This window comes from Marinobacter sp. B-21 (assembly GCF_056857895.1).
Genome location: NZ_JBSXNZ010000088.1, coordinates 113,575 through 171,245, shown reverse-complemented (window position 1 = coordinate 171,245; position 57,671 = coordinate 113,575). Strand labels below are relative to the sequence as shown.

Sequence of the window (57,671 nt, the reverse complement as noted above, 5' to 3'; positions counted from 1 at the left end):
GACCGCCGGCCTCCAGTCTGTGTGCTACCAGACCAAGGACCTGCAAAAAGCCATGGAAAAGGATGGTATACGACCAGTCACGCTGCGTGTGGATGGCGGCATGGTGGCGAACAACTGGGTTTTGCAGTTCCTGGCGGATATTCTCGGCGCGCGGGTTGACCGCCCTTCACTGGTCGAGACCACGGCGCTGGGTGCTGCCTATCTGGCGGGCCTCGAGGCGGGAATCTACGGCTCTCTGGAGGAGTTGGCGGGGTTGTGGCGCTGTGACCGGAGCTTTGAGCCGGTGATGACAAAAGGGGATCGGGACCAGCTTTACGATGGCTGGATGACGGCGGTGCTGAAACTTTGACAGTAACTTTATAAAAAATCTGAGGGGGTCACCGGACCCCGAGTTCCCGCAGGCGCTTGTAGAGGGTATTCCGGCTGATGGCCAGCTCTCTGGCCGCCCGCGAAATGTTCCCCGTGTACTTGTGATAGACCTGCAGTGTTCTGGCAAACGTGTCGGTTACCTCCGTATCTGAATTGGTGGGTTCTGCCGGCGCCAGACCCTCCATGCTGGCCTCGTTGTTCACTGCCAAATCAAATTCCGCCAGGAAGTCCCCGGGCAAATGCCAAATCTGTATGTCTTCACCATCGGCGATAGCGATGGCCACTCTCAGCACGTTCACCAGCTGCCGGATATTGCCCGGCCATGGATGGTTTTCAAGGGCAGACAGCACTTTCGGCGATAGCTCTTCAGCCTGGCCCTGGTCTCTGTGCCGGCCATAGATATTTTGTATCAGAAGCCGTCGATCGGCCCGATTTCGGAGCGACGGGAGCTCTACACACAGTCCGTTGATACGGTAGTAGAGATCTGGCCGGAAATGGCCGCTGTCGATGCGTGAGTTGAGAGGGCGATTGGTCGCGGTCACCAGCAGGATATCGACCGGAACGCTCTCTGTAGAGCCGACAGGCGTGACAACCCGTTCCTGGAGTACCCGCAGCAGACGGGACTGCGCTGACAGGGGCATTTCACCAATTTCATCGAGAAACAGAATGCCCTTGTGGGCCTTTCGAATGAAGCCCAGGGAGCCCTGGGCCCGGGCTCCGGTAAAAGCACCTGCTTCGTAACCGAACAGCTCCGACTCCACCAGCTCCGGTGGAATGGCTGCGCAGTTCACGGCAACCAGGGGCTGGTCTTTTCGATGCGATGCCTGGTGCAGTGCCTTAACAAGGACCTCTTTCCCGACCCCGGTTTCGCCGGTGATCAGCACTGGTACGCCCCGCTCAAGCACCTTGAGGCTCTGGGTCGCGCACCGTTTCACCACCGAATCCCCGTGCTCCAGGTTGTCTATACCCGGCAGGCGGAGGTCTTGTCCGGTACCCCTGGTCCCGGCAGGGTCTGCCCGCTCAGGATTCCGTCTTGTCACAGACGGGCGCTTTAGCCGCGCGCTTAGCCGAACCCTGCTCCGCGTTGTCAGTTGCAGCGTCTCCTGTTCGGGATGGCCAAGAATATGGTTTCGATGGGTGGTGAACAGTTCATCAAGGCGCGCATCAACGGTCGGCATTCCCAGCAACTGGTCCGCCCTCTGGTTGCTGGCAATAATCCGGCCGGAGTCGTCACAGGCAAGGATGCCAGACCAGGGGCTGTCAAAATTGTCCGCGGTGGTATTGACCGTTATCTGGAAGTGATCCGGGCCAAACTGGCGACTGATAAGCCGATTTTCCACCGACTGTGAAAGCAGCCGCACCATGCCCAGAGTATGAGCCTGGGGCAGGTAAGCGTCGCTGAAAACACTCAAAACTCCGGTAATTTTCTTATGGGCGTCAAAAATCGGGGCGGCGGAGCCGATGATGCTGCGGTTAGCTTTAAGGAAATGTTCATTGCGCTTTATCTGAACCGGCGCGCCGATGGCAATCGCTGTCCCGATGGCGTTTGTTCCGCAGTTCCGTTCCTGCCAGTTGGCGCCCGTCTGGAGCCAGGGCTTGAGGCGTGTCTCGGTGATGCGTTCATCGCCCCAGCTGTTCAGAACGGTGGCATGTTGATCAGCAAGCAGAATCAGACAGCGACTGTTTGCGAGCACATTCCGGTAGTAGGGAAGTACCTCTGCCTCGGTCACTGACAGTAACTCGCCGTACAGGCGTTGTATTTCCTCCAGCCGGCCGGCCTCTGACTCAAGAGGGGCTGGCTCGTGTTCATGATCAAGGCCCCAGGCGATGCAACGGTTCCAGGAATCGGCAATCACGCTCCGATAATCGGAGTATTCGTTTTTTCTCATCAGTCCGCGCTCTCGTGTTCGTTTGTTGTTTTTGCCGCCACATCCTCCGGACAGCTGTTCAACTCCGAGCTGACAAGTGTTCAATCATCTGTGCAAAAGCTGTTCACGTCAATGTTCAATTTGCACAAAGTGTTGCTAAACGAACATTATAATTTTCGAATGAGAAATTATGGTTTAGTAAAATTAGTTGTAAAAACAGAAGGATAGGTAAATATACCTGGAGTAGCGTAAAAGCTGGTACAGGCTTTGCGTATTGAGATTCGAAATCGAATTTCCGGGGCTGACGATGCGGGCCCGGAATGCGTTTCCACAAGAACAAAAAGGAAGGCCTATGTCTTTAACACTGGAGAATCTCTCCCGTGTGGTTGACGGCGTCGACTACATCCGGGATGCGAACCTCACCTTTGAGGCGGGTTCTTTTAACGTTCTGCTCGGCCGGACACTCGCCGGAAAAACCTCTCTGATGCGACTGATGGCCGGGCTGGACAAGCCCGATACTGGCCGTTTGATCTACAACGGAAAGGACGTAACAGGGCAGAGCGTACAGGACCGCAATATCTCGATGATCTACCAGCAGTTCATCAACTACCCCAACCTGACTGTCTACGAAAATATCGCTTCGCCCCTGCGGTTGGCAAAAATGGCCGAGTCAAAAATTGATCGCCGGGTAAAGGAAACGGCGGCCATGCTCCAGATTGATCCGCTGTTGAAACGGTATCCCCTGGAGCTGTCCGGTGGTCAGCAGCAGCGCACGGCAATGGCCCGGGCGTTGGTAAAAGACGCCACCCTCGTTCTGTTCGATGAGCCTCTGGTAAACCTTGATTACAAGTTGCGCGAAGAACTCAGGGCCGAGTTACGGGAACTGTTCCGAGAGCGTCAGTGCATTGCTGTGTATGCAACCACGGAGGCGAACGAAGCGCTTGCGCTGGGGGGCACTACCACCCTGTTGCATGACGGCGGGGTTGTTCAGAACGGACCGGTGATGGACGTGTACCGGGCACCGGTGAACACCCTGGCCGCACAACTGTTCAGTGAACCCCCGATGAACATGATTCGCGGTCGGGTCACGGATACCGAGGTCACTTTTGACGAGTATTCGCACCACGCCCTGACCAAGGAGCTGCGCAGGCTCGAACCGGGTGATTACTGGTTCGGTATCAGGCCCAGCCATATCGGCCTGGTTCCGGCCAGCGATGACGATCTGGAAATGTCGATGGAAGTTGAACTCAGTGACATCAGTGGTTCTGAAACCTTCATGCATGTCGAGAACAGCCACTTTGAAATGGTGTTGCAGCTGATGGGCGTTCACCAATACCACACCGGTGCCCCCATCAAGGTTTACCTGCCGATCAATAAACTGTTCGTTTTCGATGACAACGAGCAACTGGTGCACACACCATCCCGGGCTTCACGAGGGTCGATCTGATGGCTGAAATTCAATTGAAATCACTCGCCCACAGTTATACCGATACGCCGCAGGGGCCGGATGATTATGCCATCCGGCAGTTGGACCATGTCTGGCACAAAGGCGGCGCCTACGCTCTGTTGGGGCCGTCGGGCTGTGGAAAAAGCACGATGCTGAACATCATCTCCGGGCTGGTGCAGCCTTCTGAGGGCGATGTTCTTTTCGATGGCAAGCGAGTCAACGAACTGTCTCCGCGAGACCGTAACATTGCACAGGTATTCCAGTTCCCGGTCATTTACGACTCTATGACAGTGTTCGATAACCTGGCGTTCCCTCTCAAGAACAACAAGGTGCCTGCCTCCAAGATCGCGGCCCGGGTTCATGAGATCGCGGAAGTTCTGGAAATCGGAGACAAGCTCTACAAAAAGGCCAGGAACCTCACGGCGGACGAGAAACAGAAGGTCTCCATGGGCCGTGGTCTGGTCCGCGAAGACGTATCCGCCATTCTGTTTGATGAGCCGCTCACGGTGATCGACCCCCAGCTAAAGTGGAAGCTGCGGCGCAAACTGAAGCAGATTCATGAGCAATTCGACATCACCATGGTGTATGTCACCCACGATCAGTTGGAAGCTTCCACCTTCGCTGACAAGATTGCGGTCATGTACGGCGGCCAGATTGTCCAGTTCGGCACCCCTACGGAGTTGTTCGAGCGGCCCAACCACACCTTTGTCGGGTTCTTCATCGGCAGCCCCGGTATGAATCTGATTGAAGTGCAGCGCTGCCCCAGCGGTGTCTGCTTTGGCAGTACGGTGGTGCCCCTGGAAAACGGCAAGGTGGAGGCGCTCAAACGCCTGAAAACCGACAACATCAAGGTTGGTATCCGCCCTGAGTTCGTTGAGATTTCCGGCCAGTCTTCCGATGACACCTACGAAGCCTGGGTTCTGGATATTGAGGACCTGGGTACCTACAAGATCGTTACCGTGCAGCTCGACCATGAGACCCTGAAAGTGCGCCAGAGTGAGGATTTCGAGGCTGACATCGGCGCCCGCGTGCACCTTTCCTTCCCTAGCCAGTGGCTGATGCTCTACGTGGATGAGTTTCTGATCAAGGAGCAAGACTAATGGTTAAGACACCTAACAACCGCGCCTGGTGGCTGGTGCTGCCGGTCTTCCTGCTGGTGGCTTTTTCGGCCCTGATTCCTTTGATGACCGTTGTGAACTACTCGGTTCAGGATATCTTCGGGCCTGGCAGTGCCTACTACGTTGGTACCGAATGGTTCGAAATCATTCTGCATGACCAGCGGCTTCAGGAGTCACTCCTGCGACAGTTCATCTTTTCCGGCGCCGTGCTGCTGATCCAGATTCCGCTCGGCATCGGGGTTGCCCTGATGATGCCGAAATCGGGTATCAAGGCGTCCCTGGCCCTGATATTACTGGCCATTCCCCTCCTGATTCCCTGGAACGTGGTTGGCACGATCTGGCAGATCTTTGGTCGCGGCGATATCGGCCTGTTCGGCTGGGCCCTGAACGCCCTTGGGTTTGACTACAATTACACCGGCGACACCCTGGACGCCTGGCTTACGGTGCTTTTGATGGACGTCTGGCACTGGACGCCACTGGTGGCCCTGCTGTGTTATTCCGGGCTGCGGGCCATACCGGAAGCCTTCTACCAGGCGGCGGAAATTGACCGTGCTTCCAAGTGGGCCGTATTCCGGTACATCCAGCTGCCCCGCCTGAAGAATGTTCTGATCATTGCGGTGCTGTTGCGTTTCATGGACAGCTTCATGATTTACACCGAGCCTTTCGTGCTGACTGGCGGTGGCCCCGGAAGCTCAACCACCTTCCTGAGTCAGACGTTGACCACCATGGCCATCGGCCAGTTCGACCTGGGCCGGGCGGCAGCCTTCTCCCTGATCTACTTCCTGATCGTGCTGCTGATCTCATGGCTGTTTTTTACCGCCATCACCGCCGCCGACAAAGAAAAATAAGGAGACTGTGATGAAACAGACACGTTCCAAGAATGTCGGAATCACGATTTTTATCGTGATCCTGCTGACTCCGATCTACTGGTTGCTGAACATGTCCTTCAAGACCAACCAGGAAATCCTCAGTGGCCTGACACTCTGGCCGGAGAATTTCACGTTTGCGAACTACGCCGTCATCTTTACCGATCCGAGTTGGTACAACGGTTACATCAATTCGATGATCTACGTTTCCATGAACGTGGTCATCACCCTGTTGGTGGCTCTGCCTGCCGCATACGCGTTCAGCCGGTACAAGTTCGTGGGCGACAAGCACCTGTTCTTCTGGCTGCTGAGTAACCGGATGGCTCCGCCAGCGGTTTTCCTGCTGCCATTCTTTCAGCTCTATTCCTCCATCGGCCTGTTTGACACCCATATCGCCGTGGCGCTGGCTCACTGCCTGTTCAATGTGCCGCTGGCGGTCTGGATCCTGGAAGGTTTCATGTCCGGGGTGCCTCGTGAATACGACGAGATGGCCTACATTGATGGCTACAGTTTCCCCCGGTTCTTCGTGAAGATATTTCTACCGATGATCCGCTCCGGCATTGGGGTAACGGCGTTCTTTGCCTTCATGTTTTCCTGGGTGGAACTGTTGCTGGCCCGAACGCTGACCTCTGTTGATGCCCAACCGATCGGGGCGATCATGACCCGGACCGTGGGGGCCAGTGGTATCGACTGGGGCGTGCTGGCCGCCGCCGGTGTGCTTACAATTCTTCCCGGGATCCTGGTTATCTGGTTCGTTCGCAACCATGTAGCCACCGGGTTCGCCCTCGGACGCGTTTAACAGGAGAACGAACATGCTTGCGTGGATGAACTGGACACCGTCCGTGGCGATTTTCTTCGCTGTGATTGCAACGATTCTTGCGATTATGACCGTTTACGAAATTGTTTCACCCTGCGTGGAACGGAAGGGGTTCCTTCCGATCTCGACCACCCGTGGGGACCGGCTTTTTATCGGGCTGCTTTCCGCCGCGTATATCCATCTGACCTTCCTGGCAGTCAGTGACATCACGCTCTGGATCGCGCTGGCGGTTTCCGTGATCTGGCTTCTGGTGCTGCTGCGCTGGGGCTGAATGGAAGCTGTGCCCGGGTGTTGTGTTAAACCGAACATCCGGGCGCAAATTACGACGAGAAAAGGCTTGTAAATATTTCGAAAACGAACTATTTTCTTAAGTATGATCGGAATCGATCATTGATTGGTTCCGGCTTCAACGGATAGCGACTCAAAAGCGCTATGCAACCGGAACGGAGCACCCGGTGATTCGTTCTACTCAAAACAAGACGAACGAGGTTGGATATGTTCAAGAACAATAAATATCCTGGAACCCTGCTTCTGAGCGCCGCCATCGGTGCTGTAGGGCTGGGTTTGAGCCTGCAGGTCAGCGCTGATCAGTATACTGATGCGGCTGAGAAGTGGGTGAATCAGGATTTCAAGCGGTCAACCCTGACCAAAGAACAGCAAATGGAAGAAATGAAGTGGTTTATCGAAGCTGCGAAGGAATTCCGTGGCATGGATATCAACGTTGTTTCAGAAACCATTGCCACCCACGAATATGAATCCAACGTTCTGGCCAAAGCCTTCTCCGAAATTACCGGCATCAATCTGACCCACACGCTGATTCAGGAAGGCGATGTTATCGAGAAGTTGCAGACCCAGATGCAGTCAGGCCGGAATATCTACGACGGCTGGGTTAACGACTCAGACCTGATCGGTACGCATTTCCGGTACGGTAAGGTGTTCCCGGTTGATGACATCATCAACGGTGAAGGCAAGGACCTGACCCTGCCGACGCTGGATCTTGAAGACTTCATTGGTCTGGATTTCACCACTGGCCCCGATGGCAAGCTCTATCAGTTGCCGGACCAGCAGTTTGCCAACCTGTACTGGTTCCGTGCGGACTGGTTCGAGCGCGAGGACCTGAAGAAGCAGTTCAAGGATATTTACGGTTATGAACTGGGTGTGCCGGTGAACTGGTCCGCCTATGAAGACATTGCCGAGTTCTTCTCGGTCCATGTGAAAGAGATTGATGGCAAGCGCGTATACGGTCACATGGATTATGGCAAGAAAGATCCGTCCCTGGGCTGGCGCTTTACGGATGCCTGGTTCTCCATGGCGGGAGCCGGTGACAAGGGGCTGCCGAATGGTCTGCCGGTAGACGAGTGGGGTATTCGCGTTGACGAATGTCACCCGGTTGGGGCGAGCGTCAGCCGCGGTGGCGCCACCAACGGCCCGGCGGCCGTATACGCAACCACCAAGTATGTTGACTGGCTGGAGGAGTACGCGCCGCCAGAGGCTCAGGGTATGACCTTCTCGGAGGCGGGTCCGGTACCGGCGCAGGGCAATATTGCCCAGCAGATTTTCTGGTACACTGCGTTCACCGCGAGCATGATCAAAGACGGCCTGCCGGTGGTTAATGAGGATGGCACTCCCAAGTGGCGTATGGCACCGTCTCCACGCGGACCCTACTGGGAAGAAGGCATGAAGCTGGGTTACCAGGACGTAGGTTCCTGGACCTTCATGAAGTCTACTCCGCAGAAGCGTCGCCTCGCCGCCTGGCTGTATGCACAGTTCACCGTGGCCAAGACCGTTTCACTGGAAAAAACCATCGCGGGCCTGACTCCGATCCGTGAGTCCGATATCGAGTCTGAAGCTATGACGGAGATGGCACCGAAACTGGGTGGTCTGGTGGAATTCTACCGTAGCCCGGCCCGTGTCCAGTGGTCACCAACCGGCACCAACGTACCGGACTATCCCAAGCTGGCTCAGCTCTGGTGGCAATATATTGCCCAGGCAGCCAGTGGTGAAGCGACTCCGCAGGAAGCTCTCGACGGCCTCGCTGAAGCTCAGGATCGAGTGATGGAGCGTCTTGAGCGCGCCAATGTAATGCCGACTTGCGGTCCCAGGCTGAATGAACCCCGCGATCCGCAGTACTGGCTGGATCAGCCAGGTGCGCCCAAGCCCAAGCTGGCAAACGAGAAGCCGCAGGGCCAGACCGTTGCCTATGACGAACTGCTGAAAACCTGGGAAGAGGCTCGCTAAGGTGGGCTGATTCCTGAAGAGCAATGCCTGCCGCAACAGGACCCTTCAGTTGCGGCAGGCAGAGCACCGTTGTCACTGTGGGTTTTGGCCGGTTGCTTATAGTTCCCCCCTTTCAGGCATTTCAAGGTAACCCCTCCCGGGGTGAGCCCTGCCGGCCCTTTTTCTACCGTTTGGCCCGCGCTTTCGGGTCCACTGACCAAATCTGTTACGGGCTAACTTTCGTTTCCATATCAAATTTGTCTGATCGACCGGTTGTTTTCGATTGATTATGTTCGTTTACGAATATTAATATAGTGTTTATGTTCGTTATCCAAAAAAATATAATTCGCAAACAACAATGATGTAACAGGAACGACGCTATGGAACACATAAAAACAGTCACGGCCCGGGAGATTCTGAATTCCCGGGGATTCCCCACAGTGGAAGTGGACGTTGAACTCCGTAACGGCGTAGTCGGGCAGAGCCGGGTGCCTTCCGGGGCGTCGACGGGAACCCGGGAAGCGCTGGAAAAGCGCGATGGTGACAACAACCGCTATACCGGCAAGGGTGTCCTGCAGGCGGTCCGGTCTGTTAACGAACGCATTGCACCAGCTCTGGAGGGACGCGTGGTGTTTGACCAGATGGTAATGGACCGGCTCATGTGCGAGATGGATGGTACTCCCAACAAGGCGGAATTTGGCGCCAATGCCATTCTCGCTGTCTCGCTGGCCATGGCCAATGCAGGTGCCAATTACCGGCAACAGCCTCTGTACCGGTATCTTGCCGAGTTATACGGCTGCAGCGGCCCCAGCATCCTGCCTGTGCCCATGATGAACATCATCAACGGCGGCGCCCACGCCGACAACAACGTGGATATTCAGGAATTCATGATCCAGCCAGTGGGCGCGCCCAGCTACAGCGAGGCGCTTCGCATGGGAGTGGAGACCTTCCATGCCCTGAAGTCCCTGCTCCGAAAAAAAGGCCTGTCCACGGCCGTGGGTGATGAGGGCGGCTTCGCACCCGATCTGCGTTCCGGCGAGGAAGCTCTGGACCTTATCCTGGCCGCTGTCGAAAAGGCGGGATACCAGCCAGGAACCGATGTTGTCCTTGCTCTGGATTGCGCCGCTTCCGAATTCTATGAACGTGGCCGTTACAACCTGAAGGGCGCCAGCAAACAGTTTAGCTCCGATGAGTTCTCCGACTACCTCCTCGACCTGGCCATGAAATACCCGATCGCCTCAATCGAGGATGGCATGGATGAAAACGACTGGGACGGCTGGAAACTGCTGACCGAAAAACTCGGTGAACGTGTTCAGCTGGTGGGCGATGACCTGTTCGTGACCAATACCGCGATCATCACCGAGGGCATCCGCAAGGGCATTGCCAACTCGGTGCTGATCAAGTTCAACCAGATAGGAACCCTGACCGAAACCCTGGACGCCATCGGTATGGCTCAGGATGCCGGGTATACCACGGTGATTTCCCACCGCAGCGGTGAAACCGAAGACACCTTCATCGCGGACCTGGCCGTGGCAACGCGATCGGGCCAGATCAAAACCGGCTCGCTTTGCCGATCAGACCGGGTCGCCAAGTACAACCGTCTGCTGCGCATTGAACAGGATCTGGGCGCTCACGCCTTTTATCCCGGTGTTGGTGCTATCCGCTGTGCCCTCGACACCTGAACCGCTTTTTGGGAGAAACATCATGAGAAAACCGATTCTGATCGGAAACTGGAAGATGAACGGCAGCCTTCAGGCCAACCAGGCCCTGATGGTGCGGGTACTGCCGCGCCTGAGGAAGTTTCGTAAGTCGATTGATCTGGCGGTGTGTCCCCCTTATCCCTACCTGTTCCAGGTCCGGGATCTGCTGGGTTACACCGGCATCATGCTCGGAGCCCAGAACGCCTCCGGGTTTGTCTCCGGAGCCTACACGGGGGAAGTCAGCGCCACCATGCTCCAGGAAATGGGGTGCCGCTATGTGCTGGTGGGTCACTCCGAACGCCGGTTGCTGTTTGGCGAAAGCAACCAGGAAGTCGCCGCCCGCTACCGATCAGTCCTCGGCGCCGGGGTCGCTCCGGTGTTGTGCGTGGGCGAAACCCTGGAAGATCGGGAGTCAAACCGCACCGGTCTGATTATCGAGCAGCAGCTCCAGGCGGTCATTGGCGAGGTGGGGCTGGCGGCCATGGCTAACGGAATTATCGCCTATGAACCGGTCTGGGCCATCGGTACGGGCAAAACCGCAACGCCGGAGCAGGTGTCCAGGGTACATCAGCAAATCCGGCAATTCATAGCTAACAATGCACCAGAGGCGTCCGATGACATCAGCCAGGAACTGCGGGTGATTTACGGAGGTAGCGTCAAAAGTGCAAACGCCTTTGAACTGTTCAGCCTTGCCGATGTGGATGGAGGGCTGATTGGCGGGGCCTCCCTGCACGCGGACGAATTCGGAACTATCGCCGGTGCGCTGGCTGAGGCTTCCGGCATTCTGGCAGGCGAATGCGATACTAATTGATGGAGAAAGAAATGCAGCCAACACGCTGGATGCCGAGAGAGAGTTTTCCCGGGGAGAATGCCGTGTCTGAGCAGTTTTGTAACGGCGGCGTCGTTCAAAGATCCTGACAACGGACTACCTGTTCTGATAGTCCGCTCAGGATGAAGCTCAGAGCCGGGGGGGCTTGCCAGCCTCCCGCCGGCGCTCCTCCCATTCCTCCCTTGTCTGGGCCGCCTGATCGCCGGGCATGGAATCGATGATGCTGAAATAGTCGGAACTGTACTCGTCCTCCACGACGGTGTTTCTTGGTTTTACCTTGACCACATACACCGTCTGAACGTTCTGGTGGTCAAACTCCCGCCAGTACTGTTCGTCTTTCAGGAAGGTGTACCGATGTCCCTCCAGGGCCTTTATGATTGCGCCGGTATCGGTGGTACCTGCCCGCTCGACGGCGTCCTTGTACTGGTAAACGATGCTGTAGGCAGACGCTGCTGCGGTTGACGGGCGCATCTCGTAGTGCCTGGAGAAGGCTTCGACAAATTCCTTGCCGCGGGGGTAGTTCAGTTCGTAGGGCGCATTCCAGACCCAGGGGGAGCCACCTACGATGCCTTCCATAATCGTGGGGCCAACCTGCCTTGCCATGCCCAGGGTGAGATTGGGCACAACAATCTGCATTTTCTCGGTGATTCCCATCTCATAGGCGACATTCAGGGCCCGCACCATGTCGTTGCCGAATAGTACCATCATCAGAACCCTGGCATTGCTTGCCTCCGCCTGTTCCAAAGCCTCACGGAAGTCGGTAATCAGGGCCCGTGGGAATGGAGTTTTAACACCCTTGTGGCGTGCGGTGTCTTCGGTGCCAGAGAACTTCCGGACCGATTCTTCCACCGACCAGCCCCAGGTGTAGTCGGCGGTGATGTAGAAATAATCGTCGTTCTGATGGTTGGTTTTCAGGTAATGGCTCAGGGCCCTGGCTGTCATCCAGGCGTTGTAGGGTTCCCGGAACATGTGGGAATGGCCTTCAGCGCCGGTGGTCGCGTTCGAGTATGTGAGGGTGCCGAAGTAGATCCGGTTACGATCCCGGGCCGCTTTGCCCGAGGCGATGGCTACCGCGCTGGAGACACCGCCGAATACCATCTGGACGCCCTCACGGTCAATTAATTCTGCGGTGTTTTTGGCACCCCGGCCAGGTTCCCCCCGGGTGTTTCGGATCACCAGCTCCAGTTGCCGGCCCATAACGCCACCGGCCTTGTTGATCTCGTCAACAGCCAGAAAGGCGCCAAGACGCTGTTGCAGCCCCTGGTCTTTGTAACGGCCGGTCTGCGGGTAATTCAGCCCGATTTTCAGGGTTTCGGCATAGACGGTGGTACTTGCCAGCAATAGCAGGCAAGCAGAAAAGAGTACTTTTCTGACATTCATTCAGGTTGGCCTCCAGAATTGCAGCGCCACTGGGGGAGCAGACTGCAATCATTTTTTTGATTATTTGTTAAGCACAGTGCCCCGCGGCAGATTAAAGAATTGGCCGGGCGGTACATCAAGTTTCAGCGCTGAGTATGGAGCCAACAATGGGACTAAAGTGGAAATTTAGGTAACAAATTGTAGGTTAGTGACGGGCATCAAGACCACTCCCCGCTTTAAATCTGAGTAGGTTCGTAATCGGGAGCACAAAACGCTCACTTTTGACGTGCACCAATTTGGTATTTTCAGTGCTCAAAAATAAATCAATGCGCACTGTAAGTGGGCATTGTTTTGCATGAACGCTCCTTTGAGATGCCCCAGCTACGAGTGGGGCATGGGGTGCTTTCATAGCCTACAGCGGGCCTGAACTTTGCTAGGGAACTTTTCGGTCTGGTCGCGCGCTGCACCTGAGGCGCGATCAGGAAGTACCGTCTGGAGGAGCATCCCATGACACTGAAAAGCACATCAATGAATCTGACGCCGGCGGAGCGCCGCTGGTTACCCGTGTTCGGGGAGAGCGGGAAACTGGCCATGGGCTGGTCCTGTTTTCTCAACAGGGGCATGTATGCGACCAATGAACAGATTTTCGAGAGTATCGCCAGAACCCGTCGGGATGCGTTGATTGCCTGGGCAGAGCACAAGTGGTCGTTCATGGAGTCAATGGCGAGCCGGGTTTCGGCCGAGAACGAGGCGACAGTCCGGGGCATTATTACGGCATCGGCAGGGCGGCTGCGGGAAATTTCCGAGCTGTTCGTAATTGATAAGGACGGCACCGTTATCGAATCAACCGCCGGGGGCCGGGCAGGCAAGAGCGACCTGCCGCAGGGGGCGGTTGCCGAAGGTATCAGAAACCGGTTTCTTCACGGGCCATATAAAGACCCCGTAACCCTTCGGCTCGGAGCCACGACGTCCCGATTCCACGATTCGGTAACTCTGATGTTCTATCAGCCCCTCACCCTTGCCAACGGAGACCCCGGGGCCCTGTGCGCAAGAATACCCAACGATGTGATGAGTGATCTTATTCAGCGGGAGGCCGGGCACGTCTTCGAGGAATCAGGCGACAACTACCTTTTCATGATTGAGAGTCATTTCGACCGATCCATTCTGCCCGGAACGGCCCTTTCACGCTCTCGATTCGAAGACGCCACTTTCAGCCATGGCGATAATCTGAAAGACGGCATCCGAACCGGTTTTGGCATCGTGGGAGTGCGCGAGCATACCGAGTTTGAAATCCGGTTCACGGACCCTGCCACTGGCGAGCTGCACCCGGGGGTGCGGGAAACCATCGCCAAAGGCGAAAACCTGTATATCAAGTATCCAGGCTATTCCGATTATCGTCATATTCCGGTGATCGGAAAGGGTGTCACTTTTCGCCTGCCCGGTTCTCCCGACCTTTGGGGCATGATGTGCGAGGGTGACCTTGAGGAGGTTTATCGCCGACGGTCCCTGTCCTACCGGCTGTCGATGAGGTTTGCTCTGTTTATAGCTGTACTTTGGGCGACCAGTTTTGCCATGGCGTGGGCGGGTGTGCCGCTCTGGCTTGAGGGGCTGGTCAACGCCGGCGTCGCGTTTTGCCTGGTGTGGTTGTTCAGGATCACTGCAGTGCTCCCCGTCTCAGATAAACTAAGTGCCATGGCGGAGGTTATTCGCAATATTGCCGAGGGCGGCGGTAACCTCAGGCAAAGGATGGACCCATCCCGGATGCGCCGGGATGAAACCGGTGATCTGGCTCGCTGGATCAACAGCTTCATAGACAGTCTTGATGGCATGGTCGGGCAGGTTATCACACTGGCCTCGGAGTCCCGCCAGGCGAGCGATCAACTCATGGAGCAGAACCGGCTCGCTGATCAGAGAATCCGCGACGTTCTGGCGCATATCGACGAGATGCTGCAAGGCGCAAATTGGCAGCAGAATGAAATCCGGAATGCTTCAACTACCGCCCATGAAATGCGCTCCGGAATGGATGAAGTGGTTGAGCGCGCGAGGGCACAGTTTGCCCGCGTGAGTCAGGAAACACAGAGTATTCGGGCGATCATCAACCGCTCGGCAGAGGGAATTCGTGCGGCAAATGACCGGACAGACGAGATAGCAAAAACGGCATCAGTCATAAATGACATTGCAGCACAGACCAACCTTCTGGCTCTGAATGCGGCCATTGAGGCCGCCCGGGCAGGGGAATCCGGGAGAGGATTTGCAGTTGTGGCAGACGAAGTCAGGAAACTGGCAAGCAGAACCGCCCAGGCCACCAGCGAAATCGGGGAGCGTCTTGATCGGGTGCAGGAGGAGACCCGGCGAGCGGTTTTCACCATGGAAGAGGGCATGTCAGAAATGGAAGACCGTCTTCGCAAGGCTGAAGCGGCGGTTGATGACAATTCAGCCCTGCATCACATGGTCGAAAAGCTGTTCAAAGCCATCGACGGTATCGAAGAGACCAATCGACGCCAGAGCTCGCAGACCTCCGGCGTAGCTGAGAGTGCTTCGGTAATGAGGTCTGTAGTCGAGCAGTTGGTGCTGAGTTCCGAGCGCACTCAGGCTTCGGCCAACAAGCTTCAGAGACTGACCGGGCAGTTCCAGGTGTCGGCAGGGATTGCCTGAAAACCGTCATTTGGTTTCCGAACGGGGACTGGATACACTTCTCTCGAAACGGCCGGACAGGCCACCAACGAGCGGAGAGTGTCTGGTGCAGGTAGGGGCAGAGGGTAATCGCACGTTTCTGAAGTCCGGATTCCGGTGCCGGCTTGTCCTGGCAGGACTTATGCTCCTGCCTCTGACCGCCAGCGCCGACTGGTACAGATTCACCGATACCGCCATGACGACCCCCATCGAACTGGAGTTCTGGGCAGACGATAAAGAGCTGGCGGACCGGGTTGGAACAGAAGTGTTGGCGGTTTTTCATCAGGTAGATGAGCAGATGAGCCGCTACCGTGATGACTCGGAAGTTTCCGGGCTCAACCGCAGCGCGGCCAGCGGACCGGTTGCCGTCAGTGCCGGCCTGTTTCAGGTGCTGCAAAAGGCCCGGGAAGTGTCTCTTCTCAGTGACGGCGCGTTTGACATAACGTTTGGTTCCGTTGGTTATCTTTACGACTTCAGGGCCGGGAAAAAACCCACCAACGAACAGATCCGCTCCGGTCTGTCCCGGGTGAATTTCCGGGACGTGATCCTTGATGAGACCGCCGGCACTGTCGAATATGGCCAGCCAGGTATCCGGGTGGATCTTGGCGGCATTGCCAAGGGCTATGCGGTGGATCTCGGGATCGAGCATCTTGTCAGCCACGGGATCCGCCATGCCCGGCTCAGTGCCGGTGGTGATATGCGGCTTCTGGGCGACAAGCGGGGGCGGCCCTGGTACGTGGGCATCCGGGATCCCCGTTCCGAAGGCCGAAATGCCGTGGTTTTGCCACTGCAGGACGTGGCCGTGTCCACATCAGGAGATTACGAGCGCTTTTTCGTGGATGAGGCAGGAGCGCGCGTTCACCACATACTGTCGCCGGCAACCGGTAAATCGGTGCAGGGCGTTCAGAGTGTCACCATCATTGGGGAGAATGCGCTAACCACCGACGGCCTATCAACCGCCGTGTTTGTGTTGGGGCCGGAGAAAGGCCTGGAGATGATTGAACGCCTGCCAGGGATCGACGTGGTGGTTATCGACGACCAGAGGATGATGCATGTCTCTGAGGGGCTCGTTCCACCCGATCCTGAGTAAGGGTGGAGCGAGCCTGATCAGTTCCCGATCATACCGTTCACCACATTGGAGAAGGCAATCAGGCTGTCCTGCATGGTGCTGTTGCCCAGGCCATGGCCGGTAAAGCGGGTGCCGAAATCAGCTTGCTCGCCATGCAGCGCCATGTAATTCAGTAACACGGTTTGCACTAGCTGGTTAACGTTGTTTGCGGCCGGACTGGAGGCGGTTTCCACTGAGGCATCCGAGCGCATGAAGCCGATCTGGTTGCGGATGGCCATTGGCCGGCCCGCCGGGTTATATACCATGAAAAAGGAGGCGGCAGTCTGCTGGTTGTCGCCGGTCCACTCGCCCTTGCCGCGGCCATCCATGGAATCGTCAATCCGGCCATTACTGGACACCGAGCCGTCGCTGAACACATAGAGCATCAGTGGCATGCCCGCCCTTGCCGCGTATTCCAGGCAGGCGCCCATGCAGCGCCCCGCCTGTTCGTCCCGGCGTTCTCCGGTGCCGCGCTCGCCGGTATGGTAGTCATAACCGCCCATGGTGATCGTGCCTGCGCCGGCGTAGCCGTTTAACACCAGTTTCATCACCGACGCGGTCTTTCGGAACTCGCGGTTGCTGTTGAACTCATCACGGCTGAAAATGCCGGTAGGGCCAACAATTTCAAGGTCCAGCTCCGGATTCAGTTCTGCCGGATTACCGAACCGGTCTGCCAGGTCGGCGCTTTTTATGTAGCCGCAGCGGACCAGGTCCTTGACTACATCGTCCGTGGAAATGCCGGTGTTTACCTGGTTCATCTTGGCGTCGCTGATACGCTGGATGGATTCCATCACGGCCACCGCATCCGACTGATCCAGAATGCCGATAAGATCGCCCACGTCCACCAGACCAGTGACATCCGACGGCCGGTCAATCTTGGTGGGGCGAACCTCCGGATTGATCAGGTTCATTGGCGCCAGTGAGTTACCACCGGATTCTGAGCTCTGGGAGCCTACGAGGGAGAGCAGAGAACCGTCGGCGCCGGCCCGATGAATCCCGTACATCGGGTTATGGGGGTTATTGCCGGTATCGTTTTCGGAACGGGCGGCAATGATGGCGCCATTGGTTGCAGCACGGGTGCCCGCACTGGTGCTCTGCAGGATGCCCCGGAGAAAGCCGCTGTCTGAGTGGAATGCGAGACCCAGTTCGTTATTCACAAAGGCGGGATCGTTGGGCAGCATGTCACCAGGCAGTCCGAGCTTGTTGTAGCCGGCGGTGCTCAGGAAGTCCATCTGGCCACCGGATTTACCCATCAACACGTTGGAGCCGGCAATGTTGGCGCCACCGGCCAGGTCAAAGCAGATAAACGGAATCTTGCCGGCGCCCTGAACCGCAATGCCACAGCTTGCCTTCAGCGTTTCCAGGTCGGGTGAAAGCGCGGCAGAGGCCATCCTGGGGTTCCCGAACAGGCTGAACAGCGAGGCACCGAAAACCGTGGCGGACCCGGCCATCAACCCCTGGGCGATAAACTCGCGGCGAGTCCTTGGCCTACCGTGATCATCGTGGAGCAGGGGGCTGCCGTTGGCCAGGGGCTTTTTACGGGATTTGCGTATAAACATGGTCGGCTTCCTCTACTGAACCAGGGTGGTGGCGCTGCCAAGCACGGCGGCACAGCTTGCCTTGACGACGGTTTCGGTGCGGTCGGGCTCACATCCGGCACCACAGAGGGTCAGCTTGTCCATAAGTTTGCCCAATTCTGTCTGAATCTCACTGTCGCTTGGTTGCGAGGCCAGATTGCTGCCCACAAAGCGCGATAGCAGCGGCCCGGTAATCAGGCTTTTGCCACTGGCATCAAACGCGCTGCTGGCTGGTGCTGCAAAATCGAACCCGGGGAACATCTCTTGCCGCAGCTCAGTGTTGGACACCAGGGCGTCGCAATACTGGATTGCCATCTGGGTGACCGCCATCTGGTGGGACGACAGGAAACCCTGGATGGTTTCGACCGTTGGCAGTTGCTGCTTGACGGTGGTGTAAGTCGCGAATACTGCGGGGTTGGTCGTGGCAACGCCTGTCATCCGGGACATGGACTCGTTGATTTCATCGAAGGTCTTCAGACCGATCTGCGACGACGGATCGAGATCGGCAGGCGCTGGCTGAGGCAGCAGCGACGGTTCGGTGCGGGCAAAACTGTTGCCGCCCAACTGGTCGAAGGTCAGGAAGAACTCGTCGTTTTCCGGACCATTTTCAAGCGCGATGATGGTTCCGAGGGGCGACAGTGGCTGGCCGGTGCCAGCTTCGTAGGCGTCGCTGTCGAGAACCACGTTGAGGTTGGCCCAGGCCTGTCCCACTGTGGCTTCCTTACCGTTTATGCCCAGCCGCATGCCCCGGAGCGGAATACCGGAAGGCTCCGCGAAGTCGTCAAGACTGATGAAGAAAGGACTGGTGAACCGGTAAGCGTAGTTGTCGAACTGGCTGACCTCGAAGACGATAAAGCTCTGGGGCACGTCGATCAGATGGGACACCCCGAACAGCAGGTAGAACTTCTGGCCAACGCCAACCTCGAAGTTGGCCCGCACCTGTTCCGGTGTCAGGGCACGGTTATGAATGGCGACCATTCGGATCGCACCCTGCCACGGCGAGTTGCCATCGGTTTCGCTGCCCAGCACCAGGGCAAAGCTGTCATCCCATTCGCTCAGCAGACCATCGTCGTCCGGGTCGATATCGCCGGAGGGTGTTCCGTTAATGAATATCTGGCGACCCGTCGCCGGGGCGTAATTCACCACCACGTGCTGGAGCGTTGCCTGCAGCAGCATGTCGGCGTCCTGGGTAGCGAAGGGTGTGTTCTCGTCACTGGTTGTGCTGCGGTGGAGTACTTCGTAACGCTGAAGTGTCTGGCTCAGCGTGACGTTGCGGGTGGTGGATGAGCCAGAGTAGGTGACGATGCGGGCGTCTTCCTGGGTGATGTTGCCCGGGGCTACCCAGGCCTCGATGCTGTACTCGCCAGAGGCGGTCAGCAGGGTGTGGAGTTTGCGGCTGGCGGTGGTGCTCCCCTGGGCTTTGCCGGCTGGTATCATGAAACCTTGCTCGTTTTCTCCTGCCGGGCCAAGGTCGATACCCCAGCCGCCGACCCAGTCGACGTTTCCGCTCAGGGTCAGATCCAGTGCAGGCGAAACGCCGCTGGTATCAAAGGCGGTCTGGCCTTCGCCGGATTTGAACTCATACAGCGCAATCACGTTGTCTTCATAGCGGCCACCGGAATTCGCCAGTAGTCCGTCTGACGACAGAGTCAGGGCCTTACTGGCAACCATTGTCGGATCAACCGGCTCGCTTTCTTGCAGCCCTGCAAAATCAGAGATTGCCATTTGCATCATGTCCGCTGACATGGCGCAGTCGTCGTCCCAGCATCCATGCAACTCCGTGCGAAGCTTTTCAACAAATCTTGAGGCCGAGGGCGTTCCAAGATTGATCCGGCTTTTTGATTCGCTGTATGCCGTGGATACATCCGGGCTTGCGAAGGGGTAGGGGGCCGGCCCCGAGCCTGCATGACAATCACTGCAATAAGTGGTCAGGAGTGGATAAACAGTTGTTGAGAAATCGGTGCTGTCCGTCGGAAATGCCAGCGTTGCGCCCGGATCCTTTATTGCAGGAGCACGAAGTTCAACGGTTTTAGCCGAACCCTCGGAGCCGCCAGCCCAGTTAGAAATATAAGTGGTAAGGATATCGACACAGGCGGAATTGCTGGTGAGCCAGCAATTATGGCCACCGGCTACCTTGGTCACCAGTTGCGACTGGGAGGGATCGGAAAGATTAACGATGCTGTTGGCCTGGGCGTAGGCAAGGTTGACATCCTGCTGGTTAACAAACGTCGGTGACTGACCGCCCGAACCATGGCAGGCGCCGCATTTGTCCTGGGTAACCAGGTTATCCCAGACACTGCGCTTGAAGTTGGCTACGTCGTCGGTTGCCGGGGCGGGGCCGTTGTAGGTGACAGTACCGGGGTTTGCGGACGTGTTCGGCAGCGGCTCCGTGGACTCGCCGCCGCAGGCCGCAAGCAGCAGGGACGTTGCGATAATCGCGATAGCTGATTTGAGGCAGCTCATTCGGTTTCCTTTTGGCGTTTTCATGGCGTCCTCACTCCCCCATGCAGTACACGGCGGATTCAGCAAATACTTGCTTGAGGTTGTAGCCCTGGCTCGCAAAGCTGGTAGCCATCCTGCTTACCTGGGCGCGGTCTGCGCTGTTCGAGGGTGGTCGCAGGCACACATTCTCAAACACCTTCTTCACCTGGCACTGGGCAAAGGCGTCTGAATAGGCGAATTCCTGGCCCAGGCTTTTCGCGCCGCTGCCGGCGCCCGGCAACGACAGATCCCAGCCCAGACGCCGGTTGGCGCCCTGGCGCCAGTAGTTATCCCAGCTGTCGTCCGGCGTGACATAGCCCTGCTCGAAGGTCGCGGCGTTGATGTGATACTTGGCCTGCACCCTGGACCCGGTTTCAGGGTCCGTTTCGCCAATGGCGTTGTAGACCAACTGGCCCAACTCGCCGTCGGGGTCACTGTCCGGGTTGTATTCGAAGTTGTAATAGGCAAAGGCCTGGGTCATCGGATCCATGCCGCTGTGGCAGCCCACGCAGTTGTTCAGGAAAACCCGGCTGTCGCCTCCGGGACTGCGGGACACATCCTGACGGATACGGTCCGGGGGCAGGCTGACGTCAGCCACCTGCTCCAGGTCGCTGCACATGTGATTGAGCAGTGTGAACCGGAACATGGCGCGGTTGGTGCCGGCACTGAAGAACGCCCGGGCCGAGGCGCGGGAGGTGATAACGCCGGCGGTCGCGGATGCGGGCAATCCGTTCCATGCTGACTGTGTTGATGCTATCAGTTTGTCTTTATCGCTGAGATCCACCCCCGTGGTTTCCATGGCTTCATAGTGATCGTTGTTGCTTCGGGAGTAGGCTGGAAGCCCCAGGCTGTCGGCACCAATGTATAGAACGTCGTCATACAGGACTTTCCGGAAGTCCTGTTCGTCACGCACGAGGCCTATCACGGTTGCAATGTAGTCGTTCAGGGGCACGAACCTTGACATCGCCTCATTGGTCCAGGGCGCCGCGAAGTTCTTCAAGGTTACGGTGTAGAAAGCAGGATCATCCGTTGCCCTGAAGGCCGCATCAAGCGCGTTGCCAGAGGCAATATCGCTGGCCATGTTATCAAGGACGCTGGCGGAGGGAGGGACGCCGGCAATCCGGTCGTGAATCCGCTTGGCCTGTTCCCTGGCTCCGGCCTGGGCGAGGCCTGCCTGTCCAGACATCAGTGCGACGAGAACTGCGGTACTGAAAGCCTTGCTGATCAGGCTTCTGATCCTGTTCCGGGCGGTCATGTCCTTTCCCTCGGTGATCGATAGCATTCGCACATTAGAGCCTTTTGACATTTGTTAAAAGTTTACGGCTTGCTATATCCTCCGTTTTGAGTTGTGGGCCACGTTATTACATTGCGTTACGTAAAAGCCTTGGAGCCTTACGGCAGATCAGACTTAATTTATGTCATGGAATGTCATCCGGAACAGGATCTGTCGAATTGGAAATCAAGCCATCGCTCGAGAAAATACGCCGTCCAGCCGGATTGCTGGCGGGCCTTGGAGCTTTGCTTGGGCTGTCTGGCTGTCTTTCAGGCAGTGACAGCCAGCAGGCGGATCCGGTCGTGGTCGAGAACCCTGTGGCCTATGTCGAGCGGCCCCTGCTGTTTGATGAGAATACCGGTGCCTTGGTGGAGGACAACCTGGCCGACCCCACGGCCTTCCGGCCCGGGGCCAGGCTGTTCCTGAAGGCGAGCGCGGCGGCAGGTGCCGATGCAAGGGACATTGCCTCCCGGGCATTTTCAGGCCCGGAATTCCTGGATGACAACGGCCAGTTGCGATACGACGTGAAGGACCTCCACGTCTCCCAGGACGGCTCCAGGCTGCTGTTTGCGATGCGCGCCCCCGAAATTGAGGACGCCGATGAAGAGGACCAGCCGACCTGGAACATCTGGGAGTACGATGTCAGCGCCGATTCGCTCCAACGGATCATAGCCTCGGATGTGACCGCCCGGGCCGGTCAGGATGTGGCCCCCGCCTATCTGCCGGACGGGCGAATTGTGTTTTCGTCCACGCGGCAGCGGATATCCAAAGCCGTCCTGCTTGACGAAGGCAAGCCCCAGTACTCCGGGCTGGAGGAAGACGGTGACAGCCCCGCATTTGTTCTGCATGTCATGGACGCCGACGGCCAGAACATCGAGCAGATTACCTTCAACCAGAGCCATGATCTGGACCCCATGGTTGCCGACGACGGCACCATTGTGTTCAGCCGCTGGGACAACGCGGGTCAGACCCGAAATAACGGGTTGAACCTTTATCGTGTAAACCCTGATGGAACCGGACTGGACTACCTCTTTGGTCGCCATTCCCACGACTCGGTGCCAGAGGCAACTGGCATCCAGTATCTGCAACCCCGTAAAACCGACAACGGCAACCTGCTGGTGCAGTTGAGACCCTTTGAAAGTGACGATTACGCGTCGGTACTGGCAGAGGTGGATGTTGAGCAATTCGTGGAGGCCAGCCTGCGCATCGACGGCTCCGAAGGTTCCGGGCAACGATCGCTGGTCCCCGGAGTCGGCCTGGATGGTCAGTTATCGCTGAAAGGCAGTTACGGATCGGTCTCGCCCCTGTTGGATGGCACCAACCGATACCTGGCCAGTTGGACACCCTGCCGTCTGCGCGAAATAGCCACCGACCGGATTGTTAACTGCACAGAAGATCGCCTTCAGTCGGAAGAGTATCAGCCGGCAGAGCCCGTCTATGGCCTCTGGCTTCTGGACGTAACCAGCGAAACCCAGCGGCCGGTTGTTTCCCCGGTTGAAGGTATCCAGTTTGATGAAGCCGTTCTGATGAAGGCCCGGCCCCTTGAAGGCTTCATTCCGGAATCCCAGTTTACCGGCGATGCTGGCGCGCTGGGGGATGACGGCTATGGCGTCCTACATATTCGCAGCGTGTACGATATTGACGGCGTGGATACCACGCCAGCCGGTATTGAGGTGATGGCTGATCCGGTGCAGACGCCACCAAACCAGCGGCCGGCCAGGTTCCTGCGCCTGGAAAAACCCGTGGCCATCCCCGATGACAATGTCCGGGATTTTGACAACAGCGCTTTCGGGCGCAGCCGGGGTCAGTTAATGCGGGAAATTCTCGGTTACGCGCCGGTGGAGCCGGACGGTTCTGTGAAAGTGGCGGTGCCCGCGAACGTGGCCTTCGCCATCAGCGTGCTGGATGAGCAGGGGCGGCGAATCGGTGCCCGGCATCAGAACTGGCTATCAGTGCGCCCCGGCGAGACCCTTGAATGCAAAGGCTGCCATAATCCGAACAACCCGACGCCCCACGGCAGACCGGATGCAGGCCCCGCTTCGGTCTGGGGGGGCGCGACAACCACGGGTATTCCGTTCCTGAATACCGATCCGGCCCTGTTTACCGACATGGGCGAAACCATGGCTGAGGTGTTCGCCCGCATCAACGATATTCGTCGGCCAGCGCCCGATCTGCTCTATGCGGATGAGTGGTCTGGTGACGCGGTGGACCCCAAACCAGAGAGCTTTTCGCTTGCCTACGCCGACCTGCGGACTCCGAAGCCTATTTCGGAAGTCTGTGCGGCCGAGTGGGCACCGAACTGCCGGATTGTGATCAATTACGAACAGCACATTCACCCGCTGTGGGGCGTAAACCGGGAGGTGCTGGACCCGGACACCATGGCCGTGGTGGATGACTACACCTGTACCGGTTGCCATACCAACAGCGATGCCGCCGGCATGCAGCAGGTGCCGGCGGGACAGCTGGACCTCGGCGATGGGCCATCACCGGACGAACCCCTGCACTTCAAGGCATACAGGGAACTGCTTTTCCCCGATAACGAGCAGGAACTGGTGAACGGGGCCCTGGTGGACAGGCAGGTAGATTCCGGTGAAGTGCTCATGGATGAGGAAGGTAATCCGATTCTCGATGCCAACGGAAACGAACAGCCGATCCTGGTAACAGTTCCTGTGCCAGCGTCCATGTCTGTCAACGGCGCCCGTGCCAGTCGCTTTATGGAAATGTTCGCCGAGGGCGGAAGCCACAGGGATTTCCTGACCCGCGCCGAACTCAGACTGATTGCAGAATGGCTGGATATTGGCGGCCAGTATTTCAACAACCCGTTCGATGCCCCGGAAGACTGATCCAAGGACTGACACTCGCGCCATGCCCATTGCCATTCTGATTTTTGTATTGTTTTTGCCCGCCCAGAGCTGGGCCGGCTGGCTGTGGGGGCAGGGCGAGGAAGAGGTGGCGCAGGTGCAGGTGACCGAATCCTTTATCCCCTGGCGAACCGGCCCGGCAACCGGCTATCCGGTCTTTCACAGCAGCGAAAAAGGCGAGTGGCTGACCATCCTTCAACGCAAGACCAGTTGGATCAAGGTGACAGATTCCCGGGGCAGGGAAGGCTGGGTATCCGTTGCCGACATAGCCCGAACCGCGGATGCCACCGGTAATAAGGTGAATCTCCAGGTGCCGGATTTCGAGGCATTCGGTAACCGCCGCGTTGAAGCAGGGTTGATGATGGGTGAGTTCGACGGTGCCTCGGTGACCGCCGGTTATGGCGGTTTCTGGATGACCCGGAACCTGTCTGCGGAGCTCTGGGCCTCCCAGATTCTGGGCAGCGCCTCGGAAATCCGGATGGTCAATGCCAATCTGGTGCATCAGCCGTTTCCGCACTGGCGGGTATCACCCTTTTTCACGCTCGGTGTCGGCCATATCTGGATTGATCCCAAGGCCACCCTGGCTCAACCCGAAGAGCGGAACAACAGCGTCGGCCATGCCGGCCTGGGCGTCAGGGCCTACATCACCGATCGATATTTCATCCGTGCCGAAGTGAAGGACTACAAGGTCTTCACTACCCGCTCCACCAACGAAGAAGCGACAGAATGGAAAATCGGACTAAGCATCTTTTTCTGACACGGCTGTGCCTGTCGGCCATCCTCTGTGCGGCCGCAGCCGCCCAAGCCCAGGATGACCGGCCGCTGATTGAGCCTGATGTAACTCCGGCGCCGGTCACCGAAGCACTGATCGATACTGAAAACTTTGAGATCGGGGCCTTTGTGGGTGTACTGAATATCGAGGACTTTGAATCGTCCCTGGTCTATGGCGGCAAGCTTACCTATCACCTGAGCGAGTCTTTCTTTTTCGAGGCCGGCGTCGGCTTTGCGGAGGGGGGTGAAACCAGCTTCGAGAAACTGGCGGGCAACGTGGAGGTGCTCACCAACAGTGAGCGGGACTACAGCTACTACAACATCAACCTCGGTTACAACGTGCTCCCGGGCGAGGCGTTCCTCACCGAGAACTATGCATTCAACACCAACTTCTACCTGATTGCCGGGGCGGGGGCTACCGATTTTGCTGGCGATACCCGGTTCACCCTGAATGCCGGCGCAGGCTACCAGGTGCTGTTGACGGACAGCGTTTCTGTTCACCTTGGCGTCCGGCAGCATTATTACCGGATTGATGTCCTGGGGGCGGAGAAATCCGCCATCAACACCGAGGTCAGCACCGGCCTGTCCGTTTTTTTCTGAACACAGGAGCAATGGCTATGAGAGCATCCATGAAATCACTTGCAATGGCGGGCATTTTGGCCTGCATCAGCCCACTGGCAAGCGCCGAGGCCATCAACGTGCCGGCGCCGGATTTTACCCTGGAAAGCCGGTCCGGGGAGAACCTGAGGCTGGAGGATTACCGTGGCGAAGTGGTAATGCTGAATTTCTGGGCGTCCTGGTGTGGGCCCTGCCGCCAGGAAATGCCGCTGATGGATGAGCTGTACAGCCAATACAAGGACCTCGGCTTTACCATTCTCGCGGTCAATGTGGATGAGAACCGGGAAGAAGCCCATCGTTTTCTGGACAAGGTTCCTGTGAACTATCCCATTCTTTACGATCCGGAAAGCTCGGTCAGTGAACGCTATGAAGTCCAGGCCATGCCGACGACGGTGATGATTGATCGCGATGGCAATGCCCGTTACATCCATTACGGATACCAGCCGGGCTATGAAGAGGACTATGAACAGCAGATTCGCGAACTGGTGCGCGAGTAACTTTCGGACGGAGCTGTTATGCGTATTTTGTCGATCTTCACTGCTCTGGCTCTCGCGATCACCATGATCACGACGTCTGGCTGCAGTTCGGTGAAGCCCTGGGTAAAGCCCTATGAGCGAGACAACCTGGCGGATCCTGTTATGAGTCTTAGCCGTCATGGCAAGGCAGACTCCTACATGCGCCATGTCTATCAGGCACGGGAATCGGCGCGTGGCGCGGAGGGCGGCTCGGGAGGTGGTTGTGGCTGTAACTGACAGGACCCGGCGCGTACAGATGCTTCTGGCCCTGCCAGCGCTTCTGCTATTGGCCGGCCAACTCTCCGCGGCGACCCTGCCGGTGGACAACGTTGATGTTCTGTACCATCGCTATGATGGCGGTGGCATGGTGATCGACGGCCCTTCGGTATTGGTGCGCAAAGGCGTCGGATCGCAGGTTTCGCTCTCCGGACAGTATTACGTCGATTCGGTATCGGCCGCTTCTGTCGACGTGCTGGCCACTGCCAGTCCCTATAAAGAAGAACGTAATGAGTACACGTTTGGCATTGATTATCTGCACGATAAATCCGTTCTGAGCCTGGGTTTTACCAACAGTACGGAAAACGATTACGAGGCCAATACCGTCTACTTTTCCGTGAGCCAGGAGTTTTTCGGGGGCATGTCCACCGTAACCATGGGTTATGCCAGCGGTTGGGACGAAGTTGGCCGGGTGGGCAACGATTCCTTCAGCGAGGAGGCAGACCGCCGGAATTATCAGCTGGGCCTGAGCCAGGTCGTCACCCGCAACAGCCTGGTTGGTCTGGATCTCGAGGTGGTCACAGATGAAGGCTTCCTGCAGAACCCCTACCGTCAGAACCGCTACCTCGATCCGAATGATTCCACGGCGTTTCTATACCAGCCAGAACGCTACCCGGAAACCCGGACCAGCACGTCTGTTGCAGCGAGGGCCCTTTATTACCTGCCCTACCGGGCCTCTATCCGGGCTGAATACCGTTACTTCAGCGACACCTGGGGTATCAATGCCCATACGATTGAGCTTGGGTATGTTCACGGTCTCAACGAGCGGTGGACCCTCGAGAGTTCCATCCGCTACTACACCCAGGGTGAGGCCGATTTTTACAGCGATCTTTTCCCGTTCGAGAACTCCCAGACTCACCTTGCCAGGGACAAGGAGCTGAGTTCGCTCTCCGGGACGACCCTGGCGGCCGGCGCGGTTTACGAGTGGAAGCAGACTTCCCTCCCTGGCATTGATCGTTTGCAGTTCAGCCTTCTGGTGGACTGGCTGAGCTTCGACTATGACAACTTCCGGGATGTCACCGCTGCCGGCAACTATCTCCCGGGTGAAGAGCCTCTCTATTCCTTCGACGCACTGGTAACCCGGGCCTCGTTGATTCTTGAATACTGAATTTGCAGGAAGATTGACCATGGCAACGTTTCTGAATAATCCCTTTCATGTGCTGTTGATAGCATTGATCCTTGCAGGGGCCGGACCGGTCTTCGCCCAGGTTAGTGATGCGGGTAACGAAGACACAGCCGTTGCCGAGCGAGTGGAAGATCTGAAAAAGAAGGTCATTCGCCTGAACCGGGACCTGTTCATCCTCGAAGAAGACCTGCTGTTTCCGGCCAACACCCAGGTTGCCGTCTTTCTCAGTGTCGATACCGGGAAGTTCCTGAAACTGGACGCCGTAAAACTGAAGGTCGACGACGAGATTGTTGCCTCACATCTTTATACGAAGCGTCAGGTCACTGCCCTTGAGCGCGGCGGTATGCAGCGTCTTTACGTGGGTAACCTGAAAACGGGAGCGCATCAGATCACGGCATTTATCGAGGGCATCGGACCGGATCAGCGGCCCTACAAGCAGGCCGCGTCGCTGGAATTTGGAAAGGGCACAGGTACAGCCGCTCTGGAGATCCGGGTTGAAGATCGCTCATCCAACTATCAGCCCTCCGTGTCCATCGTCGAGTGGGAGTAAGCCGCGTCGTGGGATTGATGGGAAACAAGCCGTTTCGGGGACGTCCGCTACTTTTCACGGGTGCTTTGCTGTGGCTGACGATTGGTGCTTCGGCGCAGGCTGAGGAGGCGCTACCCGAACGGGCCAGAGACCTGCGATACGGATGGGCGCTCTATGACTACCATCAGGGAAACGCCTTTGAGGCTCTGACCCAACTGGCTGTTGCCCGCGAACAAGGTGGCATCCAGGGCCATGGCGATCACCCGGCGCTGGTGGAGGGCGGACTCATGTTGTCCTGGGGCATGACCCGCGAGGCTAGCCGGTTGTTCTCGCGGCTGCTGGGCGAAGACGGCGAAGGCAGCAAACTGTCTCCCGATGTCCGCAATCAGGCCTGGTTCTACCTGGGTAAGGCCTTCTACCTGGAAGGCGAGCATACGCTGGCCCATGAGAATCTGGAGCACGTGGATGGCGAAATTCTGGCCGACGCCAACTATGACCTGTTCCGGGAATGGATCTACCTGAGTGCCCGGCTGGCCATGATTTCGTCCCGATTCGGTGATGAATCTGAACTGATGTCTCTCAAGGAACCGTTGGAGGCAACTGATATCTGGTCCCTCTACCTCCAGTACAACTCGGCGGTTTCCTCGCTGGATGCCGGAGACGGCGCCGTTGCAGAGGCGGACTTGAAGGAACTGATCGCCATCCTTGATCAAACCAGCAATTCCGCCGAGCCAGATGCCGAGCGCCAGGGCCTGCTTGACCGGGCTCGTCTGTCACTTGCCCGGCTGCATCTTCGTGATAACCGCTTCGACGAGGCCCTGAAGGTTCTGGGCGCCATGCCGCTGGATGGGGTCTTCGCCGATCAGGCGCTCTTTGACTACGCCGTGGCCGCCGCGGGGCAGGGCCGGCCTGAACGGGCTCTCGATGCCCTTGAATCCCTGTCTGGCCGGGAGTTGTTTCTGCCCTGGCGGCAGCAGGTTCCCTTCGCCCGAGCCTATGTTCTGGAGCAAATGGGGGTGCCGGATAGGGCCTTGCCAGCCTTTAAGCGGGCAGCCGACCACTATGAGGCCCGGATCTCGGAGCTCAGCGGCCTCCGCAACCGGCTCAGTGAAGAGAGCCTGATGGCCCGGCTCAATATCCGTCGTGACGGCGACGGGATGCTCACGGACCCCTACGGCCGGCTCCGCGTCGAGCCAGTCGACTTCGGTCTGGCGGAAGTGCTGGCCACGGAGGCGTTCCAGCAGGCCCTGGGCGAACTGAACGAGCTGTATCGGATGCAATCCTTCATTGCCGAGCGACAGTCCCGGTTCGAATCGTTCAGAACCATGCTGGATACCCGGGAGCAGCAGCGCCAGATCCGTATTACGCAAACCCGGCAGGCTCTGGAGGAGCAGCAGGCGGACCCGTGGCGTCAATTGCATCGAGCGTTCCGGGACAATGTCTCAACTGCGCTGGCAGAGGAAGATGCCGGTTTCTTTATGACCACGGAGCAGAAAGTACTCAGAGACAAGTTGGACGAGGTTGAGAAAACACTGGCCGAACTGCCAGACGATGAAACCACAGCCAGCCAGCGTGAAACCTATCAAAGAATGCGAGCCTACTTCGACTGGTGGATCGCGGATGACTATGGTGTGAACCGTTGGGCGGCGCAAAAGCAGTTGCGGGAACTGGACCGGGAGATGGAGCGCTTTCAGGCTCAGCGACAACGGGTTGAAACCCTGATGGCCGAAGACACCCGCCATGCGGATCTGGCGCGGCGTATCGCCGTCAGTGAATGGGAACTTGCGGCTCTTGGGGAAGAGGTATCCGAGGCATTGGGTCATGCCCGGAAAATCCTCTTGGACCAGGTGGACAGGATGCTTGCCACCCAGCAGGAAGAGCTCAATGGCTACCTGGTGGCTTCCCGCCATGCCCAGGCCCGGTTGGCGGACCAGCTCTTCCGTGCGTCTCCCAGTGCAGGTGCCGGTGATGAGTAGTCGGACGCTTGTGACGATGGTTAAGGGAATGGTCATTGCGGGCATGCTTGTCCTGGCCAGTGGCTGCCAGATGCTGCAGTCGATGATGCCCGGGGGAAGCGAACAAATGCCCCAGGTCCGGGAGGGAACCCTGGCGGCGCTTCCGGCAATTGACACCCAGGCTGGCAATGAAGGAACCGCGGATGAAGCCAGCCTGACCGGTGGTGTCTCCATCGAAACCGTGATGGACAGTTACAAGGCGCTCCTGCCCCTCGTTGACGATCCCCGGAAACAGGTCACCATCCGGCATCGCCTGGCCGACCTGGAGTTCCAGCGGGCGGAGCGGAAAATGGCGGATGCCGCCGTGGATGAGCTCTCCGGTGCCATTGATGCCTACCAGCGCCTCCTGTCGGAACATCCGGATCGCGATGGCAATGATCAGATATACTATCAGCTTGCGAGAGCCTGGGAACTACGTGGGGCAACACCACAACAGCTGGAAGCACTGAACACCCTGGTGCGCCGCTATCCGGATTCTGAATACTGGATTGAGGCCCAGTTCCGTCGGGCGGACCTGTTGTTTATCGATGGCCGCTACCCCGAGGCGGAGCAGGCCTTTGACCAGGTCACCCTGGCCAGCCAGGCACGCATGGCCGACGTCTCGTTTCTGGTGAACGCGCATTACATGAAAGGCTGGAGCCTGTTCAAGCAGGCGGATTATCAGCAAGCGCTGTTCAGCTACCTGGAAGTGCTGGACCTGGTCATGCCGGCGGGGCAGCCGGTGGAGGATATCGATCATCGTAACCGGACTCTGATTGAGGACCTGTTTCGGGTGGTGGGACTGTCCCTGTCCTATCTTGACGGCGCTGAAACCCTGCAGGCGCTGTTTCGCCAGACTGGGGGGCGTCCTTACGAGATCCTGGTCTACGACCGTTACAGTGAGCTGCTGCTGGAAAGGGAGCAGTACAGTGATGCGATCGATGTATTCGAAGCCTATATAGAAGATCACCCCACAAGCCCCTGGGCACCGCGCTACCACATACGAATCCTGGAAACCCTCGAGCTTGCCGGCTTTGCCCGTACCATTCCAGAGCGCAAAGCCGGGTTTGTCAGTCTTTACGGAATCTACAGTGATTACTGGCGGTCGGCAGGTCCGGACGCCATTGGCTTTATCGAGCAACAGCTGGAACAGCTGTTGCCGGAGCTGGCGGACCGTCACTACCTGCTAGCGGGGCAAGCCACGGATGGCCCGCAGGCGGACAGCCATTACCGGAAAGCCGCCAATTACTACGCGGAATTTGCCGCTACCTTCCCGGATCACCCCCGCACGCCGGAGCGTCTGTTCCTGCTGGGTGAAACCTACCTGGAACTGGAGGACTGGCCTGCTGCTATTGCTACCTTTGAACGGGTTGCCTATGACTACCCAGCCGATACGTTGCCGGAGCGCGCCCCGGAGGCGGGTTATGCCTCAGTGCTGGCATTCCGGGAATACGCCAGCACCTGGGCTGCCGAGCGCGGGTCCGAGCGGATGGCCTATCAGGAGCTGCAGCAGTTGAACCGTCTGCGTTTTGCCAATGCGTTTCCCGGCGACCCCCGGGCGCCGGGCGTGTACTACCTTGCGCTGCAACGGGAATTCGACCAGCAAAACTGGGAAGAGACCGTTGCCATGGCGGCTCGCCTTGTTGCCTGGCAGCCGGCACCCTCGGCGGAACTGACAACAGAAGCCCTGCTGTTATCCGGCCACGGCTTGTCTGAACTGGCCCGATACGGCGAGGCGGAACAGGCCTATCGTGATGCCCTGGCGGTCATGGGTGAAGACGATGAACGCAGGGGCAGCGTGCGTGAAAACCTGGCGGCAGCGGTTTACCGGCAGGCCGAACAGTTGGCGGATGCGGGCAAGGTTGAGGCCGCTGTCAGCGAGTTCCTGAGGGTGGGCGCAGAGGTTCCCGAATCGATGTTACGGGCGAATGCGGAATACGATGCGGCCTCCCTGCTGATCACTGCCAATCTCTGGGATCAGGCCATCAGTGTCCTGAACGGCTTCCGGAGTGTCTTTCCGAACCATGAGCTGATAGACACCGTACCGGCAAAGCTGGCGCTGGCCTATCGTGAAACGGGGCAATGGGAGCGTGCCGCAGATGAACTCCAGCGCATGGTTGCCCTGGCCAGTACGCCGGAGGAGCGTCGGGAAAACCTGTTGATTGCTGCCGAACTCTATGATCAGGCCGGGAACCGCGGCAAAGCCATCGGCACCTGGCGTACCTACGCCAACGCCCATCCCGAGCCCGCGGATGTCTATATGGAGGCGGCAAACCGGCTGTCCGGGCTTTACCAGGCTGAAGGTGACTCCGGGAAACGGGATTACTGGCTGCGCAAGCAGATGGAAACCGTGGACCGGAACCCGGAAGCGGCGGACGACCGCATGCGCTACCTGGCCGCTTCAGCGTCCGCGACCCTTGCCCGTGATGCCCTTGCAAGATACGACAGCATCCGCCTGACGCTGCCGCTGAACGAGAGCATGACGGCGAAAACCAATGCGCTCGAAAGGGCGGTAACGGCTTACCAGAAAACCGCCGGCTATGGCCTGTCGTCATTTGCCACTGAGGCGGGTTACCAGATTGCACACATATATGGGCGTCTTGGCGCGGATCTGATGGACTCGGAGCGGCCCACCGGGCTGAGCGAACTGGAGCTGGCCCAGTATGAGCTTCTGCTTGAAGAGCAGGCCTATCCATTCGAGGACAACGCCATCGATATCCACGAGCAGAATATCCGGCGCGCCCGGGAGGGCATATTCGATGACTGGGTCAGGCGCAGCTACGAGGCCCTGAAGGACCTGTTGCCGGGTCGCTACCGGAAGAAAGAACTGACTGCGGGGGTTGTCAATGAACTGGATTAGGGCATACGGAATCGGTCTGCTGACCGTGCTCGCGATCTCCGGGTGTGTGACGGCCCCGCCAGCGCCCGAGCCTGAGGGCCAGGCTTCAAACCAGGCTGTGCTGGAAGCTTCGTTCCGGGAAGCGGTTCAGGCCATGGCGCAGGGCGACCTGGCCGAGGCCCAGGCGCGTTTCGGGCAATTGGCCCGGGAGTATCCGGAGAGAGCCGGGCCCATGGCCGACCTCGGAATCATTGCGTTCCGGGAAGGGGAAACCGAGACCGCGAAGCGTTGGTTTGAGCGGGTTCTGGCCGTGAATCCGCGGCATGTCCAGGCGTTGAATCACCTCGGCGTTATCGCCCGGAACGCCGGAGAGTTCGGCGATGCGGAGCAGTATTACCGGGAGGCGTTGGCCGCGGATCAGGATTACGCCCCGGCGATCCTCAATCTGGCCTTCCTGCTGGATATCTACCTGGGCAAACCCGCCGAGGCTGTGGAGCTCTATGAGCGCTATCAATCCGCCGCCAGTGAGCCTCACCCGAGACTGGAAGACTGGATCTTCGATGCGAAAAACAGAATCTGATGTGGAAGAGGCGATATGAAACATTCCGCGTTGACGCTCATGCTGGCTTCGGCTCTCCTGGCTGGCAACTCAGTAGTTCAGGCCCAGGACTCGTCGGGTGTGGTTACCATTGAAGGCGCACGCATTCGTGGCGATCAGGAGGTACCCACGGTGATGTACCTGGTGCCCTGGCAGCCGCCGGAAATGGCGGAGTTGCGGGCGCCGGAGGAACGTCTGATGGTTGATCAGGGGCCGCGGCCGCTGGAGCGTTACGAATTCCAGCGCTTCATTCAGTACCACGAGGCGTTCAAGAAACAGGCTCAACCGGCAGCCGGGGAGTAAAAATGTGACTTCCCTCACGCTCATAGTGTGCCCGCGCACAAGATTAAACAAACCCTCACACAGACTTTCGCGAACTTACCCTCTCATGGGCAGGTCGCGCATAGACTGACCTGAAAACCGGACCATGGAGTGCCCAGAAAATGATCGATACCGCCGTTCGCTTCTTCCAGGAAGGTGGCTTTTTTATGTTTCCGATTGCCGTTGTGCTGATCATCGGTCTCATTGTTGCCATTGAACGTTACGTTTACCTCTCCGCCCAGAAACTGACCAACCGCCGGGACTTCAATCGCCTGCATCAGATGATTGCCAGGCGCGACCTGAAGGGCGCCCTCAATTACACCCAGGAGTCCGGCAGTGCCATGTCGACCATGATCGGATTTGGCCTTCAGCGCCTGGCTCGCCGCCAGGGTCGCGAGGAGATCGAGTACGCCATGGAAGAGGGCCTGCTGGATGTCATGCCGCGGCTGGAAAAACGCACCCAGTACCTGGCCACACTGGCCAATATCGCGACCCTGCTGGGTCTGCTCGGGACCATCATCGGCCTGATTGCAGCGTTCACCGCCGTGGCCGCGGCGGATCCGGCCCAGAAGGCAAGCCTGTTGTCGCAGAGTATCTCGGTGGCCATGAACACCACCGCCTTCGGCCTGATGTCGGCCATTCCCATGCTGCTGGTCCATTCCCTGCTGCAGACCAAGACCAATGAAATTGTCGACAGCTTCGAGATGGCCGGCATCAAGGTGCTTAACCTGCTCAGTGACGGCTCCGGCAACAAGTCCGCTGCTCAAGCCCAGGCCCAGAATGCCGCAGCGCCAGCCCAGGTGGCGACACCGGCCGGTAGCCCGGCCTGATAACCAGCCAGAAGGATGCCAGGCCATGAGACGGAAGCATCGTCGCCTGCAAAGTGAGGCCGATCTCGACATCACGCCGTTCATGAACCTCATGATTGTGCTGGTGCCGGTACTGTTGCTCAATATGGTGTTTGCCCACACCAGCGTGCTGGAACTGAACTTCCCGACCGGTGAGAGCCTGTCGGCGGAACAGGCCGAGGAACTGCAGATTCAGGTCGTGATCTACGATGATCAGTTGGTGGTTGCCGATAACCAGGGCGGAGTCATAAAGACTATTCCCCGCCGAGAGGGCGAATATGATTTCGTGCTGCTTAAAGATGTCATGAAGGAAATCAAGAGTCGGGTTCCGGACAAGAAGGATGTGATCATCATGCCATCCCGCGAGACGTCCTATCAGTCTCTGGTCTCGGTGATGGATACGGTCCGCTCCTATGAAGCGGTGGTGGCCGGCAGCGTTGTGGAAGCCGAGCTGTTCCCCGAGATCTCACTGGGTGATGCACCGGTTCAGGCCACGGGATCGGCGGAGGTGAGTTCATGAAAGAATCCGCCAGGGCCCGTCGTCTCAAACGCCACTACCGGCGCAACAAGAGCCAGGGAAAGATGAACCTGGTCTCGCTGATGGATATCTTCACCATCCTGGTGTTCTTCCTGATGGTGAACTCCTCGTCCGACGTTCAGGTACTCAATCAGAACAATACCATCAAGTTGCCGGATTCCACCGCTCAGCAACCGCCAGGTGATGTGCTGGCGCTGACCGTGACCGACAGGGATATCCTGGTAAACGGTCGGCTGGTGGTCAAACGGGACGCTTTCCAGATCTTTGAAGGGCAAGTGGAGCCGTCCCTGAAACAGGAACTGGACTATCAGGCCGGCCGTTCATCGGCACCGGCGCCGGAGGCGGGCCGCCCCATTACTATCCTCGCGGACCGGGAGTTGCCTTACGAGCTGCTCAAGAAAATCATGTCCACCTGCGTGGACGCCGGTTATGCCAGCATTTCCCTGGCGGTTAATCAGCGCACGGAACAGGGGGCCTGATCACTATGGATTACCGGTATGGATTGCCCTGGAACCAGGAACGCGGTGAACGTAAACGGCTACTGGCGGCCGCAGTCGTGGTGGTGCCATTGTTCCTGGCTTTCGCGGGTTACGTCAGCTGGATAGAATTGCCCGAGCGCGACCGGCAGGAACAGGAAGCCTTGCCGCCCCAGTTGGCCAAACTGATCATCGAGAAAAAGGAGCCGCCAAAACCGGTGCTGCCGGAGCCTGAGCCGCCGAAGCCCGAGGAAAAGAAGCCCGAGGAAAAGCCGGTAGAGCAGGCGAAACCTGAGCCCGAACCCGAGCCGGTCCCTGAACCGGTCGTGCCGGAACCGCAACCGCAACCGGAACCCGAACCGCAGGTTGCCGAAAAGCCAGAGCCAAAGCCGGAAGAGGTGGCCAAAGCCCGCGAAAAGGCAAAGAACACCGGCATCCTGGCCATGGGTAACGAACTTGCAAAGCTCAGCTCCCTGGCCGAGTCGGTCAAGCTGGATGGCCCGGTCGCCAATACCGCAGAGCCTATTACCCGTAAAACCGGTGATACGCTGGCGTCCCGCGCTACCGCAAACACCAGGAGCAGCGGTGTGAATGAGGAAGCGCTGAACCGGGAGGCCCGTCAGGTTGCCCTGGCCGAACGTCAGCGCGCCGAAGTTGCGGAAGCAGAAAGGATTGCAGCCGCAAAAGAGACTGCACGCAGGGAGCAGCAGGAAACGGCCGCCAGAACCCGGAGCAAGGAAGAATTGCGCCGCACCATGGACGCCAACAAATCAGCGATCTACAGCATTTACAACCGGGAGTTGCGCCGGAAACCTTCCCTCCAGGGAAGCATCACGCCTGAACTGGTTATTGAGCCGAATGGAGCAGTGTCGAGCTGCTCGGTGGTGGAGTCCACGCTTAATGAGCCGGCGCTCGAGAGCAAGATCTGTAACCGTTTGAGGCTGGTGGATTTTGGAGCCCGGCCCGGGGTCGACCAGACCAGGATCCGGTACCCGATTGAACTGCTGTCCAGCTGAAAAGCCGGACAGCACTCTCTCAACGTTTCGGGGTCGTAGCTGCGACCACGAGACTAACCACTCCGGAGCCCGCAAGGGCACCAACAAAGGGCATCAGTGTTGGGATGCTGCCGGGGAAGCTGGCGGCTTCCAGGCCGGCCATAAAGCTGCCTCCGGCAATCCAACCCGGCAGAATGGCGCCAAGAAGCCCCGCCAGACAGCCCAGAATCGCCGCTCGCGTGGTCATTCTGCTCCAAAGCCCCATCAGTACAGGCAACACCGCCGTGGCGCACAGCAGGTCGGCGATCAGGAACAGCCGGAGCACCGAGATCCCCTGCAGTGCCACCAGAACCACCGGAATCATCAGCAGCACGGTGAACCATCGGGCACTGACAATGGAAAGCCCCTGTTTCTCGGTAACAGCCAGGGACGCCAGGGCATTTTGCAGTGTATCCACCGACGAGGCGACCAGGGTGATCGCCAGAATAAGTGCTGGCAATGACAGCCAGGCCGGGGCATCGGCCAGCAAAGCAAAGAAGGGAATCGGCGGATTACCAAGGTCGGCGCCGCTCATGGCCGCCAATATCCCAAGCCCGCCAACCACAGCGACCACGCCGATGGTGACCACGCCGCCGAGCAGCGCCCCCCGGCTCAGGGCGTCGGTATCCCGGGCTGACCACAACCTTTGCCAGTAGCCCTGGTGGAACAGGTTGGCGGCGGTCACCGCTATCACCAGGGTCAGCGCCACGCTCAGGGCAGCGGAGGTCGGGATGTCCGGGAGCGCCGCCGGAGCCGCTTCCGGGAGTTTGCCGATAGCAACGAAACTGACAATGGCCAGCAGGGCGATCAACAACAGGGCCTGCCACTGATCAGTGACGATGCTTGCGCGAAGGCCACCGACTGCGGTGTAAATCAGTGTGGTTATCGCAACACCCACCACCACAATACCGCCATTGATGCCGGACAGGAGTGAGGTGATCGCACCAATGGCGGTCAGCTCGGCGGTCAGGAAACAGAGCATGTACAGCACGGAGATCAGGGAAACGTAATGGCGGACTCCGTTGCCGTAACAGGCGTGGGCGAACTCACCAATGCTGCGGCCCTGGGGCAGGAAATGACGGATGGCGGGCCCGCAGAAGGCGAACACGATAAACGGCAGGGCGGCGCCAAGGGCATAGCCCGCCAGTGCCAGAGGGCCGACCAACGCTCCTACCTCCGGCGGCGCGAACAGGATCCATCCCCCCATTCCGGAAGCGAGGAAAGAAAGCCCGAGGGCTCTGGCTCCCTGGCTGTTCCGTGCGGTCACGTAATCGTCCAGGCCGCCGTCAGCGAGACGAGCTCTGAGCCCGAGCCAGGCAAACAGGATCATGGCGGCTGCAATCGCCACGAGGGTAGTATAAAACATCAGGTGGTTCTCCGCCGGTCATCCAGCGGGCCATAGTGCCACACTGGCGATTCCGGGGCGAGATCAGGCGTCTTCAGCAACCGCAGGGTTGAATAACCGGAACAGGTTCCGTCCGTCCTGCTTGGCCCGATACATGGCGATGTCGGCACCTTGCAGCAATTCGGAGGCGGTAATGCCATCCCGGGGGTAAAGGCTGATGCCGATACTGGAACCCACGTTCAGGGACTCGCCGTTGATGTGGTAGGGTTCATGGTTTCTGGCGATCAATCGTTCTGCCACCCGATAGACATCGTCAAGATGTTCCAGATCGGGCAACAGGACAATGAATTCGTCCCCGCCGAGCCGGGCCAGGGTATCGTCTTCACGCAAGCAGCTCTGGACACGGCTTGTGAACTGAAGCAGTAATTCATCGCCGGCAGCGTGGCCAAGCCTGTCGTTAACGCCCTTGAAATGGTCCAGATCCATGAACATGACTGCCAGCAGGGATGAGCGGCGATGGGCATGGCGAATGGCGTGTTCAAGGCGATCCTCAAGAAGCCGGCGATTCGGAATGCCCGTTAGGGCATCGTAGTAGGCAAGTTGGCGGATCTGCTCCTCGTTCTTCCTGTTCTGGGTGATGTCCGTGAAGAGCCCGGCGTAGTGGGTGGTGTTGCCCTCTTCATCGGTGATGGCGGTGATCGTCAGCAGCTCCAGATAGAGCTCTCCGGTCTTGCGCCGGTTCCATATCTCGCCCCGCCAGTAGCCATGGGTGACCAGCGAATTCCACATCCGCTGGTAAAAATCGTCGTCGTGACGGCCCGAGGACAGGATTTGCGGTGTTTTCCCTACAACTTCGTCCTGGCTGTAACCTGTGAGTAGCGTGAACGCCGGATTGACGAACTCAATGTTTATGTCCCTGTCCGTCACCATGATGCCTTCGAAGGAAGACTCGATCACCCGCTCCGCCAGTTGCAGGGTCTGCCGGGATTTCGCAAGTGCCTGGTCCCGTTGCTCCAGTGCTTCCCGCAAATCGTCCAGGTACATCTGCTCGGCACCCGCAAGCATGTCGTTGTAGCCAATCAGGCCAGTGACCTCACCCCGGCTGTTGGTTACGGCCAGATGCCGGATCCGGTGATTGATCAGCAGGTCCCTGGCACGAATTAACGGCTCGGATTCGCTGACGGTCAGTAATGGCCGGATGGCCAGGTCGGCGGCCAGGGCATTACCGGTATTGCACGCAATCAATCGGACTATATCCCTTTCGGTGAGAATGCCCAGCCCCTCGTCATGGCAATCGACCACGACGGCACCAGCCTGATGCCGATGCATGATCGCCGCAACCTCAGCGAGGGCAACCTGCCCATCCACGACCAGCGGGGGGTGCGGGATGGCGGTACTGACCTCCCTCAGCCGCAGGTAGGGCTCAAGTCCCTGATTGAGGGCAAGGTCGGTCTGGGACAGGATGCCCAAATGTGAACCGGACTCATCGACAATAAGGAAATGCCGTTTCCCGGTATCCCGAAACCGCAGGGCGGCCTCGCCCGCATCCATATCCCCGGGCAGGGTGAGCACCGGCGAGCTCATGACTGAACTGATCGGACGTTCAAAGCTGGCCGGCTCGGAAAAGTCGATTGTCAGGGCATCACGCTCGGTCCAGATGCCGGTCACCTGACCATTTTCGGTAATCAGAATCGAGCTGACCGAGCGCTCTGCCATCTGAGCCGCTGCGTCAGCGATGGGGGTGTCCGGAGAGCAGTGCAGCAAAAAACCGCTGTGCATGATGCGTGATATTGGTAGCGGTCGCCCCATGGGCTTTCCTTTCCTTTGTTTTATTATCAGTCTAACATTTCGCCGCATCCGCCGCTTTAACTTTCACATAGCTCCCGGGAGCGTCCTCAAGTGCGGGCAGTTTGCCATCTCCCGGTACGCGGGCTGGTACTTTCTCTTCAGAGAACGTAGCAATCCACTCAAGCCAGTGTGGCCACCAGGATCCCGGATGGTGTTCGGAGCTGTCGAGCCAGTCGTCGGCGTCCGGTACCAGCGTGTCGTTGGTCCAGTAGCCATATTTTTCCTTGTAAGGCGGGTTGATCACCCCGGCGATATGGCCCGAGCCGGAGAGTATAAAGCGAACATCACCACCGTGCGCCAGCGCGCCTTTGTAGGTGGTTTTCCACTTGGCGATATGGTCTTGCCTGGCCGAGAGGAAAAAGGATGGCACATCGATCTCGGACAGGTTGATGGATTCCCCGGCCAGGGTCAGTGAATCCGGCTGCACCAGCCGGTTATTCAGATACATTTCCCGCAGATAGAAGCTGTGCATCTTCGCCGGCAGGTTGGTGCCGTCGGTGTTCCAGTAGAGCAGGTCAAAGGCGGCCGGTTTCTGTCCCTTCAGATAGTTATTGGTCCAGAACGACCAGAACAGCTCGTTTTCCCGGAGCAGGTTGAAGGTAAAGGCCATGGCGCGGCCGTCCAGATAGCCCTTGCGCTCAAGCATGCGCTCGATCCCCCGGAGGGAGTGATCGTTGATAAACACGCCGATGCCGCCCGGGTCCGAAAAATCCAGCAGGGTTGTCAGATAAGTTGCGCTCGCCACCGGGTTGCGCCGCTTTTTCTTCAGCCAGGCGAGAGTGGAGCCCAACAGGGTGCCACCGATGCAGTATCCGATGACATTCATCCGTTCTTCGCCGGTGGTCTCGGTTACCGCATCCATGGCGGCCAATGGCCCCAGTTGCATGTAGTCGTCCCAGCCCTTGTCCCGGAGCGAGGGCCCGGGGTTACGCCAGGAAATGATAAAAACGGTCTGACCCTGGTTCACCAGCCACTGGATGAAGGAGTTCCTGGTGGTCAGGTCCAGGATGTAATACTTGTTGATCCAGGGAGGCACGATCAGAAGGGGACGCTTGCTGACGGTTTCCGTTGTGGGCGAATACTGGATCAGTTGCATCAGCTCATTCTGAAAGATTACCTTGCCCGGGGTGGTTGCCAGGTTCCGGCCCACCTCAAAGGCGGAGCGATCAGTCATGCCGACATTGAACAGTGACGGGTTCTGACGCAGGTCCTCGATCAGCTGGCGGCCCCCATCGACCAGGTTCATGCCCTTGCGCTCCCAGGTAATCCTGAGCACTTCCGGATTGGTTGCCGGAAAGTTCGAGGGCGAGAGCAGGCTGGTCAGTTGCCTGCCATAGAACAGCATCTGGTCCCGCCCCGCCTCGGGCATGCCTCCGATACCTTCCACCCAGTTCAGGAACGCCCGGGAATTGATCAGGTAGGCCTGGTGCAGAACATCAAAAGGCAGATGCCGGTGCCAGTCTTCAGCCTGGAAACGCCGGTCGTCAGGCTCCGGCGCAGCCACCGGCGGCTCCCCCTTGCCCGCCAAACGCGCAAGGGTGTAATAACTCAGCGCCAGGTGTTTGCGGGCCAGATCTAGCTCCGCACCGGCAAACCTGAGCGGATGGAGCAACAGATCCTCGGCCATGGTCCGGTAGGCATCAGACATTTCAGTCAGGGTAGAGAGTTTCGCGTCGTCCATGACGCCTGCATCCCCGAGCAGCTTCTCCAGTTGCTGCTGCCCCTGCCGGACATTGGTTTCAAAGCTGTTAACCAGCTGATTGACGGTTTTGCCGAGCGTATCCAGGCCGAACATAACAATCCCTTACTTGGCGGCTTTCGGGCCGGGTTTTGTGGTTTCTTCCTGGGCCTTCTCGAACACCTTCTGAAATTGCTCCCGGCTTTCGTTGAAGTAGTCCTGCCAGGCTTTCCAGTCTGCAGTAAACTGTTCGCTGAGGGACTTGAGGGTTTCGGCCTGGTCACCGGTCAGGGATTTCAGCCCCTCCAGGTCCCGTACTTCAGAGACTTTCCTGGCCTGTTCCCTGGTGACATCAGCATAGCGGCGGAAGGCATTCATCTGCATTTCCGCAGCCTTGCTGAACTGCTCGAACAGGGTCTCGTTCAGGCGCGTGGCTTTTTCAAACAGGTCATTAGTCATTGCTACAACTCCCTTGCATACAGGTCAGTTAAATGAAGCCTTATTTTGCCTCAGTCAGTATTACGCAATTTTGACAAGTATCAACCCCGGGTTCAGCTTATGCTTTACTGTAGACGTTTGTATATCCCGGATTATCCGCACGGGGCAGGAGGCGTAATATGAGTGACCGCAAATCGGAACTGGAAACACTGCGAGCAGACCTGAAGGCCAGGCTTTCCCGTTATGAAGCCCATCAGCATCGCGAGGGCGGCGCGCTGGACAAGGACTTCGAAGAGCAGGCAGCCCAGACCCAGAATGACGAAGTGGTTGATTCCCTCGAAACAGAAACCCGCGCAGAACTGGTACAGATAGAGCGAGCGCTTGAGCGTATCGAGAGCGGCGTTGGCGATGAGTGCGAATCCTGTGGCGAGGCCATTGACCCCCGTCGTTTGCAGGTGCTGCCCTACACCACCGTATGTGTCGACTGCGCTGAAGACTGATCTCATGGAACCAGGGACGGGCACCATGACAGAGCCACCGGTATTTCACACCCGGGGGCTGACCAAGACCTACGGTCAGGGTGAGGTCCAGGTTTACGCACTCCGGGGGGTGGACCTGGATTTTTACCCTGGTGAACTTGTCGTGATGCTGGGCGCCTCAGGTTCGGGAAAATCGACCCTTCTGAACATCCTCGGCGGACTGGATGTGCCGACCTCCGGTGAGGTTTGCTACCGGGATATTGACCTTAGTGCGGCGGGGGATCGTGAACTGACCCGCTACCGCCGGGAGCACGTTGGCTTCGTGTTCCAGTTTTACAACCTGATTCCAAGCCTGACCGCGCGGGAAAATGTAGCGGCAGTTACCGAAATTGCGTCCAATCCCATGTTGCCCGAAGAAGCTCTCGAACTGGTTGGACTAAAGGCGCGCATCGACCATTTTCCAGCACAGCTTTCCGGTGGCGAGCAACAGCGCGTTGCCATTGCCCGGGCCATCGCCAAACGACCAGAAGTGCTGCTTTGCGATGAACCGACAGGAGCCCTTGATTCGGCCACCGGCGTGTTGGTTCTCGAAGCCCTGGAAAAGGCGAACCGGGAAACCGGCACTACGACGGTTATCATTACCCACAACGCTTCCATAGCCGGCATGGCGGATCGTGTGATCACGCTTTCCGACGGCAATATCAGCGGCGAACGCCGTAACGATCAGTGCCAGGATCCCCGGACTCTGTCCTGGTAACAGGGCGAAAAAGTGAACGCGATGGCCAGCAATGCACTGAACACCAAACTTTGCCGGGAGCTCTGGCAGATGCGGGGCCAGGTGCTCGCCATTGCCCTCGTGATCGCCGGCGGCGTGGCCGTGTGTGTCATGTCCCTGGTGAATTACTCCTCCCTGGTGGCAACCCGGGCCCAGTATTACGAGCAGCACCAGTTCGCAGAGGTGTTTTCCGCCCTGAAACGGGCGCCCCGCCATATCCTTCAAGAGATTGAAAAACTGCCAGGTGTCGCACGTTACGAAGGCCGCGTGGAGGGCGGCGCCAAACTGGAGATGCCCGGCTTCGCGGATCCGGTCTCGGCCCGGCTGGTGTCGATCCCCCCGGATGGCCAGCCGGACATCAATCGTCTCTTCATCCGGGAGGGGCGGCTTCCAGCCCCCGGCCGAAACCAGGAAGTCGCGGTCATCGGGAGCTTTGCCGAGGCACACGAGTTGTCACTGGGTGACAGGTTCGAGGCCATCATTAATGGTCGGCGGCAGGCTCTTATTCTGACCGGCATTGTTGAATCGCCGGAATTCATTTACGTGATTCCGCCTGGCGCAATGCTACCGGATTACCAGCGGTACGGTGTGCTCTGGATGAGCAGAGAGGCTCTGGAAGCCGCCATGGATATGGGGGGCGCGTTTAACAGCCTGGTGGTTACGCTCAGGCCGGGCTATTCGGTTGCCTCTGTGGCGGATGCTCTTGATCGGTTACTGGCTCGCTACGGTGCGACCGGAGCCTATGGCCGGGATGACCAGTTTTCGCACCGTTTCCTGAGTGATGAGCTGAACCAGCTGAAAACCATGGCCACGGTTTTTCCCCTGATTTTTATGGGGGTGGCCATGTTTCTCCTGAATGTGGTCATCAGCCGGCTGATCAGTACCCAGCGGGACATTATCGCGGTGCTCAAGGCCTTTGGTTACGGCAACCGCCAGATCGCCTGGCACTACAGCAAACTGGTGATTGTGATCGCGGTTATCGGATTGTTGCTCGGGCTTGCCCTGGGATTATGGCTGGGGCGGGCGCTGGGGGAGCTTTATATGGATTTCTACCGGTTCCCCGGCCTGCTGTTCCGTATCAATCCGCTTTGGCTGGTGTTACTGGCCATACTGACCACTGTAGTCGCGTGGCTCGGTGCCTGGAGGGCCATCAGGCAGGCGGCGGCCCTGCCGCCTGCTGAGGCCATGAGGCCGGAGGGGCCTGCCAGATACCGGGTTACCGGGGTGGAAAAGCTGCTCTCGGGAATCCGTTTTTCCCAGCCATCGCGAATGATCGTGCGCCAACTTTCCCGCCGCCCTGCACGGACACTGCTGTCCATGAGTGGAGTTGCCATGGCCTCGGCCATTGTCATGGTTGGTAATTTCCAGTTTGATTCGGTGTCATTGATGGTGCATACCCAGTTTGCACGGGTTCAACAACAGGATCTGGCCACCACGTTCATTGATCCGGTGAACAGTTCGGCTCTGTACGGAATACAACGCCAACCGGGGATCCGTTACGTTGAGGGCCGGCGCACGGTACCCGCACGCCTGAAATTCGGGCATCGGGAATGGCGCAGTGCTGTGACCGGGATACCCGCCGACGCGCGGCTGCAGTATGTTGTCGACAGCGACCTGGAGCGCGTAAGCCTTCCGGGCGAGGGACTTCTGCTGACGGATTACCTGGCCCGGGAACTGGGGGCGAAACCCGGCGATACCCTTCAGCTGGAGCTGCTTGAAGGCGACCGGAGAACGGTACTGGTGCCTGTAGCAGGGGTTACCAGTGAGTTTCTCGGCGTGGGCGCCTACATGAACCTCGATGCCCTGAACCGGGCCTTGGGCGATGGGCCCCTGATCAATCAGGCCATGATAAATCTGGATCCCACCAAAGCGGCGGAAGTCTACGACAGCCTTCGGGAAACCCCCGGAGTTCTTGGCCTGAGTATTCGTCAGGCCATGCTGGACAGCTTCTACGATACCCTGGCCCGGACCTTCCTGACGTTCACCTTTTTCAACAGTCTGATGGGCGGCATCATCGCCTTCGGTGTTGTTTATAACACGATCCGCATATCCCTCGCCGAGAAGGGTCGGGAGCTGGCAAGCCTCAGAGTACTCGGGTACACCCACAATGAAGTTGCGCATATATTGTTGGGTGAGGTGGCGCTGTTGCTGCTGCTTGGCGTGCCACTCGGGTGGTTAATCGGGCAGGGCCTGGCGCTGTTGATTGTCACGGCCATGCAAACGGAGCTCTATCGGGTGCCGCTGACCATAACTTCCCAGACCCTGGGTATTTCGGCGTTAGTCGTGGTGGTATCTGCGATTGCTTCAGGGGTTATTGCGTGGTGGCGCCTGAAGGCGCTGGACCTGGTGGCCGTGCTGAAAACACGGGAATAGTTGCTGCAGGAAACAAGGAGTGAATTGACGCTATGGCAGCAAAACGGTTTGCAGGAAAATGGCTGTTCTGGGGCGCGTTCGTGTTGTTGGCCATCGCAGCAGTCGTGTTCACCGTTCGCCCTGATCCGGTGTGGGTGGATCTGGCAACGGTGAGCCGCGGGCCAATGGAAATAACCATCAGGGAAGAGGGTAGAACCCGGGTTCGGGACCGGTATGTGGTTTCATCCCCGGTGGCTGGCTTCCTCCATCGGGTGCTTCTGGAGGTGGGCGATCCGGTTATCCCCGGAGAACTGCTCACCGAGGTCGACCCTATGCCCGCCAGCACCCTGGATGCCCGTAGCCGTGCGGAGGCGGAAGCCAAGGTTCAGTCGGCCCGGTCAGCGCTGAACTCCACTCGCCAGAAGGCCACGGCTGCCGAGGCGGAAGCGGATCTGGCGATGCGGGAGCTGGCCCGCCTGCAGGCGCTCCGTGGTGATCATTTTGTCTCCGAAGAGCGTTTGCAGCAGGCCAAGGCCGCTTCGGACAGGGCTCAGGCTATCCTGCGCTCAGCCCGTTTTGATGAAGAAGTCATGGCACACGAACTGGCAGCCGCCAGAACCCGCCTTGAAGTCTCTGCAGCCAGGGCTTCAGGTAATGGCGCCGTGGAACGGGTTCCGGTTCGGTCCCCGGTCAATGGTTCGGTGCTGGGCATTATACGGAAAAGTGAGGGCGTAATTCATGCCGGCGAGGCTATCCTGGAGCTGGGTGATCCGGGGGCGCTTGAGGTAGTTATCGACGTCCTGAGCTTCGACGCTGTCAAGCTCAGCCCCGGAGTGACTGTGCGTCTCACAGGGTGGGGTGGTGGCACTCTGGATGCGGTAGTCAGGCGGGTTGAACCTGTCGGATTCGAGGATGTCTCCGCGCTTGGCGTGGAAGAAAGGCGGGTACAGGTGGTTGCGGATATCACCAGTCCGCTGGAAGCCTGGGAGACACTTGGCGATGGCTATCGGGTGGATGCGGAATTCGTGCTCTGGGCCTCTGCCGATGAGCTTCAGATCCCCGAGTCCGCCATTTTTCGCAGGGATGGCCAGAGCCTTGTATTCCGGGTGGTGGGCGAACGGGGGGAGCTCACAACCGTTTCAACAGGCCGCACCAATGGGTTCTACACGGTCATTCTGGACGGCCTGAGCGAAGGCGATCTTGTGGTCCGCCATCCGGGTCGCCAGTTGGAAGATGGCAGTCGGGTGAGAGTCCGATAGTGTCGGCCTTTTCTTCAGCGCCGACCCGGCCGATAATCACAATACTGGAGTGAGAGAATGATCAATCGACTTGCACCTGTGGCCTGGGTAGTTGTATTCCTGGCTGTGTTTTTCTGGTCTGCCATCGAGCCGAAGGACCGGGCAACCTGGGTGCTGGAGGTGTTGCCGGCAGCAGTCGGTTTTGGCTTGGTTATCTGGTGCTTTTTCCGGTATCCGCTCACGCCGCTGGTGTACCAGCTGATACTGGTGCACGCCATCATTCTGATGGTTGGCGGCCACTATACCTATGCTGAAGTTCCGGTATTTGACTGGTTCCGGGACTGGTTTGGCTGGGAGCGCAACAACTACGATAAACTGGGGCACCTGGCCCAGGGCTTTGTGCCTGCGATCATTGCCCGGGAACTGGTGATACGGTTCGGTGTTTTTGCCCGCCGTGGGTGGCGATCGTTTTTTATCGTCTGTTTCGCTCTGGCCGTGAGTGCCTTCTATGAGCTGATTGAATGGTGGGTCGCCCTGCTGAGTGGCGAAGGGGCGGAAGCCTTCCTTGGAACCCAGGGCTATGTGTGGGATACCCAGTCGGATATGGCCTGGGCGTTGTCCGGTGCTATTCTTGCCCTGATTCTGCTGGGCCGTGTTCATGACCGTCAATTGCAGGGCCTGTAAAGTTGTGATCGTCATTAATTTCACATTCCGGAAAATGGAATAGAGCGGCATGTCTGAACAACAACCGGCTCAGAGCACATTGGATGGACTTCCACGCAGCCAGGTCGCCGGCCTGATCCTTGGCGCCGCATTTCTGCTGGCAACAATGATTTTCCCACCCCCGGAAACCATGAGCGCAGAAGCCTGGGCAGCCCTGGGTCTGATGCTGTTGATGGCCACCTGGTGGTCAACGGAAGCCATTCCGATTCCGGTCACCGCCTTGCTGCCCATCGTTCTGGTGCCGGCGCTCGGGCTCGGGAACGTTGGCCAGGCCACGTCGCCTTACGCCCATCCGATTATTTTCCTGTTCCTGGGCGGCTTCACACTCGGGCTTGCCATGCAGCGCTGGAACCTGCACCGCCGGATTGCCCTGATGACCCTGAAGGCCGTTGGCAGTGAGCCGCGTCGGCAGATCGGCGGTTTTATGCTGGCCACCGCTTTTTTGAGCATGTGGGTAAGCAATACCGCAACGGCCATCATGATGCTGCCCATTGGCCTGTCGGTGGTGGGCATGTTGGACAGCGGTAATCCCAAGGGGGTTCGCCGCTATGCCACCGCGCTTTTGCTGGCCATTGCCTATTCCGCCAGTATCGGCGGCATCGCAACATTGATCGGTACACCGCCCAATGCTCTGCTGGCGGCGTATCTGAGTGAAAACCAGGGCATCTCGGTCGGCTTTGCCCAATGGATGCTACTTGGGGTTCCGGTCACGATCGTTATGTTGGCCCTGGCCTGGTGGTGGCTGACCCGTCGGGACTTTGACCTGGGCAATTCCAGTGATGGCGGCAGCGCAATACGGGAGGAGCTTGATGCTTTGGGGCCGCTTGGCAAGGGTGAAAAACTGGTTGCCGCAGTATTTCTGATCACTGCCAGTGCCTGGATTTTCCGGCCGCTGTTATCTGGCAGCCTGATGCCATGGTTAAGCGATACCGGTATTGCCATCGCCGCCGCTATTGCCATGTTTGTTATTCCGGTAAATACCAGCAAACGGGAGTTCCTGCTGGACTGGGAAACGGCCAGGGGTATCCCCTGGGGGGTTCTGTTGCTGTTCGGTGGTGGCCTGGCAATGGCCGGCGTGATCAGCAGCTCCGGGCTGGCGGAATGGATCGCGCAAAGTCTCGGGGTGGCGGGCACCCTGCCAACACTTGTGATGATCGTGATGGTGACAGGTGTGATTATTTTTCTCACTGAAGTCACCAGCAATACTGCAACGGCCGCCGCCTTTCTGCCCCTGCTGGGTGCACTGGCCATGAGCCAGGGAGTATCACCACTGCTGCTGACGGTCCCGGCAGCTATCGCAGCCAGTTGTGCCTTCATGATGCCGGTGGCGACGCCACCCAATGCGATTGTGTTTTCCAGTGGCCACATGCAGATCAGCGACATGATCCGGGCGGGCTTTGCCCTGAACCTGATGGGGATTGTGGTGGTGACCCTGCTGAGTTACCTGCTTCTGGGGCTGGTTTTCACCTACTCTCCCTGAATCTCATCGTTGGTAATCAGGTGATGGGCCCCGGCTCCACGTGCAGTGCCGGGGCAATGTCGAGTCCGTTTTAATGTTATCGCGTCAACCCCCCACCGCCCGGGGTCCTCCCGGCCGGTGCCATGAACCAGTTCTCAAATCCTTTCCGGAAGGGCCCCTCTGCAGCGACAGATTTGAGGCACAGTTATCTTTAAGCGGGCAGGCTTTTCGGTATCTTACCGTAACAACATGTAACCCGATAAATACCGTGGCCAATAAAAACAGGGACTTCGTCTGACATGCTGCTGGTGCTCGCCGGATCCATTCTTACCTTTGCCATCGCGCAGGAAGCAACTGTGGTGGAGCCTTATGACAAAGGCGCCATCGTGATTGAGCAGGATGTGGATTCGAGCCCGGTTGAATTGCGGTTCGATTTCCGGGTTGAACCGCTGGTGGAGCAGACGTTCCGGAACATTGTTCGCCAGGCCTACGATTACAGCTGCGGCAGTGCCGCGCTGACCACGGTGCTGAACTTCTATCTGGGACGAACGCTGTCCGAACGCCAGGTGATGGAAGGCCTGCTTCATTACGGCGAAAGCGAGCGGATTGTTGAGCGGCGCGCGTTTTCCATGCTCGACATGAAGCGGCTGGTTACTGCCCTCGGCTATCCGTCAGGCGGATTCCGGGCCAACATCGACGACCTCAAGGACCTGGATCACCCGGCAATTGTTCCGATCCATCATGCCGGTTTCAAGCACTTCGTGGTACTGCGAACCATAAGGAATGGACGGGTTTTCCTCGCAGACCCGGCGGTGGGGAATATTTCCTTCACCATTGATCAATTCGAGGAGAAATGGGACGACAACGTGTTGTTCATAGTATTTCCGGGAGGTGACAAGCCCCTGGACAACCTGGAGCTGAAAGAGGAAGACCTTCGCTTTGTGGACGACCAGACCATGACGTTGCTGGCGCTGGAGAGGATACCGGAATTTCACGAATCCACCGAGAGGCGCATCCAGAATCTGCTGGAGCGCCAGAAAAACAATCCCGATGGCAGCGTCGAGAATACCCGGAAGCAGTTGTTTTACCGTCGTAACTAACTTGCCGGGGTTCACCGGCGTCAGGAAAATTACTAATAAGAAAGGGAGTCAGGATGAATCGTTGGTTTGCGCGAGGCGTTATCCTTGTTTCCATGGCAGGTCCGCTTTCGGGCATGACCCTGGCGGATGAAGGCAGTGTGGATCAGGCGCGGGAGGCGCTGGCCAAACAGGAGGGAGACCAGGATGCGTCACAGCAGCTGGAAGAGGTCTTCCAGGCTGCGGAGAACAATTATTCCCTTCAGAAGAAGGGGTCTCACTATCTGAATTTTTCATTCGACTATTCCTATACCGCCGATCAGCGGCTGGACCTTGCCATTACCAACGGCTCGGTCAGGAACCTTGATGTGGTGCCGTCGGCTACCCACATTTTCACCAATTCCTTTACCTACGACTACGGCCTGCTTGATAACCTGACGGTGGGCACCCGTATTCCACTGGTGGTCAAGTACGACACCCAGGATGAACTGAACGTTTACGATTTTGGTGACATCTCCTTCACTGGCCGCTGGCAGCCCTTTGCCTATGTGCCCGGCAAGATGTCGACCACCCTGTTCGGAACCCTGACGAGCAAGACCGGCGTCAGCCCCTACGAGATCGATATCAACGAACAACTCTCCACTGGCAGCGGCTATTATTCAATCGGTGGCGGCGCGAGCCTGTCCAAGGTTCTGGATCCGGTAGTGATCTTCGGTTCGGTGAGTGCCACCTATAACCTGCCTGTGGAAGGCCTTCAGCAAGTCCGGGGAGCGCGGCTGCTGACCAACCTCGATCCCGGGTTCGGGGTGTCGGGTTCCGGTGGCTTCGCCTATTCGCTGTCCTACGACATCTCCCTCAGTATTTCGGCTCAGCTCAGCTACACCGACGAGACTGTGCTGAGCTTCTCCAATGGCGACCAGGCGGTGGCGCAGGACCAGATGACCGGTTTTCTGAGCCTGTCCCTGGGCACTCGCGTCAGCGATACCACAATCGTCAACACCAGCCTTGGCATTGGTCTCACCGAGGATGCACCGGACTTTTCCCTGGGGGTATCCCTGCCCATTAACTTCTCCGGCCTCAAAGAGTGATTGGTGTCGTTGACGACTTAAGGGAAGGGAAGGATTTCATGGCACAGCAAAGCCACAACCGTCGGATTCTCGCGGCCCTGATTGCCACGACCATCTCGTGTGGTGCCCAGGCCCAGCTTGCGCAGAACCTGACCATACATCCCAAGGCGCTGGCGCTGGGCAATGCCGTTACCGCCGACCCACCGGGTATCATGGCGATTCACTACAATCCGGCGGGGCTGACCAAGCTGGACGGTCGTCAACTGGAAGTGAATCTGATGAGCATCTACCTGGATATCGATGCGGGTTTCACGGCGCCTGAGGGCTACGAGATTTTCGGCATAGACGGGCTGGAGATTGATCCCCGGACGGGCAAGCAAAGGGACCCGGTTGCCAATACCCGCAGCCATACCAACAATGTGGCGCTGTACCTTCCGGGCTACGGCATTCTGAGGGCGCCGCCGGGGCCGGCTGTTGCGCCATCGGCGGGTATCAGCATCAATCCGCCCGGGTCCAAACTCACCTTCGGGAATGCGTTTTACCTGCCGCTGGCGGCGGGTTTTTATCGGGACAAGGACGATCCGGGCCGGTATCAGCCCCAGGCCACCGCCTTGCAGAGAACGACCTATCTGTCACCAACGGTTGGTTACGAGATCAACGACCAGTGGTCGGTTGGCGCCGGTATTCACCTGTCGCAGATGGGGATCGCCGCGGATCAGTACATGCGGGCGCCCAACATGTTGCTGGGCGTGGCGGAAGTCCTTCAGGATGCCTTTAATTGTGAAAGCGGTGACGAACCGCTGCAGCCATGGCTTGCGCTGTGTGGTGGTAATGTTGGCCCCTGGGATGATATTGGCGCCCTGAGCATCAATGTGCAGGAAACGCTGTCGCCCACTTATGCGCTGGGCGTCATGTGGGAGCCGACCGACTGGTTCAGCTGGGGGGCAAGCTATACCTCCGAAGCTGAAATGAATATGAAGGGAACCTTCGAGATCCAGTATACCGAGGACTGGTCCGGCTTTTGGCAAAGCGTCAACGGTTCGGTGCTGGGTGCCATTACCTCGGCCATTCTGAGTCTTCCCTCCGGTGCCCCCAAGGAGGCCGGCAATGTCAGCATGGACCTGGTTTATCCCCAGCATTTCCAGACCGGTATCAGTGTCGACGTGCACCCGAAACTGACCCTGAACACCGACATTGGCTGGACCGACTACAAGCAATGGGACGCCTTTGTCTTCCGCTTTGACCGCAACCTTGAATTCCTGAATGCGGCACGGATCCTGTCGCCGGATAACGCCACGCCGAATACCCTGAGACTGCCGCTGGGGTTCAAGAGTCAGTGGAACTGGGCTTTCGGGATGGAATTTCATGCGTCGACCCGTCTGGACCTGCGGGCGGGGGTCGAAATCCGGGATTCGGTTATCCCGGATGACCAGCGGCAGGTGATGGCGCCGTTCGGGGGTGCTAACCTGTACAGCATCGGTATGGGGTATCGGTGGGACAAGAACACAGAGATTGATATGAACCTCAGCTATCTTCAGTCGGTGGAGTCGATACCTGCCAACGGCAGTTGCAACCTGAACTGTGACAATATTTCCAATATCATTTATAACCCCTACGCTGGGCTGGACGTGAAAACCTCGCTTCGGGTTGTAATGGCCGGCCTCAGTTTCCGGACCAAATTCTGAAGACGATTCCGAACCCGGGGGTAGTGATTGTCAGTGACTAACGGCTCCAGACTAAAACGGATATTACCCCTGCTGCTGGCAACGTCGCTGGCGGGTTGCCAGATCGGGGGTTCGGTCGTATCCGGGCGGGAGGGTTATTTTACCTGGGTGGATGAGCAGGGCAGGGTGAGATACTCACCCATTGCCGGCACCACGGGTGAACAACCGGAACAGCCAGCCGGGAAAGAAGGCGGCGATGCCGATGCCGCTGGAACCGGTCCGAAGCCGGAGTTGCGGGAAGAAACGGAATACACCCTTGAGAACTACCCGGACGCCGGCCAGCTTGAAAGGGACGGTTATGTTCGCCCCGGCGAACCGCAACCCTACTTCACCTGGCGGGACGCCGAAGGCAATGTCAGGGTCGACTATTACCAGCCGGATACCCGCTCTGATCGCCAGAAAGGTCTGGTAGCGCCGCCGGTCCGGATTACCGCGGCCCGCGTTTATCATGCCGGTCCGGATACAGCGGACCGTGCACCGGTGCCCGGCCATGATCCGGACGCTTTTGCAATCCTGGGTATTGAACCCGCCCTCAGCGATTACTTCTCCCGCTTCTCTGAGGCCTGTTGTGAATCGATGGACATTCGTCATCGTGAAAGCTGGCAGTCGGGCCGGGAATTCGGAATTGCCCTAACGGAAAGCTCGCAGGTACATGCATTTCTGACCGGTCCGAGCCCCTATCAGGTGGTTGAGCTTCCCGGGCCGGACAGGATTGACAGTTTTGTCATGCGGCTGCGTTCCTACGCCAGAAACGGGGTGCTGGTGCCATCGCTGGTGTTTCTCGATGACCGGATGAGGCCGCTCAGGCTGGTGACGGATCTGGTGATGGATTTTGAGCCCGAGACCTGGCGTCGCCGTGGCTATCTGGAGGCATGGGTACCCGCGTTTCCGGCCCGGGGGGAGCGGTGGATGGTCGTGTTCACACGCGCGGCGGATCTGAGCGGCCAGACCGTTATTGAAACACCGTCCGGCCCCCGGAAAATTCCACATGTCAGCGAGGGCGAAATCGGACTGATGCAACTGGAGGATTGATGCCGCGGTTCTCTCAGTTCTCTCAGTCCTCGGGTTTGCTCAGGTCCAGCCACTGTTGCGACAGCCAGTAGTAGCTGCCATTACCGGCAGGGTGGGTACAGTTGTAGCGAAAACGCCGGCTGTTGAAGCTGTCCGGGGCCTGTACCCTCACGTTGCCGTCAATCACCTCGAAACCGATCCGCCCCTTGCCGGAGGCAAAGCAGGTCAGCCGGCCGGCATCAATGGGGGGAATCAGCGGAAAAGTCAGTGTCGGTGGGTTGTCGGAGATCACGCCATCGGGCAGGTTTCCGGTACTGACAGGAAAGGCCTTGCTGCGAAGCTTGTCATCAAGGCTGCCCAGCTGCCCGTAGGCATTGGCCATCGGAAAACGGGGTAACCGCGTGGGGGCGGATTTTGACCCAATGGCGCCGGATTGCTGGCCGAAACCATACCAACTGCGCGCTGCAATTTCCTTTTCAAGTGCTTCGTCAAACTCACCGTAGGGATAAGCGAACAGGGGGGCATTGGTACCGAGCTCGTCGGCAAGGGTTTCCTGGGCAGAGTCGAGACTGTTCGAGACGCGGGTTTGCCATTTGCTGTCTGTCTCGCCGGGCTTTTTCGCAAGGTGGCCATGGTCGGCACTGTGGTTGGCTATGGTGATGCCTTCACGTCCGGCAAGTTCTTTTATCTGATCCCAGGTCATGTAGCCGTTGCGCCCTACGGCCTGGGTGTTCACGAATATGGTATAGGGATAGCCTTTCGACGCCAGCAAGGGCGCTGCCTCTGAATAGACGGACTCGTAGGCATCATCAAAAGTGATGGCGATGCGGTTGTCACTTTCGTCCCCGCCAGCGAGAGTTTTCCTTGTACCGTCGAGCAAATTGACGACCTCAATATCCAGATCCGAAATCATTTCAAGTTGGCCTTCGAATAGCGAGACCGATGTGGAGGTCGCCGGCGGCGTGGCATCGCTCACATGGTGGTATTGGAGCACGACGAGATCAGCCCATGCTGGAAAGGCTGCCGCCAACAGTGAAAACACGGCAAGCGGTTTAGCGAGTGCTTTGATCGGCATTGTGTCTCCTGAATTGACTGAACCGAAAACAGATCTTTTTTCAAGATCGATCAGGTGCTGTGGCGAAAATGGGCTCTCAGAACGGCGAACGCTTCATTCAGATGCTGGATAGTTTCCGTGTTGCCCCCCCGATCAGGGTGCGCCCGCATAACCGCGCGTCGAAAACGTTGCTTCACGGAGGGGAAATCCGATGGCAAGGCCTCAAAACCCAGTACCTCGGCGGCGGCTTTCGTTTCTGCCTGTGCCGGGCCCTTGCCAGGGCGACCGGCCCAGAAATCATCCATCATCTGGTGTATTGCGTCTTCCGGCAAATGGTACTGGGAAAGGTCGAGATAGAATTGGCGAAGTGTGTCGACACCATCTGCTACCCCTTTGCCACCGATGACCTTCTGGGTTTCCAGGCAGATATTCAGCGGTGAAATCCGGAGACTTTCACCCGTGTCGGACAACTGGTCACGCAGCCGGTATAGTACGTGGAACAACAGAAAATGAACCGGGTAGAGCTTTTCCGGTTCGTTGAAAGTGACTTCGCCGAGAAGTTTCCACGGTGGTCTCTGGAGCGACTTGATCAGCGACAACTCGCTCATTCCCGCAGGCGCCGTTCGAAGTTCATGCTCCACGGCGACCAGAAGATGTTGAATCTGGTGCTCAAGCAGGGCATCGGTTTCGATCGCCCGGGGGGATGAGGAACTCATGCTGGAGTAGTAATCTGTCATAAGCCCAATGGTAGGGGACTCGGGTCCCTCAGGGAAGTGTCTCCAGCCAGGATGGCCTTTCGGTTCCCTATGCGATTGTGTTCCCGTTTCCCGGTGGCTTCTTTACCCGGTTGCACCATATCCATGTTGGTAACCTGTCCCTGAATCCATGTGACGCGTATAATCCCACGTCCACTTGCCTTATGAACGGCCTTATGAACGTAGTTGGTATGCCCGAAGCAATGATCGCCAGTTCCGAACAGTCTCTCAACCCAGAGCGCGAACGCCGCCAGAAACTGGAGTTGAACAAGCTGCAGAAACGTCTGCGCCGCGAAGTCGGGCAGGCGATTGCCGATTTCTCGATGATTGAAGCCGGTGACAAAGTCATGTGTTGTCTCAGCGGCGGTAAGGACTCTTACGCCATGCTCGACATTCTGCTTAACCTGCAGAAAAGCGCGCCGGTTTCGTTTGAGCTGATTGCCGTCAATCTTGACCAGAAGCAGCCCGGGTTTCCGGAAGAGGTACTGCCCGAATACCTTGAGTCCATGGGTATCGAGTATCACATCATCGAGAAGGACACCTACAGTATTGTTAAGGAAAAAGTGCCGGAAGGAAAGACCACCTGTGGCCTGTGTTCCCGCCTACGTCGCGGAATTCTCTATAATTTCGCGGAGGAGCACGGCGTTACCAAGATTGCCCTGGGCCACCACAGGGACGATCTTCTGGAAACCCTGTTCCTGAACATGTTCTATGGCGGCAAACTCAAGTCGATGCCGCCAGTGCTCCACAGCGACGATGGCCGCAATACGGTCATCCGGCCGCTGGCGTTCAGTCGTGAGAAGGACATTGCCCGCTACGCCGCCCTCAGGGAGTTTCCGATCATCCCCTGTAACCTCTGCGGTTCCCAGGAAAACCTCCAGCGCCAGGTGATCAAGGATATGTTCCAGAACTGGGACAAGCAGCACCCCGGGCGCCTTGAAACCATGTTCCGCGCCATATGCAACGTTGAACCTTCACACCTGGCGGATACCAACCTGTACGATTTCCGGGAGGGCAGACGGCTGGGCGGCAAGCGCCAGGCGGTGCAGACGGCGGAACCGGAAGAGGCAAGCAGCTTTGGTCGCCTGGATGTGCTGAATATCTAGGCGTTAATGCCCGACCAGATACTGGAATGGCAGCGTCCAGACGCCGAACAGAATCAGTAGGGCGCCGGTGACTTTCCGGAATAACCGGTGTTTCTGCAAGCCCCGGATCCAGCCTGCTGCGTACCCTGTTGCCAGCATGGACGGCAGGGTTCCCAGCCCGAAAAACAGCATGGTCAAAGCAGCTGAACCCACCGTCGGCTGCAATGCTGCCCAGCCCAGGGTACTGTACACCAGGCCGCAGGGCAGCCAGCCCCAGAGCGCACCCAGGGCCAGTGCCTGTCCGCCGTGGTTTACCGGCAGGAAACGTCGGGTCAGGGGAGACAGTCGGCTCCAGATCGGTGCTCCGACGCGCTCGATATGCCGGATTCCCTGCCACCACTGGCCCATGGACAGACCCATGAAAATCAGCAATACGCCCGCCAGGGTCCGCAGGACCAGGCCAGCCAGCTCCCACTGACTGGCGGCGAAGGTACTGGCCAGTGCAACCAGGGTTGCGA

The 57,671-nt window shown here is 58.2% G+C and carries 49 protein-coding genes (2 of these 49 only partly in view); 37 read left to right on the top strand and 12 right to left on the bottom strand.

What is annotated here, in order from left to right; translation table 11 throughout:
• Positions 1-349, top strand: partial view of a glycerol kinase GlpK gene (gene glpK / locus AC13C0_RS18900; RefSeq protein ID WP_117617467.1) — the final stretch only. The gene continues 1,124 nt to the left of window position 1, outside the view; the window shows 349 of its 1,473 coding nt (coding positions 1,125-1,473); the start codon falls outside the window, past its left edge; its stop codon occupies positions 347-349.
• A gap of 28 nt (positions 350-377) precedes the next feature.
• Here glpK and AC13C0_RS18895 read toward each other — a convergent pair whose 3' ends face one another.
• Positions 378-2,258 (bottom strand): sigma-54-dependent Fis family transcriptional regulator, encoded by a 1,881-nt coding sequence (locus AC13C0_RS18895; protein ID WP_117617466.1) that lies wholly within the window; start codon positions 2,256-2,258, stop codon positions 378-380.
• Between the two features lie 331 nt (positions 2,259-2,589).
• Here AC13C0_RS18895 and AC13C0_RS18890 point away from each other — a divergent pair, with 331 nt between their 5' ends.
• The 8 genes from AC13C0_RS18890 to tpiA all read left to right on the top strand — a co-directional run bounded on the left by AC13C0_RS18890 (position 2,590) and on the right by tpiA (position 11,213).
• The gene (locus tag AC13C0_RS18890; protein ID WP_117617465.1) at positions 2,590-3,684 is read left to right on the top strand and encodes an ABC transporter ATP-binding protein; all 1,095 of its coding nucleotides are present in this window, start codon (positions 2,590-2,592) and stop codon (positions 3,682-3,684) included.
• Positions 3,684-4,784, top strand: coding sequence for an ABC transporter ATP-binding protein (locus AC13C0_RS18885; RefSeq protein WP_117617464.1), 1,101 nt, complete (start codon positions 3,684-3,686; stop codon positions 4,782-4,784). The genes AC13C0_RS18890 and AC13C0_RS18885 overlap by 1 nt, the downstream gene beginning before the upstream one ends.
• Positions 4,784-5,650: a carbohydrate ABC transporter permease gene (locus AC13C0_RS18880; protein ID WP_117617463.1), complete on the top strand. Its 867-nt coding sequence runs from the start codon at positions 4,784-4,786 to the stop codon at positions 5,648-5,650. The genes AC13C0_RS18885 and AC13C0_RS18880 overlap by 1 nt, the downstream gene beginning before the upstream one ends.
• A gap of 10 nt (positions 5,651-5,660) precedes the next feature.
• Positions 5,661-6,467 (top strand): carbohydrate ABC transporter permease, encoded by an 807-nt coding sequence (locus tag AC13C0_RS18875; RefSeq protein WP_117617462.1) that lies wholly within the window; start codon positions 5,661-5,663, stop codon positions 6,465-6,467.
• 13 nt (positions 6,468-6,480) lie between these two features.
• The gene (locus AC13C0_RS18870; protein ID WP_117617461.1) at positions 6,481-6,756 is read left to right on the top strand and encodes a DUF2160 domain-containing protein; all 276 of its coding nucleotides are present in this window, start codon (positions 6,481-6,483) and stop codon (positions 6,754-6,756) included.
• A gap of 224 nt (positions 6,757-6,980) precedes the next feature.
• Positions 6,981-8,723, top strand: coding sequence for an ABC transporter substrate-binding protein (locus AC13C0_RS18865; protein ID WP_117617460.1), 1,743 nt, complete (start codon positions 6,981-6,983; stop codon positions 8,721-8,723).
• Between the two features lie 359 nt (positions 8,724-9,082).
• A complete protein-coding gene (gene eno / locus AC13C0_RS18860) occupies positions 9,083-10,384 on the top strand; it encodes a phosphopyruvate hydratase (RefSeq protein WP_482954889.1) in 1,302 nt (433 codons plus the stop codon).
• A 22-nt stretch (positions 10,385-10,406) separates the two neighbouring features.
• The gene (gene tpiA, locus AC13C0_RS18855; protein ID WP_117617458.1) at positions 10,407-11,213 is read left to right on the top strand and encodes a triose-phosphate isomerase; all 807 of its coding nucleotides are present in this window, start codon (positions 10,407-10,409) and stop codon (positions 11,211-11,213) included.
• A 147-nt stretch (positions 11,214-11,360) separates the two neighbouring features.
• Here tpiA and AC13C0_RS18850 read toward each other — a convergent pair whose 3' ends face one another.
• The gene (locus tag AC13C0_RS18850; RefSeq protein WP_482954888.1) at positions 11,361-12,611 is read right to left on the bottom strand and encodes a substrate-binding protein; all 1,251 of its coding nucleotides are present in this window, start codon (positions 12,609-12,611) and stop codon (positions 11,361-11,363) included.
• Between the two features lie 486 nt (positions 12,612-13,097).
• On the opposite strand from AC13C0_RS18850, the gene AC13C0_RS18845 reads away from it, so the two are divergent.
• Positions 13,098-15,245 carry a methyl-accepting chemotaxis protein gene (locus AC13C0_RS18845; RefSeq protein WP_117617456.1) on the top strand — a complete coding sequence of 716 codons (2,148 nt, stop codon included), beginning with the start codon at positions 13,098-13,100 and terminating at the stop codon, positions 15,243-15,245.
• A gap of 85 nt (positions 15,246-15,330) precedes the next feature.
• Complete coding sequence (locus tag AC13C0_RS18840; RefSeq protein WP_376788068.1) at positions 15,331-16,353, top strand: FAD:protein FMN transferase; 1,023 nt, start codon at positions 15,331-15,333, stop codon at positions 16,351-16,353.
• Between the two features lie 17 nt (positions 16,354-16,370).
• Here the strand turns inward: AC13C0_RS18840 and AC13C0_RS18835 are convergent, their stop codons facing one another.
• From AC13C0_RS18835 to AC13C0_RS18825, 3 genes are read right to left on the bottom strand one after another with little or no spacing between them, the layout of a single operon-like run.
• Complete coding sequence (locus AC13C0_RS18835) at positions 16,371-17,930, bottom strand: hypothetical protein (RefSeq protein ID WP_341582167.1); 1,560 nt, start codon at positions 17,928-17,930, stop codon at positions 16,371-16,373.
• A 12-nt stretch (positions 17,931-17,942) separates the two neighbouring features.
• Positions 17,943-20,411 (bottom strand): LamG domain-containing protein, encoded by a 2,469-nt coding sequence (locus AC13C0_RS18830; protein WP_482954887.1) that lies wholly within the window; start codon positions 20,409-20,411, stop codon positions 17,943-17,945.
• A gap of 31 nt (positions 20,412-20,442) precedes the next feature.
• The gene (locus tag AC13C0_RS18825; protein WP_341582165.1) at positions 20,443-21,684 is read right to left on the bottom strand and encodes a hypothetical protein; all 1,242 of its coding nucleotides are present in this window, start codon (positions 21,682-21,684) and stop codon (positions 20,443-20,445) included.
• A gap of 197 nt (positions 21,685-21,881) precedes the next feature.
• Here AC13C0_RS18825 and AC13C0_RS18820 point away from each other — a divergent pair, with 197 nt between their 5' ends.
• The 15 genes from AC13C0_RS18820 (at position 21,882) to AC13C0_RS18750 (ending at position 37,028) form a co-directional block, all read left to right on the top strand.
• On the top strand, positions 21,882-24,545 hold the full coding sequence (locus AC13C0_RS18820; RefSeq protein ID WP_482954886.1) for an HzsA-related protein: 2,664 nt from the start codon (positions 21,882-21,884) through the stop codon (positions 24,543-24,545).
• Between the two features lie 22 nt (positions 24,546-24,567).
• Complete coding sequence (locus AC13C0_RS18815) at positions 24,568-25,320, top strand: SH3 domain-containing protein (protein WP_341582163.1); 753 nt, start codon at positions 24,568-24,570, stop codon at positions 25,318-25,320.
• On the top strand, positions 25,290-25,934 hold the full coding sequence (locus tag AC13C0_RS18810; RefSeq protein ID WP_482954885.1) for an outer membrane beta-barrel domain-containing protein: 645 nt from the start codon (positions 25,290-25,292) through the stop codon (positions 25,932-25,934). Before AC13C0_RS18815 ends, AC13C0_RS18810 begins: the two co-directional genes overlap by 31 nt.
• A gap of 11 nt (positions 25,935-25,945) precedes the next feature.
• A complete protein-coding gene (locus tag AC13C0_RS18805; protein WP_376788067.1) occupies positions 25,946-26,449 on the top strand; it encodes a TlpA family protein disulfide reductase in 504 nt (167 codons plus the stop codon).
• An 18-nt stretch (positions 26,450-26,467) separates the two neighbouring features.
• Positions 26,468-26,704, top strand: coding sequence for a DUF4266 domain-containing protein (locus AC13C0_RS18800; protein WP_341582160.1), 237 nt, complete (start codon positions 26,468-26,470; stop codon positions 26,702-26,704).
• Positions 26,691-27,851: a DUF3570 domain-containing protein gene (locus tag AC13C0_RS18795; RefSeq protein ID WP_376788066.1), complete on the top strand. Its 1,161-nt coding sequence runs from the start codon at positions 26,691-26,693 to the stop codon at positions 27,849-27,851. Before AC13C0_RS18800 ends, AC13C0_RS18795 begins: the two co-directional genes overlap by 14 nt.
• Before the next feature lie 19 nt (positions 27,852-27,870).
• Positions 27,871-28,419: an AraC family transcriptional regulator gene (locus AC13C0_RS18790; RefSeq protein WP_341582159.1), complete on the top strand. Its 549-nt coding sequence runs from the start codon at positions 27,871-27,873 to the stop codon at positions 28,417-28,419.
• Between the two features lie 17 nt (positions 28,420-28,436).
• On the top strand, positions 28,437-30,374 hold the full coding sequence (locus AC13C0_RS18785; protein ID WP_482954915.1) for a hypothetical protein: 1,938 nt from the start codon (positions 28,437-28,439) through the stop codon (positions 30,372-30,374).
• Entirely contained in the window at positions 30,367-33,252 is a 2,886-nt protein-coding gene (locus AC13C0_RS18780) for a tetratricopeptide repeat protein (RefSeq protein ID WP_482954884.1), read from the top strand. The genes AC13C0_RS18785 and AC13C0_RS18780 overlap by 8 nt, the downstream gene beginning before the upstream one ends.
• Complete coding sequence (locus AC13C0_RS18775) at positions 33,239-33,811, top strand: tetratricopeptide repeat protein (protein ID WP_482954883.1); 573 nt, start codon at positions 33,239-33,241, stop codon at positions 33,809-33,811. The genes AC13C0_RS18780 and AC13C0_RS18775 overlap by 14 nt, the downstream gene beginning before the upstream one ends.
• Before the next feature lie 15 nt (positions 33,812-33,826).
• The gene (locus tag AC13C0_RS18770; RefSeq protein ID WP_341582156.1) at positions 33,827-34,132 is read left to right on the top strand and encodes a hypothetical protein; all 306 of its coding nucleotides are present in this window, start codon (positions 33,827-33,829) and stop codon (positions 34,130-34,132) included.
• A gap of 140 nt (positions 34,133-34,272) precedes the next feature.
• Positions 34,273-34,980: a MotA/TolQ/ExbB proton channel family protein gene (locus AC13C0_RS18765; RefSeq protein ID WP_341582155.1), complete on the top strand. Its 708-nt coding sequence runs from the start codon at positions 34,273-34,275 to the stop codon at positions 34,978-34,980.
• Positions 34,981-35,005: 25 nt separating this feature from the next.
• Positions 35,006-35,518: an ExbD/TolR family protein gene (locus AC13C0_RS18760; protein ID WP_482954882.1), complete on the top strand. Its 513-nt coding sequence runs from the start codon at positions 35,006-35,008 to the stop codon at positions 35,516-35,518.
• Positions 35,515-36,015 (top strand): ExbD/TolR family protein, encoded by a 501-nt coding sequence (locus tag AC13C0_RS18755; RefSeq protein WP_341582153.1) that lies wholly within the window; start codon positions 35,515-35,517, stop codon positions 36,013-36,015. The genes AC13C0_RS18760 and AC13C0_RS18755 overlap by 4 nt, the downstream gene beginning before the upstream one ends.
• Positions 36,016-36,020: 5 nt before the next feature.
• Positions 36,021-37,028, top strand: a complete 1,008-nt coding sequence (locus AC13C0_RS18750; RefSeq protein ID WP_341582152.1) for an AgmX/PglI C-terminal domain-containing protein — start codon at positions 36,021-36,023, stop codon at positions 37,026-37,028.
• A gap of 19 nt (positions 37,029-37,047) precedes the next feature.
• Here AC13C0_RS18750 and AC13C0_RS18745 read toward each other — a convergent pair whose 3' ends face one another.
• From AC13C0_RS18745 to AC13C0_RS18730, 4 genes are all read right to left on the bottom strand, one after another.
• The gene (locus tag AC13C0_RS18745) at positions 37,048-38,412 is read right to left on the bottom strand and encodes a sodium:solute symporter family transporter (RefSeq protein WP_117617455.1); all 1,365 of its coding nucleotides are present in this window, start codon (positions 38,410-38,412) and stop codon (positions 37,048-37,050) included.
• 63 nt (positions 38,413-38,475) lie between these two features.
• Entirely contained in the window at positions 38,476-40,200 is a 1,725-nt protein-coding gene (locus AC13C0_RS18740) for a diguanylate cyclase domain-containing protein (RefSeq protein WP_117617454.1), read from the bottom strand.
• Positions 40,201-40,231: 31 nt separating this feature from the next.
• On the bottom strand, positions 40,232-42,034 hold the full coding sequence (locus tag AC13C0_RS18735; RefSeq protein ID WP_117617453.1) for a PHA/PHB synthase family protein: 1,803 nt from the start codon (positions 42,032-42,034) through the stop codon (positions 40,232-40,234).
• Positions 42,035-42,043: 9 nt separating this feature from the next.
• Entirely contained in the window at positions 42,044-42,376 is a 333-nt protein-coding gene (locus AC13C0_RS18730) for a phasin family protein (RefSeq protein ID WP_117617452.1), read from the bottom strand.
• 158 nt (positions 42,377-42,534) lie between these two features.
• On the opposite strand from AC13C0_RS18730, the gene AC13C0_RS18725 reads away from it, so the two are divergent.
• The 10 genes from AC13C0_RS18725 (at position 42,535) to AC13C0_RS18680 (ending at position 54,280) form a co-directional block, all read left to right on the top strand.
• Complete coding sequence (locus tag AC13C0_RS18725; protein ID WP_117617451.1) at positions 42,535-42,855, top strand: TraR/DksA family transcriptional regulator; 321 nt, start codon at positions 42,535-42,537, stop codon at positions 42,853-42,855.
• A gap of 25 nt (positions 42,856-42,880) precedes the next feature.
• The gene (locus AC13C0_RS18720) at positions 42,881-43,591 is read left to right on the top strand and encodes an ABC transporter ATP-binding protein (protein WP_482954881.1); all 711 of its coding nucleotides are present in this window, start codon (positions 42,881-42,883) and stop codon (positions 43,589-43,591) included.
• A gap of 21 nt (positions 43,592-43,612) precedes the next feature.
• Positions 43,613-45,982, top strand: coding sequence for an ABC transporter permease (locus tag AC13C0_RS18715; RefSeq protein WP_341582149.1), 2,370 nt, complete (start codon positions 43,613-43,615; stop codon positions 45,980-45,982).
• A 32-nt stretch (positions 45,983-46,014) separates the two neighbouring features.
• Complete coding sequence (locus tag AC13C0_RS18710; RefSeq protein ID WP_341582148.1) at positions 46,015-47,220, top strand: efflux RND transporter periplasmic adaptor subunit; 1,206 nt, start codon at positions 46,015-46,017, stop codon at positions 47,218-47,220.
• A gap of 57 nt (positions 47,221-47,277) precedes the next feature.
• Positions 47,278-47,883, top strand: coding sequence for a DUF2238 domain-containing protein (locus AC13C0_RS18705; RefSeq protein WP_341582147.1), 606 nt, complete (start codon positions 47,278-47,280; stop codon positions 47,881-47,883).
• 49 nt (positions 47,884-47,932) lie between these two features.
• The gene (locus AC13C0_RS18700) at positions 47,933-49,402 is read left to right on the top strand and encodes an SLC13 family permease (RefSeq protein ID WP_341582146.1); all 1,470 of its coding nucleotides are present in this window, start codon (positions 47,933-47,935) and stop codon (positions 49,400-49,402) included.
• Positions 49,403-49,680: 278 nt separating this feature from the next.
• Entirely contained in the window at positions 49,681-50,481 is an 801-nt protein-coding gene (locus AC13C0_RS18695) for a C39 family peptidase (RefSeq protein WP_482954880.1), read from the top strand.
• Positions 50,482-50,534: 53 nt separating this feature from the next.
• Positions 50,535-51,545 (top strand): transporter, encoded by a 1,011-nt coding sequence (locus tag AC13C0_RS18690; protein WP_273017578.1) that lies wholly within the window; start codon positions 50,535-50,537, stop codon positions 51,543-51,545.
• Positions 51,546-51,583: 38 nt separating this feature from the next.
• Positions 51,584-53,209, top strand: coding sequence for an OmpP1/FadL family transporter (locus tag AC13C0_RS18685; protein ID WP_482954879.1), 1,626 nt, complete (start codon positions 51,584-51,586; stop codon positions 53,207-53,209).
• A 33-nt stretch (positions 53,210-53,242) separates the two neighbouring features.
• Positions 53,243-54,280 carry a MalM family protein gene (locus AC13C0_RS18680; RefSeq protein ID WP_482954914.1) on the top strand — a complete coding sequence of 346 codons (1,038 nt, stop codon included), beginning with the start codon at positions 53,243-53,245 and terminating at the stop codon, positions 54,278-54,280.
• Between the two features lie 22 nt (positions 54,281-54,302).
• On the opposite strand, the gene AC13C0_RS18675 is transcribed toward AC13C0_RS18680, so the two are convergent.
• Entirely contained in the window at positions 54,303-55,334 is a 1,032-nt protein-coding gene (locus AC13C0_RS18675; protein ID WP_482954878.1) for a polysaccharide deacetylase family protein, read from the bottom strand.
• Positions 55,335-55,384: 50 nt separating this feature from the next.
• Complete coding sequence (locus tag AC13C0_RS18670) at positions 55,385-56,029, bottom strand: DNA-J related domain-containing protein (RefSeq protein ID WP_482954877.1); 645 nt, start codon at positions 56,027-56,029, stop codon at positions 55,385-55,387.
• A gap of 230 nt (positions 56,030-56,259) precedes the next feature.
• Between AC13C0_RS18670 and ttcA the strand changes: the two genes are divergently transcribed.
• Positions 56,260-57,174, top strand: coding sequence for a tRNA 2-thiocytidine(32) synthetase TtcA (gene ttcA, locus AC13C0_RS18665; protein ID WP_482954913.1), 915 nt, complete (start codon positions 56,260-56,262; stop codon positions 57,172-57,174).
• Positions 57,175-57,177: 3 nt separating this feature from the next.
• Here ttcA and AC13C0_RS18660 read toward each other — a convergent pair whose 3' ends face one another.
• Positions 57,178-57,671, bottom strand: the 3' portion of a protein-coding gene (locus AC13C0_RS18660) for a sulfite exporter TauE/SafE family protein (RefSeq protein ID WP_117617442.1). Its footprint extends 196 nt past the window's final position; only the last 494 of its 690 coding nucleotides appear in the window; its start codon lies beyond the right edge, outside the window — the gene reads right to left on this strand; it ends in the stop codon at positions 57,178-57,180.

Coding starts and splice junctions, on each gene's coding strand:
- AC13C0_RS18895 (WP_117617466.1), bottom strand. CDS start 2,258: ATGAGAAAAAACGAATACTCCGATTATCGGAGCGTGATTGCCGATTCC.
- AC13C0_RS18890 (WP_117617465.1), top strand. CDS start 2,590: ATGTCTTTAACACTGGAGAATCTCTCCCGTGTGGTTGACGGCGTCGAC.
- AC13C0_RS18885 (WP_117617464.1), top strand. CDS start 3,684: ATGGCTGAAATTCAATTGAAATCACTCGCCCACAGTTATACCGATACG.
- AC13C0_RS18880 (WP_117617463.1), top strand. CDS start 4,784: ATGGTTAAGACACCTAACAACCGCGCCTGGTGGCTGGTGCTGCCGGTC.
- AC13C0_RS18875 (WP_117617462.1), top strand. CDS start 5,661: ATGAAACAGACACGTTCCAAGAATGTCGGAATCACGATTTTTATCGTG.
- AC13C0_RS18870 (WP_117617461.1), top strand. CDS start 6,481: ATGCTTGCGTGGATGAACTGGACACCGTCCGTGGCGATTTTCTTCGCT.
- AC13C0_RS18865 (WP_117617460.1), top strand. CDS start 6,981: ATGTTCAAGAACAATAAATATCCTGGAACCCTGCTTCTGAGCGCCGCC.
- eno (WP_482954889.1), top strand. CDS start 9,083: ATGGAACACATAAAAACAGTCACGGCCCGGGAGATTCTGAATTCCCGG.
- tpiA (WP_117617458.1), top strand. CDS start 10,407: ATGAGAAAACCGATTCTGATCGGAAACTGGAAGATGAACGGCAGCCTT.
- AC13C0_RS18850 (WP_482954888.1), bottom strand. CDS start 12,611: ATGAATGTCAGAAAAGTACTCTTTTCTGCTTGCCTGCTATTGCTGGCA.
- AC13C0_RS18845 (WP_117617456.1), top strand. CDS start 13,098: ATGACACTGAAAAGCACATCAATGAATCTGACGCCGGCGGAGCGCCGC.
- AC13C0_RS18835 (WP_341582167.1), bottom strand. CDS start 17,930: ATGTTTATACGCAAATCCCGTAAAAAGCCCCTGGCCAACGGCAGCCCC.
- AC13C0_RS18830 (WP_482954887.1), bottom strand. CDS start 20,411: ATGAGCTGCCTCAAATCAGCTATCGCGATTATCGCAACGTCCCTGCTG.
- AC13C0_RS18825 (WP_341582165.1), bottom strand. CDS start 21,684: ATGACCGCCCGGAACAGGATCAGAAGCCTGATCAGCAAGGCTTTCAGT.
- AC13C0_RS18815 (WP_341582163.1), top strand. CDS start 24,568: ATGCCCATTGCCATTCTGATTTTTGTATTGTTTTTGCCCGCCCAGAGC.
- AC13C0_RS18810 (WP_482954885.1), top strand. CDS start 25,290: ATGGAAAATCGGACTAAGCATCTTTTTCTGACACGGCTGTGCCTGTCG.
- AC13C0_RS18805 (WP_376788067.1), top strand. CDS start 25,946: ATGGCTATGAGAGCATCCATGAAATCACTTGCAATGGCGGGCATTTTG.
- AC13C0_RS18800 (WP_341582160.1), top strand. CDS start 26,468: ATGCGTATTTTGTCGATCTTCACTGCTCTGGCTCTCGCGATCACCATG.
- AC13C0_RS18790 (WP_341582159.1), top strand. CDS start 27,871: ATGGCAACGTTTCTGAATAATCCCTTTCATGTGCTGTTGATAGCATTG.
- AC13C0_RS18785 (WP_482954915.1), top strand. CDS start 28,437: ATGGGAAACAAGCCGTTTCGGGGACGTCCGCTACTTTTCACGGGTGCT.
- AC13C0_RS18780 (WP_482954884.1), top strand. CDS start 30,367: ATGAGTAGTCGGACGCTTGTGACGATGGTTAAGGGAATGGTCATTGCG.
- AC13C0_RS18775 (WP_482954883.1), top strand. CDS start 33,239: ATGAACTGGATTAGGGCATACGGAATCGGTCTGCTGACCGTGCTCGCG.
- AC13C0_RS18770 (WP_341582156.1), top strand. CDS start 33,827: ATGAAACATTCCGCGTTGACGCTCATGCTGGCTTCGGCTCTCCTGGCT.
- AC13C0_RS18765 (WP_341582155.1), top strand. CDS start 34,273: ATGATCGATACCGCCGTTCGCTTCTTCCAGGAAGGTGGCTTTTTTATG.
- AC13C0_RS18760 (WP_482954882.1), top strand. CDS start 35,006: ATGAGACGGAAGCATCGTCGCCTGCAAAGTGAGGCCGATCTCGACATC.
- AC13C0_RS18755 (WP_341582153.1), top strand. CDS start 35,515: ATGAAAGAATCCGCCAGGGCCCGTCGTCTCAAACGCCACTACCGGCGC.
- AC13C0_RS18750 (WP_341582152.1), top strand. CDS start 36,021: ATGGATTACCGGTATGGATTGCCCTGGAACCAGGAACGCGGTGAACGT.
- AC13C0_RS18745 (WP_117617455.1), bottom strand. CDS start 38,412: ATGTTTTATACTACCCTCGTGGCGATTGCAGCCGCCATGATCCTGTTT.
- AC13C0_RS18740 (WP_117617454.1), bottom strand. CDS start 40,200: ATGGGGCGACCGCTACCAATATCACGCATCATGCACAGCGGTTTTTTG.
- AC13C0_RS18735 (WP_117617453.1), bottom strand. CDS start 42,034: ATGTTCGGCCTGGATACGCTCGGCAAAACCGTCAATCAGCTGGTTAAC.
- AC13C0_RS18730 (WP_117617452.1), bottom strand. CDS start 42,376: ATGACTAATGACCTGTTTGAAAAAGCCACGCGCCTGAACGAGACCCTG.
- AC13C0_RS18725 (WP_117617451.1), top strand. CDS start 42,535: ATGAGTGACCGCAAATCGGAACTGGAAACACTGCGAGCAGACCTGAAG.
- AC13C0_RS18720 (WP_482954881.1), top strand. CDS start 42,881: ATGACAGAGCCACCGGTATTTCACACCCGGGGGCTGACCAAGACCTAC.
- AC13C0_RS18715 (WP_341582149.1), top strand. CDS start 43,613: ATGGCCAGCAATGCACTGAACACCAAACTTTGCCGGGAGCTCTGGCAG.
- AC13C0_RS18710 (WP_341582148.1), top strand. CDS start 46,015: ATGGCAGCAAAACGGTTTGCAGGAAAATGGCTGTTCTGGGGCGCGTTC.
- AC13C0_RS18705 (WP_341582147.1), top strand. CDS start 47,278: ATGATCAATCGACTTGCACCTGTGGCCTGGGTAGTTGTATTCCTGGCT.
- AC13C0_RS18700 (WP_341582146.1), top strand. CDS start 47,933: ATGTCTGAACAACAACCGGCTCAGAGCACATTGGATGGACTTCCACGC.
- AC13C0_RS18695 (WP_482954880.1), top strand. CDS start 49,681: ATGCTGCTGGTGCTCGCCGGATCCATTCTTACCTTTGCCATCGCGCAG.
- AC13C0_RS18690 (WP_273017578.1), top strand. CDS start 50,535: ATGAATCGTTGGTTTGCGCGAGGCGTTATCCTTGTTTCCATGGCAGGT.
- AC13C0_RS18685 (WP_482954879.1), top strand. CDS start 51,584: ATGGCACAGCAAAGCCACAACCGTCGGATTCTCGCGGCCCTGATTGCC.
- AC13C0_RS18675 (WP_482954878.1), bottom strand. CDS start 55,334: ATGCCGATCAAAGCACTCGCTAAACCGCTTGCCGTGTTTTCACTGTTG.
- AC13C0_RS18670 (WP_482954877.1), bottom strand. CDS start 56,029: ATGAGTTCCTCATCCCCCCGGGCGATCGAAACCGATGCCCTGCTTGAG.
- ttcA (WP_482954913.1), top strand. CDS start 56,260: ATGCCCGAAGCAATGATCGCCAGTTCCGAACAGTCTCTCAACCCAGAG.